This window comes from Ideonella sp. WA131b (assembly GCA_023657425.1).
Taxonomy (GTDB): domain Bacteria; phylum Pseudomonadota; class Gammaproteobacteria; order Burkholderiales; family Burkholderiaceae_C; genus Rubrivivax.
In genome coordinates, this window is sequence record JAGTJW010000001.1 from 2095663 (window position 1) to 2153333 (window position 57671).

The following is a 57671-nucleotide window of genomic DNA, read 5'->3' on the forward strand; positions in this document are numbered from 1 at the left end:
ATCCATGCCCAGGTCATCACCGGCGGGGCGCTGATCGGGGCTGTGATGTTTGCCGGCCGCGCGCTGGCCCCGCTGTCCAGCGTGGTGCAGCTGGCCACGCGCTACCAGGGCGCGCGTGCCGCCATGCGGGCGCTCGACCACGTGATGCAGCAACCCACCGAGCGCGAGACCGGAAAGGTCTACGTGCCCCGGCGCGAGCTCACCGGCCAGCTGGCGCTGGTGGAGGCCTCGTTCGCCTACCCGGCACCGGCAATAGCCGGCGCAGCGGCGCCCGGCCAGGGCCCGCTGGTGCTGCAGCGCGCGACCCTGCGCTTCCAGCCCGGCGAGCGCGTGGCCATCCTCGGGCGCATCGGCAGCGGCAAGAGCACGGTGCTGCGCCTGCTGGCCGGGCTGTACCAGCCGGTGCAGGGCCAGGTGGAGGCCGATGGCATCGACCTGCGCCAGATCGACCCCGCGGATTACCGTGCCAAGGTGGGTTTCGTGGCGCAGGACCCGCGCCTGTTCAGTGGCACGCTCCGCGACAATGTGCTGCTCGACCGGCCGGCGGCCGACGCCGCGCGGCTGGCCGAGGTGGCCACGCTCACCGGGCTGGACCGCCTCGTGGCCAGCCACCCGCAGGGCTGGGAGCTGCCGGTCGGCGAGGGCGGTTCGCTGCTCAGCGGCGGCCAGCGCCAGCTGGTGGCGCTGGCGCGCTGCCTCGTCACGCGGCCGCGCATCCTGCTGATGGACGAGCCCACGAGCTCGATGGACGCGCAGAGCGAAATGGCCTTCCTGCGCCAGCTGCGTCAGGCGGCCCAGGACTGCACGCTGGTCGTGGTGACGCACCGCCCCGCGGTCCTGGAGCTGGTGAACCGCATCGTCGTCGTCGACGCCGGCCGTGTGGTGATGGACGGGCCGAAGGAGCAGGTGCTGGCGGCCCTGTCCGGCGCAAAGCCTTCCGCGCCGCCCGCCGGCGCGCCGAGCAACGTGCACCTGCATCCGAGCTCGCAGCCGGTGCAGCGTGAGGCATCGGTATGAGGCGGCCTGCCAACGGATCGGTGGGCGCGGCGCTTCGACGAGCTCAGCGCGAACGGTGGTTGGTTCGCATCCGCCCATCCACCACCGTTCGGGCCGAGGCACTGAACCCCGTTCGGGCTGAGCCTGTCGAAGCCCTGTCCCCCACGCCAGCGCCATGAGTCTGTTCTCCAAACCCACCGGCCGCGCGCTCGACCAGGCCGACATGCCCTATGTCAGCCCGGTGGCTGCGGCGCAGGTGGTGGAGCCGGCGCCCGCGGCGAGCTGGGCCGTCTACCTGATGCTGGCGGCGCTGGCCGTGGCGCTGGGTTGGGCCGCGCTGGCGCAGGTGGACATCGTCGCCAAGGCGCCGGCCCGCGTGGTGCCCGAAGGGCGCGAGCAGGTGATTGCCAGCCTTGAAGGCGGCATCCTGCGCGAGATGCTGGTGCGCGAGGGCCAGACGGTGGCCAAGGGGCAGCCGCTGGCGCTGCTGGACCCCACGCGCGTCGAGGCCCAGCAGGCCGAAGGGGCCACGCGCCGCGCTGCGCTGCAGGCTGCGGTCATTCGCCTCACGGCCGAGGTGAACGGCCGCGCGCCCGAGTTTCCCGGCGAGCTGCCGGGCACCGTCGTCGAGGCCGAGATGGACAGCTACTCGGCGCGGCAGCGTGTGCTGACCGAGGCACTGGCGGCCCAGCAGCGCAGCATCGCGCTGCTCGGCCGCGAGCTCGGCGTGGCCCAAGCCCTGTCGAGCAAGGGCCTGATGAGCGAGGTCGAGGTGATGCGCCTGCAGCGCCAGGTCAACGAGCTGCAGCTGCAGGTGGCCGAACGCGGCAACCGCTTCCGGCAGGACGCACAGGCCGAGCTGGTGAGGGCGCGCAACGAGTTGGCGCTGCTCGACGAGCAGATGGTGGTGCGCGACGACGCGCTGCGTCGCAGCACGCTGGTCTCGCCCGTGAAGGGCATCGTCAAGGTGATCCGCCACCACACGCCGGGCGGCGTGGTGGCCGCAGGGGCCACGGTGATGGAGGTGGTGCCGGTGGCCGACAGCGTGCTGATCGAGGCCCGTGTGCAGCCGGCCGACATCGGCTTCGTGCGCGTGGGGCAGCCGGTGGAGATCAAGCTCAGTGCCTATGAGTACACGATCTTTGGCGCGCTCAAGGGCCGGGTGGAGGTGCTGAGCCCCGACGCCCTGGGCGACCCCGAGCGCGCCGCCCAGCCCGGCGGCCACCTGGTACCGCGCGCTGGTGCGGGCCGACGCGGCCGGCCTGGAGCACCAGGGCCGCGTGCTTGCCCGTGCTGCCGGGGATGACGGGCAGCGCCGAGATCCGCACCGGCCAGCGCTCGGTGTTGGCCTTTCTGCTGACGCCGATGCGCAAGAGCAGCGAGGCCTTCCGCGAGCGCTGAGCCGGCGGCCCGCCCGCGCGCTCACGTCAGGTCCGTGACCTCGTCGCCCTCGGCCGCCACGCAGCCGTCGGCGATGGGCTGTCCAGCCCCGGCGCACGCACCATGCGGCGGTCGTCGTGTGGCAGAGCTCGAAGCGCTCGGCCTGCGGGTGCACGTCGGCTGCACGAAGGCCTCGATGGCGGCCGGCATGGCTGACCTCGAAGCGCGCCTGGGCCAGCTGCTCGCTCGGGGTGGTCGTCGCGGTTGAGCCAGGGGCTGAAGGCGGTGAGCCCGGTGAAGGTCCGCCCCGGCAGCTGGAAGTCGGTCGCCGCGGTAGCCCTGTGTCGCGCAGCCACTGGCTGGGCCGTGCTCCCGCGGCTGCGTCGCTGCGCGGCGCGCCCCAGGCCAGTCGGCCAGCAGCTCGCCCAGCCACTGGTTGCAGTTCTGGTAGACGAGGCCGTGGGCCCAGGCGTTGGCGCTGTAGCGCCGGCCCCAGCAGCGCCAGCGCCGTGCGCCGCTGAGTCCAGCGCTCGTGGCCTCCAGCGCCTGCTCCGCCTCGCGGCGGCAGCAGCACCACCGACAGGTAGCCCAGGTCGGGCTTCAGCGTGCCCATGAGGAATGCCGTCAGGCCCTGGTCGAACAGTCGCGGCTGCTGCTCGTCGCAGGCGAAGTACAGCTGGCGCACGGCCCAGGGCGTCTCGGGGCTGGCGCGCAAGGCCACGCCCGCGTGCGAGTAGCGCAGGCCGAACCAGCCCAGCGCCAAGCCCGCTGCGCGCAGACGATGGCGACCTCGGCGCCGCGGCGCGTTCGAGCTCGGCCTTGACGCGCTGGCTCACCTGCAGCAGCACGCTGCTGCTGCGCCGGCGGTGAGCGCGGCTTCTGTCGGTGCAGGAGTGCAGCGACGCCGCAACGACCGTCGGCACCGCCGTGGCGAGCGTCGCCGACAGGGCGGCCGCCCGTACCAGGGCTTGCGGCCTCACGCGCTCAGAGCGCTGAGCTTGCGCGTGGCTGAACTCGCGCTGCTGGGCGTCGTGCACGCACCAGGTAGAACGGCTCGCGGGCTTCGGTGGCGGCGCCGGCGGCGAGCTCCCAGCCGTAGCTGCGCGCGCGGGCCGTGCAGCGGAGTCGCCCACGGTGAGCGCCGCCTGTTGCACGGTCAGCGTCAGGCACGCACGAGCTCGAAGCGTCGTGCCGGCGGCGCCAGCCGTGCCCTGCCAGCGTCAGGCTGCAGCCTGCCCTGGGCTGCCCGGCCGCGGCCATCTGCGCATCGATGCCTGTAGTCGCCCTCGGCGATCTTCTTGTCGCCTTTCGACGAACTGTCGCTGCTGGCCCCGAAGGAGTCGGACACGCTGCCCGACGAAGCCGACGAGCCCTCTGACGATGCCGACGAGGCCGAGCTGGCTGCCCATGCGCCGACCAGCGGGCGGCAAGTGCCACGTGGCCGAGCAACGGCGGCTGCGAGCGGCGCGAAGCAGTTGGCGTGCGACTAAGCATGGGCAGATGCTCCTGCGGTGTGACGGGTTGACGCGTCCGATGCTACGGCGCAAACCGGCCCCGTGGCACACCGACTGCGGTGAGCCTGCAACAGCGCGTGCCGGGTTCCTCACGCCCGGGCCGGCCCCGAGGCGCCGGGCCCAGGGGGCTGACTACACTCCGCCGCGCATGGAGACAAAGTGGCTGGAGGACTTCGTGAGCCTGGCCGAGACGCGCAGCTTCTCGCGCTCGGCGCAGTTGCGGCACGTCACGCAGCCGGCGTTCTCGCGCCGCATCCAGGCGCTCGAGGCGTGGGCGGGAATCGACCTCGTCGACCGCTCCGCCTACCCCACGCGGCTCACCGCCGCCGGCGAGACGCTGCATGCGCAGGCGCTCGAGGTGCTCGAGGCGCTGCAGGCCACGCGCAACATGATGCGCAGCCACCAGGCGGCCGACCAGGACATGATCGAGTTCGCCGTGCCGCACACGCTGGCGTTCACGTTCTTCCCGCACTGGCTGATGGACTTGCGGCAGAACTTCGGCGGCGTCAAGACGCGCCTGACGGCGCTGAACGTGCACGACGCGGCGCTGCGCCTCACCGAGGGCGGCTGCGACCTGTTGATCGCCTACCACCACCCGAGCCAGCCGCTGCGCCTGAGCGACGACCGCTACGAGATGCTGGCGCTGTCGAGCGAGACGCTCGCGCCCTACGCCAAGGCGGGCGCCGACGGGCGGCCGATGTTCACGCTGCCGGGTTCGGCGGGCCAGCGCGTGCCCTTTCTCAGCTACGCCCCCGGGGCCTACATGGCAGGGCTGGTGGACGCCATCCGCAAGCAGGCCGGCGAGCCGCTGGCGCTGGAACCCATCTACGAAACAGACATGGCCGAGGGCCTGAAGGCGATGGCGCTCGAGGGCCACGGCCTGGCCTTCCTGCCGCACAGCTCGGTGCGCAAGGAGCTCAAGGCGCGGCGGCTCGTGGCGGCCTCGGCCGACCCGCTGCTGTCGCTGACGATGGAGGTGCGCATCTACCGCGAGCGCCCCGAGGCGGCGCGCCACCGCAAGCCGGCTGTGCAGGCCCTGTGGGATTACCTCGAAACTCAGGGACAACCCTGAGCGCACATGCCGCGGCCGCATGCGGCGCATGCGCATCGGCATTGGCAGCAGGGTCTTGGGTGCCGCTACAGTCCGCCGCCGTGCCGCCAGACGGTGGCACGCCCCGTGCATGCACGGGCTTCCACCCGGGCGGGTGGGCGGGCCTCATTCCTAGAATGGCTGCTTCACCCGTTCCGCCGCTGATCTTTCCAGGAGCCTCCATGACGAAGACCCTCATCACCGCTGCCGCGCTCGCGCTGCTGGCCGCCGGTGCCGCCCAGGCCGACACGCTGGCCAAGATCAAGCAATCCGGCGCGGCGTCCATGGGCGTGCGCGAGTCCTCGGGCGCGCTGTCCTACACGCTGGGCGACGGCAAGTTCGCCGGCTTCCACGTCGAGGTCTGCTCGCGCGTGCTGGCCGATGTGCAGAAGCAGCTCGGCCTGGCCAAGGTCGACGTCAAGTACGTGCCGGTCACGTCGCAGAACCGCATCCCGCTGGTGCAGAACGGCACCGTCGACATCGAGTGCGGCAGCACCACCAACAACGCCACCCGCCAGAAGGACGTGGCATTCGCCGTCACCACGTACGTCGAGGAAGTGCGCATCGCCGTGAAGGCCAACTCGGGCATCACCAGCATCGCGCAGCTGGCTGGCAAGAACGTCGCCACCACCACCGGCACCACCTCGGTGCAGCACCTGCGCAAGCACGAGCGTGGTGCCAACGTGAACTTCAACGAGGTCTTCGGCAAGGACCACGCCGATAGCTTCCTGCTGCTGGAAACCGGCCGTGCCGACGCCTTCGTGATGGACGGCCAGATCCTCGCCGGCAACATCGCCAAGGCCAAGAACCCGGCCGACTTCCGCATCGTCGGCGAGGTGCTGTCGGTCGAGCCGATCGCCATCATGATCCGCAAGGACGACGCGCCCTTCAAGAAGGCCGTCGACGACAGCATCAAGGCCATGATGAAGAGCGGCGAGATCGGCAAGCTCTACGACAAGTGGTTCACCCAGCCCATCCCGCCGACCAACACCCGCGTCGGCCTGCCGGTGAGCGAGGCCACGAAGTCGGCCTGGGCCAACCCGAACGACAAGCCGCTCGAGGACTACCTCAAGAAGTGAGCGTCGGCCCCGCGGCCTGAGCGCCGCGGGCCCCGGGGGGCCTGGCCGTTCACGGCAGGCCCCTTTTTGCAGGCGGCGCCAGCCACGGGCCGGCGCCGGCAGGAGGAGAGCGCCGCGTGGCGAGCTGGGATTGGCAGGTCTTCTGCAAGGAGACCGTGACGGGTGAGCAGATCGCCGGTTGCTTCGGCAAGGGCGGAGACATCACCTACCTCGACTGGATCATCTCCGCCTGGGGCTGGACGCTGAGCGTGGCGGTACTGGCCCTGGTGGTGGCGCTGGCCGTGGGCTCGCTGATGGGCATCCTGCGCACGGCGCCCGACAAGCGGCTGGTGTTCATCGGCACGGCGTGGACGGAGCTGTTCCGCAACATCCCGCTGCTGGTGCAGATCTTCCTGTGGTACCACGTGCTGCCGGCGATCTTCAAGCCGCTGCAGGCGTTCCCGAGCTTCATCCTCGTCGTCTTCGCCTTGGGGTTCTTCACCAGCGCGCGCATCTCCGAGCAGGTGCGCGCCGGCATCCAGAGCCTGCCCAAGGGCCAGCGCTACGCCGGCCTGGCCATGGGCCTCACGCTGCCCCAGACCTACCGCTACGTGCTGCTGCCGATGGCGTTTCGCATCGTCATCCCGCCGCTCACGAGCGAGAGCATGAACATCATCAAGAACTCGTCGGTGGCCTTTGCGGTGAGCATTGCGGAGCTGACGATGTTCGCGCTGCAGGCCGGCGAGGAGACCTCGCGCAACATCGAGATGTACCTGGCGGTGACGGGCCTGTACTTCATCAGCGCCTTCACCATCAATCGCCTCATGCTGGTGGTCGAGAATCGTGTCCGGGTGCCCGGCATGATCGGTTCGAAGTGAGGGCCCGGCCATGAACCTGGACTTCACATTCCTGTCCTGGGGGGTCATCTCCAGCTTCGTGCTGAAGGGGCTGATCTTCTCGTTCCAGCTCACGATCATCGCCATGATCGGCGGCATCGTGCTGGGCACGCTGCTCGCGCTGATGCGGCTGTCGGGCAAACCCTGGCTGGCGATCCCGGCGGCGGCCTACGTCAACACCATGCGCAGCATTCCGCTGGTGATGGTGATCCTGTGGTTCTTCCTGCTGATCCCGCTGATGACCGGCAAGCCGATGGGCGCCGAGTTGAGCGCCGTGATCACCTTCACCCTCTTCGAGGCGGCGTACTACTCGGAGATCATGCGCGCCGGCATCCAGAGCGTGCCCAAAGGCCAGGTGCACGCCGGCTATGCGGTGGGCATGAACTACTCGCAGACCATGCAGCTGATCGTGCTGCCGCAGGCCTTCCGGAACATGCTGCCGGTGCTGCTGACGCAGACCATCATCCTGTTCCAGGACACCAGCCTGGTCTACGCCATCGGCGCCTACGACATGCTCAAGGGCTTCGAGATCGCCGGCAAGAACTTCAACCGCCCTGTTGAGACCACCCTCGTCGCGGCCGTTGTGTACTTCATCATCTGCTTCTCGCTGAGCCTGCTGGTGAAGCGACTGCAGAACCGCATCGCCATCATCCGTTGACACCCTCCGTTCGGGCTGAGCCTGTCGAAGCCCTTCGACAAGCTCAGGGCGAGCGGCTTGCCTCCGAGGCCCCATGATCGAGATCAAGAACGTCAGCAAGTGGTACGGCAGCTTCCAGGTGCTGACTGACTGCACCACCACCATCCGCAAGGGTGAGGTCGTGGTGGTCTGTGGCCCGTCGGGTTCGGGCAAGAGCACGCTGATCAAGACCGTGAACGCACTGGAGCCCTTCCAGAAGGGCGACATCTCGGTCGACGGCATCAGCATCTCCGACCCCAAGACTGACCTGCCCAAGCTGCGCAGCCGCGTCGGCATGGTGTTCCAGCACTTCGAGCTGTTCCCGCACCTGAGCGTGACGGAAAACCTCACGTTGGCGCAGATCAAGGTTCTGGGCCGCAACCAGAGCGACGCCACCGCGCGCGGCCTGAAGATGCTCGACCGCGTGGGCCTGATGGCGCACAAGGACAAGTTCCCGGGGCAGCTCTCGGGCGGCCAGCAGCAGCGCGTGGCCATCGCGCGGGCGCTGAGCATGGACCCGATCGTGATGCTGTTCGACGAGCCCACCAGCGCGCTCGACCCCGAGATGGTGGGCGAGGTGCTCGACGTGATGGTGCTGCTGGCCAAGGAAGGCATGACGATGATGGTCGTCACGCACGAGATGGGCTTTGCGCGCAAGGTCAGCCACCGCGTCATCTTCATGGACGCCGGCAAGATCGTCGAGGACTGCAAGAAGGAAGACTTCTTCGACAACCCCGACGCGCGCAGCCCGAGGGCGAAGGACTTCCTCTCCAAGATCCTGGCGCATTGAGCTCTCCGGGGCCGGTTGCGCCCGGCCCGGCAGCCGCCCCTGGATTGCCCTGAATGCCCCGCATGCCCAGCGTCAAGCCCAGCAACACCTACGCCGAAGCCTCGATCCGCGTGCTCAAGGGCCTGGAGCCCGTGAAGCAGCGGCCGGGCATGTACACGCGCACCGACAACCCGCTGCACATCGTGCAGGAGGTCATCGACAACGCCGCCGACGAGGCGCTGGCTGGCTTCGGCACGCGCATCGGCGTGGTGCTGCATACCGACGGCAGCGTCAGCGTCGAGGACGACGGCCGCGGCATCCCCTTCGGCCTGCACCCGGAAGAAGGCGTGCCGGTGATCGAGATCGTCTACACGCGGCTGCACGCGGGCGGCAAGTTCGACAAGGGCGCGGGCGGGGCCTACAGCTTCAGCGGCGGCCTGCACGGCGTGGGTGTGAGCGTGACCAACGCCCTGGCCCGCCGCCTGGAGGTGACGGTGTGGCGCGACGGCCAGGTGGCCCAGCTGGCCTTTGCCGGTGGTGACGTGGCCGAGGCGCTCACGGTGCGCAAGGCCGTGATCGGCAAGGAGACCGGTGACAGGAAACACGGCACGCGCGTGCGCGTCTGGCCCGACGCGAGCTACTTCGAAAGCCCCGAGCTGCCGCGCCACGAACTGGTGCACCTGCTGCGCAGCAAGGCCGTGTTGATGCCGGGTGTGGTGGTGACGCTCCAGGTTGAGAAAACGGGCGAGACCACGACCTGGAAGTACGACAAGGGCCTGCGCGACTACCTCCTGCAGCACTTGGCGGCCGACCCGCTGATCCCCTTGTTCGAGGGCGAGCAGCACGCCAGCGCCAGCGAGACCGAGAGCTTCGCCGAGGGCGAGGGCGCCACTTGGTGCGTGGCCTTCACCGACGAAGGCGCGACCTTGCGCGAGAGCTACGTCAACCTCATTCCCACGGTGGCCGGCGGCACACACGAAAGCGGCCTGAAGGACGGGCTCTTCGGCGCCGTCAAGGGTTTCATCGAGCTGCACGCGCTGTGCCCCAAGGGCGTGAAGCTGATGCCGGATGACGTCTTTGCCCGCGCCAGCTTCGTGCTCAGCACCAAGGTGCTGGACCCGCAGTTCCAGGGCCAGATCAAGGAGCGGCTGAACTCGCGCGACGCGCTGCGCCTGGTCAGCGCCTACGTCAAGCCGGCGCTCGAGCTGTGGCTCAACCAGCATGTCGAGTGGGGCCGGAAACTGGCCGAGCTCGTCATCCGGCAGGCCCAGACGCGCCAGCGCGCGGCGCAGAAGGTGGAGAAGCGGCGCGGCTCCGGCGTGGCCGTGCTGCCCGGCAAGCTGACCGACTGCGAAAGTCGCGACCTGCTGCACAACGAGGTCTTCCTGGTCGAGGGCGACTCTGCCGGCGGCAGCGCCAAGATGGGCCGCGACAAGGAAACCCAGGCCGTGCTGCCGCTGCGTGGGAAGGTGCTCAACACCTGGGAGGTGGAGCGCGACCGGCTCTTCGCCAACACCGAGATCCACGACATCGCCGTGGCCATGGGCGTCGATCCGCACGGCCCTGCCGACGAACCCGACCTCTCGGGCCTGCGTTACGGCAAGGTCTGCATCCTCTCCGACGCGGACGTCGACGGCTCGCACATCCAGGTGCTGCTGCTGACGCTGTTCTTCCGCCACTTCCCGAAGCTCGTCGAGCGGGGGCACGTCTACATCGCCCGCCCGCCGCTGTACCGCATCGACGCACCGGCACGCGGCAAGCGGCCGGCGGCCAAGTTCTACGCGCTCGACGAAGGCGAGCTCGTGGCCACGCTCGACAAGCTGCGCAAGGAAGGCGCGCGCGACGGGTCGTGGAGCATCAGCCGCTTCAAGGGCCTGGGCGAGATGAACGCCGAGCAGCTGTGGGAGACGACGCTCAACCCCGAGACGCGGCGCCTGTTGCCGGTGAGCTGGCTGGGCGGCGGCTTTGAGGCCACGGCCGTGATCCTGGGCAAGCTGATGGGCAAGGGCGAGGCCGCAGCACGCCGCGAGCTGATGGAGTTGCACGGCGACGCGGTCGACGTCGATGTCTGAGTCTCAGGCCCCGTTCAGCCAGCGCGCGTAGCCGTAGTACAGCGGGATGCCCACCATGAGGTTGAACGGCAGGGTCACGCCCAGCGAGGCCGTGAGATAGATGCCCGGGCTGGCCTTGGGCAGGCTGGCGCGGCAGGCGGCCGGCGCATCGATGAAGCTGGCACTGGCGCAGATGGCGCCGAACACGAAGGCCCCGCCCGTGCCCAGGCCCACGGCGTGGGCCAAGGTCACGCCCACCACGCCGTGCAGCACCGGCATGAGCATGCCGAAGCCGGCCATGAACAGACCCACCTGGCGGAAGGCCCCGATCTGCCGCGCTGCGGTGATGCCCATTTCGAGCAGGAACAGCATCAGCAGGCCGCGAAAGAGATCCTCGTAGAACGGGCTGATTTGCGCCCACTGCGGATCGGTGGCCAGCGCGCCGATGGCCATGCCGCCCACCAACAGCAGGATGCCGCGGCCACGGATGACGCTGAGCACGAGCTCGGCCCCGCGCGCGCCACCGCCTCCGCCCCGGGCGCCCTGGCGGCCCAGGGCCAGCCGCGCCAGCACGAGTGCGTACACGACGCCGAACTCCATCAGTGCCACCATCGCGGCCATCGTGCCTTCGGCCGGTGTGCCCATCGCCGCAGCAAAGCTCATGGAGGCGAAGAAGGTCGCGGTCGACACCGAGCCGTAATGCGCTGCGAGTGCCGCCGCGTTGCTGATGTCCAGGCCACCGGCCCGGCGAGCCACGTGGTAGGCCAGCGTGGGGATGGCAAAGGTCATGATCAGGGTGATGCCCAGCAGCGGCAACACCTCGCCGATGTCGGCCCGGACCAGCTCGCGCCCACCGCTCAGGCCCAGTGAGAACAGCAGGACGATCGACAGCAGCTTGATCACGGCCTCGGGCAGCTCGAGCTCGCTCTTCACAAAGCCGGCGATCGCGCCCAGGAGGAAAGCCAGCACGATGGGCTGGAGCAGGTTGGTCAGCAACAGGTCGAGGCTGGGCATGGTGGGCGATTCTTCGAAGTCGGCGAGTTCGCGTCCAGTTCAAGGAATGGCATCATTCGTTGACCAAAAGCGAACCAGCGGCGCGCCATGGCCGAGCTCAACTACCACCACCTGCGCTACTTCCGCGCCATTGCGCACGAGCAGGGTCTGGCCCGCGCGGCCGAGCGGCTGCATGTGTCGCCGTCGGCGCTGTCGGTGCAGCTGCGGCAGCTCGAAGACCGCCTGGGCCATGCGCTCTTCGAGCGCCGCGGGCGCCGTCTCGTGCTCACCGAGGCCGGGCGCCTGGCACTGGAGCATGCCGACACCATCCACGCCGCGGGCGAGGAGCTGCTCGCCACCTTGAAGGGCCGGCCGCAAGGCCGAGTGAGCGTGCTGCGCATCGGCTCTGTGGCCACGCTGTCGCGCAACTTCCAGCTGTTGTTGCTCAAGCCGCTGCTGCTGCGCGACGACGTGCAGATCCGCCTGGAGAGCGGCCGTCTGCGCGAGCTGTTGTTGCACCTGGGCTCGCACCAGCTCGACGTGGTGCTGGCCAACGAGGCGGTGCCCCGCGACGCCGCCCAAGGCTGGCGCAGCACGCGCATCGCGCAGCAGCCCTTGGCCATCGTGTCGGCCCCGCCGCGTGGGCGTCGCCTGGCGCCGTTGTTGTTTCCGCAGGGCCTGCACGAGCAGCCGCTGCTGCTGCCCGGTGGCGACAGCGCCGTGCGCGGCGCCTTCGACGCGCTGCTGGCCGATGCCGGCGTGCGCCCGCGTGTGCTGGCCGAGGTGGACGACATGGCCATGTTGCGCCTGCTGGCCCGCGAAACCGGGGCGCTGGCCTTGGTGCCGCCGGTGGTGGTGCAGGACGAACTCGCCGCGCGCACCCTGGTCGAGCGCTGCTCGATCGCGCAGATCCACGAGCGCTTCTACGCCATCACCGCGGCCCGGCGCTTCCCGCACCCGCTGCTGAGGCTGCTGCTGCAGCCGGGTTTGGGACAATCGCCAGTGTCGCCCTGACCGCTGCCCGGCCCAGGGCCCCGAGCCCGCGGCCCTGCCGCCGACCCCATGCCCGATCTCTTCGACCTGCCGCCCACGACACCCCCCGAGCCCACCGACCACCTGCCGCTGGCCGACTACGCCCAGCGCGCTTACCTGGAGTACGCCCTCTCGGTGGTGAAGGGCCGCGCGTTGCCCGATGTGTGCGACGGCAACAAGCCGGTGCAGCGGCGCATCCTGTACTCGATGCTGCGCATGGGCCTGGCGCCCGGTGCCAGCGGCGCGGCCAAGCCGGTGAAGAGCGCCCGTGTGGTGGGTGACGTGCTCGGCAAGTACCACCCGCACGGCGACACCGCGGCCTACGATGCCATGGTGCGCATGGCGCAGGGATTCAGCCAGCGCTATCCGCTGGTCGACGGCCAGGGCAACTTCGGCAGCCGCGACGGCGACGGCGCCGCGGCCATGCGCTACACCGAAGCGCGGCTTTCGCCGATCGCGCGGCTGCTGCTCGACGAGATCGACGAGGGGACGGTCGACTTCCAGCCCAACTACGACGGCAGCGAGCAGGAGCCGCGCCAGCTGCCGGCGCGGCTGCCCTTCGTGCTGCTCAACGGCGCCAGCGGCATCGCCGTCGGTCTGGCCACCGAGGTGCCGAGCCACAACCTGCGCGAGGTGGCCGCGGCCGCCGTGGCGCTGCTGAAGAACGACAGGCTCAGCGACGCCGAGCTGTTCGCGCTGCTGCCGGCGCCCGACTACCCCGGCGGCGGCCAGATCATCAGTTCCGAGGCCGACATCCGCGAGGCCTACAGCTCAGGCCGCGGCAGCCTGAAGGTGCGCGCGCGCTGGGTCATCGAGGAGCTCGCCCGCGGCCAGTGGCAGCTCGTCGTCACCGAGCTGCCGCCGGGCACCAGCGCGCAGCGGGTGCTCGAGGAGATCGAGGAGCTCACCAACCCCAAGCTCAAGGCCGGCAAGAAGGCCTTGCTGCAGGAGCAGGTGCAGCTGAAGGCCGCGGTGCTCGCGGTGCTGGACGCCGTGCGCGACGAAAGCAGCAAGGACGCGCCCGTGCGCCTGGTGTTCGAGCCCAAGAGCCGGACGGTGGAGCAGCCGGAGCTCATCACCACGCTGCTGGCCCACACCAGCCTGGAGACCAGCGCGCCGCTGAACCTGACCATGGTGGGCGGCGACGGCCGGCCGATGCAGAAGAGCCTGCGCCAGGTGCTCGCGGAGTGGATCGCGTTCCGCCTGGCCACGGTGGAGCGGCGCACCCGCCACCGGCTGCAGAAGGTGCTGGACCGCATCCACGTGCTCGAGGGCCGGCAGCTCGTGCTGCTGAACATCGACGAGGTCATCCGCATCATCCGCAATGCCGACGAGCCCAAGCCGGCGCTGGTGGCGCGCTTCAGGCTCAGCGATCGCCAGGCGGAAGACATCCTGGAGCTTCGTTTGCGCCAGCTGGCGCGCCTGGAGGCCATCAAGATCGAGCAGGAGTTGAAGGAGCTGCGCGAGCAGCAGGCCAGGCTCGAGGAGATCCTCGCCAGCCCGGCCACGCTCAAGCGCACCGTGGTGCGCGAGATCGAGGCCGACGCCAAGCTCCACGGCGACGAGCGCCGCACGCTCGTGCGCTCCGAGAAGAGGGCCGTGGCCGAGATCAAGGTGCTCGACGAGCCGGTGAGCGTGGTCGTCAGCCTCAAGGGCTGGGTGCGCGCGCTCAAGGGACACGAGCTCGACCCCGCGGCGCTGGCCTTCAAGCCGGGGGATGCGCTTTACGGCTGTTTCCCATGCCGCAGCGTCGATGCGCTGCTGGTGTTCGGCAGCAATGGGCGTGTCTACAGAGTGCCGGCGAGCGTCTTGCCGGGCGGGCGGGGCGACGGTGTGCCGATCACCACGCTCATCGATCTGGAAGCCGGCACCCAGGTGGCGCACTACTTCGCCGGTGGCCCAGAGACCCCGCTGCTGCTGGCCAGCACCGGCGGCTTCGGACTGGTGGCCAAGGCGGCCGACCTGGTCGGCCGCAACCGCGGCGGCAAGGCCTTCCTCTCGCTGGAGGCTGCCCACAAGCCACTCCCCCCGGCCGTGGTGGCCGTGGGCCACACCCGGGTGGCGGGCCTGGCGCTCGACGGCCGCCTCCTGGTGTTCGCGCTCGACGAGCTGAAGCTGCAGCCCAAGGGGGGCAAGGGTCTGACGCTGATGGACGTGGACGACCAGGCGCCGCTGGTGAGCGTGGCCACCTGCGCCGACGCGCTGCGCGTGCAGGGCCTGGGCCGCGGCGACAAGCCCAAGGACGAACTGCTGCGCGGCGCCGCCTTGACCGGCCATGCGGGCAAGCGCGCCCGCAAGGGCCACAAGGTCGAAGGGTTCAAGCGGCCGATGCGTGTGACCGCGGCGTGAACGCCTGCCCGGCCGCGGGTACCGGGCGCCGCCCCGGGCCGCGCAAGGCCGGGCTCAGCGCGGACGCCGGACGAGCCGCAGGGCCAGCACCGCCAGCAGCGCGAACAGCAACAGGCTGTAGAGCTCGTAGGGCAGCCCGACGAGCTTGACAGCGGCATCGGCGCAGCTGGCGTAGGCCGCGAACACCGCAGGCCACAGGCCATCCAGGCCCAGGCCGCCGACGATGCGGTCGGCCAGCGTCAGGTTGCAGCTCGTGCTGGCCGCGGCCACGAAGTGCTGCCACAGCGCTGCCGCCATGCCGGCGGTGGCCAGAAGCAGCGCGGCGGCGGCCAGGGGCCGCCGCAGCCAGGAACCCGGCACCGCCAGCGCCGGCAGCGACACCAGCGCGATCGCCAGGAACACCACCCGCTGGAGCACGCACCACGCGCAAGGCTGCATGTCGAACACGTGCTGAGACACGAGCGCCGCCCCCACCGCGGCCAGCGGCAGAACCACCATCACCACCCACAGCAGTGTGCGCGGCAGCCCGGCGCCACGCGAGGCCAGGCCCAGGGAGAACGTGCTCATCCCAGCTCGGCGATCAGCTCGATCTCGACGCAGGCACCCATGGGCAGCTGCGCGACGCCGAAGGCGCTGCGCGCGTGGGCGCCGATCTCGAGGCCGAAGATCTCGCGCAGCAGCTCGCTGCAACCATTGGTGACGAGGTGGTGATCGGTGAAGGTCGACGTGCTGTTGACCAGGCTCAGCACCTTGACGATGCGCTTGACTCGGCCGAGGTCCCCGCCGACAGCGGCGCTGAGCGTGCCCAAGAGGTCCACCGCCACGGCGCGTGCGGCGGCCTGGCCTTCGGCCGTGTCCATCGTCAGGCCCAGCTGGCCCACCCAAGGCTTGCCATCGCGCTTGGCGATGTGGCCGGAGACGAACACCAGCGAGCCGGTCTGCACGAAGGGCACGTAGGCCGCGGCCGGCACCGCCACGGGCGGCAGCACGAGGCCGAGCGCTTGCAGGCGCTGCTGGGGAGTCATGGCAATCCTTCCTTGGTTGGACGCGGGCGGGGCCGGGCTGTCGCGCGCTGGAGGGCTCCCGTGCGGCCCTCGCAAGAGGGGCAGCGCCGGGGCGGGCAAATCCTACACTGGCCCTGCATGGCCCACCCCGCCGCCCAAGCCGTGCCTGCCGCGCCGATGCCATCCGCCGCACGGTGCATGGCGGTGGCGGCTGCCGCGGCGCTGGCCTGGGTGGCGGGCTGTGCCGGGCAGTTGCAGTTGGCGGCTTTGTGGCCCGGCTGGGTGGTGGCAACGCTGGGCGCGTTGGGTCTGGGCCTGGCGGGTCTGGGACTGGCCCGGCGGCGGCGCGCGTTCAGGGCTGTCGCGCTGGTCCTGGGCTGTGCCTTGCTGGGTTTCGTCTCCACGCACCACCGCGCAGGGCTGCGCTTGGCCGACGCACTGCCCCCGGCGCTGGAGGGCCAGGACCTGCTGCTGCGCGGCACGGTGGCCGAGTTGCCCCGCGAGCGACTGCAGGGCGTGCGGTTCGAGTTCGTGGTCGAGGCGGCGTGGCACCGCGGGCAGCCGGTGCGCGTGCCGCGCCGGGTTTCCCTGGGCTGGTGGCGCGGCATCGAGGCCGACGCCATGCTGGCGGGCCCGCCGCGCCCGGTGCGCGCCGGCCAGCGCTGGGAGTTCACGGCGCGCCTGGCGCAGCCCCACGGCGCGATGAACCCGCACGGTTTCGATCTCGAGTTGTGGATGTTCGAGCAGGATCTGCGGGCCACCGGCAGTGTGCGCGACACGCGCGGCGCGGCGCCCCCCGTCCTGCTGGATGCCGCTGCGGCGCACCCCGTGCAGCGGCTGCGCCAGGCGGTGCGCGACGCCATCGCGGCGCGTGTCTCCGATGCCGGTGCGGCGGGTGTGCTGGCGGCGCTGGCGGTGGGCGATCAGGCGGCAATCGATCGCGCCGACTGGGCCTTGTTCCGCGACACCGGTGTGGCCCACCTGATGAGCATTTCAGGCCTGCACGTGACGATGTTCGCGTGGCTGGCCGCAGCCGTGGTGTCCGCGCTGTGGCGCCAGCACCCACGGGCGCCGCGCCGGCTGCCTGCCCCCGTGGCCGGCCGCTGGGCCGGGCTGGTGCTGGCCGTCGCCTACGCGCTGCTGGCGGGCTGGGGCGTACCGGCGCAGCGCACGGTGGCGATGATCGCCGTCGTGGTGCTGCTGCGCCAGGCCGGCCGCCGCTGGCCGCTGCCGGCGGTGCTGGGCGCGGCCGGCTTCGTGGTGGTGCTGCGCGACCCCTGGGCGCTGATGCAGCCCGGCTTCTGGCTGAGCTTCGTGGCCGTGGGCCTGCTCGCCGCCAGCGGGCCGGTCCGCCCCATCGAACAAGGCGGGCTGCGGCAGCGCTGGCCCTGGCTGCGTGCCGCGCTGCAGCAGCAGGCCGTGGCCACCGTCGGCCTGGCGCCCTTGTCGCTGATCTTCTTTCAGCAGATCTCGGTGGTGGGCTTTGCCGCCAACCTGATGGCCATCCCCTTGGTCACGCTGCTCATCACCCCGCTGGCGCTGCTGGGGGTCCTGCTGCCGCCCCTCTGGGCGCTGGCGGCCGGCGTGGTGTCGCTGCTCGAAGCCGTGCTGGCCTTGCTGGCCGCGTCGCCCTGGGCCGTCTGGCACGCCGCCGCTGCACCGCCGTGGGCCGTGGCCGCCGGGCTCTTGGGTGCCGTGGTGGCGGTGTTGCCCTGGCCCTGGCGGCTGCGCGTGCTGGCCTTGCCGCTCATGCTGCCTTTGCTGGCGCCGCCGGTGGCGCGGCCGGCGCCGGGCCATCTGGAGCTGCTGGGCGCCGACATCGGCCAGGGCACGGCCGTGCTGCTGCGCACCGCCAGGCACACCTTGCTGTTCGACAGCGGCCCGGCCTGGGGCACGCCCGGCGTCGACGCGGGCGAACGTGTGCTGGTGCCGCTGCTGCGCGCCTTGGGAGAGCGTCATCTCGACGAGCTCGTGTTGAGCCACCGCGACACCGACCACACTGGCGGCGCGGCCTCGCTGGCCCGGACGCTGCCAGTGCGGGCGCTGCGCTCGTCGCTCGAAGCAGGGCACCCCTTGCGCGGCCTGGCGCCGCACACCCCGTGCGAGGCCGGCCAGCGCTGGCAGTGGGACGGCGTGGAGTTCGAGGTGCTGCACCCGAGCGCCACCGCGCTCGCCTCAGCCACACCGGCCACGCGCGCCAACACACTGAGCTGTGTGCTCCGGGTGCAGGGCGGTGGCGTGAGCGTGCTGCTCACCGGCGACATCGAAGCGGCGCAGGAGGCCACGCTCGTGCGCGAGGCCGCCTCACGTCTGCCCAGCACCGTGCTGTGGGTGCCGCACCATGGCAGCCGCACGTCGTCGACGGCGGACTTCATCGCGGCCGTGGCGCCCCAGGTGGCCGTCGTGCAGGCCGCCCATCGCAGCCGCTTCGGCCATCCGTCGCCGGCCGTGCTGGCGCGTTACGCCGAGGCCGGCGTGCCGGTGGTCAGCTCGGCCCGCTGCGGCGCCTGGCGTCTGGCGTCCGAGGGGCCGTCGATGGCCTGCATGCGCTCCGAACGGCGCCGCTACTGGCACCACCCGGGGCCCTGAGCGCCTGTGAAGGCATGAATCGCACCCGCGCTCCCGAGAGGCTCGACACGGGCCCAACAACCCTCCGGTGCACTTGGCCACCGGTGGCGCGCCAGCGCGCCGCGACGGGCTCTGGCATCTTGCGGCCTTTAGCCGTCAGGAACGCTGCCATGCTGCCGTCCTTTGCAAGTCTCGCGGATCGCCTCGATCGCCTCTTTGCCATCCTCGAGAAGGCCACGCTGGCGCGCCGCCGGCCCGACAGCCCGCGCCGGTAGGCGCGTACGCGACAGAGATCTCGCCCGCGCCTTGTTCAGGCGGCGGGTCTGGCGTCGAAGCGCTCTTCGGGTGCCAGCCGCACCAGCGCCGCGGCCTCGGGCAGCGGCGCGTACAGCCAGGTGTCCACATCCTCGGGCTCGATCGGCACGACGCTGCGCTTGTCCTGCCGGTCGGGCGGCCGCTGGGGATCGGGCTTGTGCATGCGCCGCATCAGCGGGTGTGCGTCGGCGTTCAGGGTCAGCATCGTGTAGCTCTCGACAATTTCGCCGCTGGACTTGTCGACCCAGGTGTTCCACAGCCCGGCCAGGCCCCAGGGCAGGCCGTCGGCGCGGCGAAAGCGCCAGGGTACGTGGCGTCCACTCTCCCAGTGGGGCTCGAAGAAGCTCTCGGCCGGAATGATGCAGCGCTGCCCGCGCGCCCACGGCAGCTTGTAGCTGGCCTTGTGGGCGATCTCCTCGAAGCGGGCGTTGACCGTCAGGTAAGGCAGCCTGGCCGTGGTGGCGAACCACGGCACCAGGGCCCACTGGCCAACGACGAGTTCGCGCTCCGGGCTGGCGGCGTGCCGGGCCGGCCGGATGAAGGGGCCGCGGTAGCGCGGAAACAGCTCACGCGACCAGGGGCTGGGCGTGCGAGCGCCAAGCTGCCAGTGGCGCTCGATGTCGCCGGCCTCGGGGCTGATGTAGCGCGTGCACATGCGACGCCCACTGTAAGGGCCACCCCGGGGCGAGGCACGATGACGGGGCGGCACAATGCGCGCCACCATGCATGCGTCCTCCCTCCGGTATCGCGACAGCCGGGCGCTCGCGCTCGCCCTGACCGCGGCGCTGGGGCTGGCCGGATGCGCCTCGCGCTCGGTCGACATCGCGCCGGCACCCGCGAACCCGGCCGACTTCATCGCCTGGAGCTGCGAACGCCTCGTCGACGAGCAGGACCGCGTCCAACTGCGCGCCACCGACATGGCCTACACGGTGGACGAGCGCGCCGGCAACAACATCCTGGCCCTGGGCCTGGGGGTCAGCGTGTTCTGGCCCGCGCTGCTGGCGGCTCGCCCTGTGGGTGCAGAGGCCGCCGAGCTGGCAAGATTGAAGGGCCGCTACGAGGCCCTGCAGGTGGCGGCCCGCGGCAAGCAGTGCCCCTCCGCCGGGCCCGAGCTGCCGGTGTCGCGTGCCGCCGTGCTGCCGGTGGCCCAAGGCGAGCGCTTGGTCTACGAGGACCGGCGCGATGCACGGCGCCCGCCGGTGGAGACGGTGCTGACCCTGACGGCATTGCGCCGCGAGGCCACCGAGTTGTCGGATGCCCTGGGCGCAACCTGGCGCACCGACCCCGCCGGCAACCTGGTGGCCGCGCCCGTCGGGGCCCTGCTGTGGCCGCGGCTGCTGCGGCCGGAGCTCGAACTGGGCGGCATCACGGCCGGTGACCTGCTGCTTGCCGGTGATCCCCTTCTGCGCGCGCGGCTGCGTGGTCAGGTCGTGGCCACCGGGCCGCAGATGGTGGGTGGCCGGCGCTTCGATGCCGCGGTGGTGGAGCTGTTCGGCGACGCGCAGCGCGGCGACGCGAGCACGCGGCTGGAGGGCGCCATCGTCATCGACCGCGCCAGCGGCCTGCTGCTGCGGCTGGACCTGCGCAGCGCCGATCCGGCGTTTTCGCTGCAGCGGCGGCTGCTGCGCATCGAGCCGGCGGGCGTGACGCGCTGAGAGCCGCGCGAACGATTCTTTACCTGCCGCGCACGGCGCCGACATGCCGGCTGCGCACAGTGGCCCCATCGACAACGCGCCACCCCGGCGCAGGAGCCCCTGATGAGCACAAGCCCCGCCTTCCGCACGCCCACCCCGCGCCCGGCCTTCGTGGCGCGCCTCGCCGCCGTCGCGGCCGCAGCGGCCTTCTCGCTGCCGGCGCTTTCCATGCCGGGTGGGCCTGGGGCCGCCCAGGATGCCGGCATGCACGGCAGGCACGGTGACCTGCACGGCGGCATGGGTGAGGGGATGGCCATGCCCTTCGGCCACCCGCGCAGGGCCGGCCGCCTGCTCGACGCGGTCGACGCCACGCCCGAGCAGCGCACGCAGATCCGGGCCCTGGTGGATGCCGCGCAGCGTGAACTGCGCGCCGAGCGAGAGTCCGGCCGCGGCCTGCGCGAGCAGGCGATGGCGCTGTTCGCCCAGCCCACCGTCGACGCCCGTGCTGCTGAAGCGCTGCGCCAGCAGATGCTGGCCCGCCACGACAGCGCCAGCAAGCGCATGACGCAGCTGATGCTCGATGTGAGCCGCGTGCTCACCCCGCAGCAGCGCCAGAAGCTGGCCGAGCGCATGGCGCAGCGCCGCGACCTGATGGAGCGCCACCAGCGCGAGCGGCGCCAGCTGGAGCGCCCGCAGGGCTGACGGCTGCCGTTATCGTTGATTCCTCGTACGGGGCGACCTCTTCCCGGCCCGTTTGCCCCGGCGTTCGCGCGCCGGGGCTTTCTCGTGAGAGCCCGCGAACGCCGCACGCACCGATGACCCCGCGACTGCTGTTGATCGACGACGACCTGCGCCTGTCCGACATGGTGGGCGGGTACCTGCGTTCCAACGGCCTCGAGGTTGACACCGCCGGCTCGCTGGCGGCCGGCCGCCAGCGCCTGAAGCAGGGCGCCTACGACGCGCTGGTGCTGGACCTGATGCTGCCCGATGGCGACGGTCTGGCGTTCACGCGCGAACTGCGCGCCGACCGCCGCACGCGCCGCCTGCCGCTGCTGATGCTCACGGCCCGCGGAGAACCCACCGACCGCATCGTCGGCCTGGAGCTGGGCGCTGACGACTACCTCGGCAAGCCCTTCGAGCCCCGCGAACTGCTGGCGCGCGTGAAGGCGCTGCTGCGCCGCGCCGCGCCCGAACCGGGCGATGACGAGGTGCTGCGCTTCGGCCGCCTTGAGGTCGACATGGGCGCGCGCCTGGCCCGGCTCGACGGCCAGCCCTGCGACCTGACCAGCCACCAGTTCGAGCTGCTGACGGTGCTGGCCCGCGCGCCGGGCCGCGTGCTCAGCCGCGACCAGATCATGGACGCGCTCAAGGGCCACCCGCTGGACGCCTACGACCGCAGCATCGACGTGCACATCTCGCGCATCCGTGCCGTCATCGAAGACGACCCCAAGAACCCGCGCCGCGTGCTGACCGTCCGGGGCGCCGGCTATCTGTTCGCCCGCAAGCAGGACACCGAGACATGAGCCCTATGGCTCGGGTCGCTCGCCGCCTTCTGCTGGGATTGGCGTGCCCGGCAGAGCCGGTTCACCCTGGCCGGGGAACGGGCTGACGCACCGCGATGCGCTCGCTGTACCTCCGCATCTGGCTCACGGTGGTGGCCGCGCTGGCGCTGTTCGCGCTGGTCTCGGGCTGGCTGGTGCAGCGCCACCTTGAGGAGCAGCGCGAGCGCAACGAACGCATCGTGCAGGAGCGCGTGGCGGCCTGGGCCGACCTGCTGCAGTCCACGCTGCCCGCAGCCGATGCCCCGGTCGCCGAGCAGGCGCGGGCCCTGGAGGAGTGGGCGCTGAAGCTGCGCCGGCCGCTGGCGCTGGACGCGCCCGACGGCAGCCGCATCGCCGTCACCGAGGCTTTCCTGCGCCGGGGCCTCGACCGCCCCGAGGCGCGCGAGCGGCTTCGTGCCGTGCGGCTGGACGACGGCCGCACGCTCTGGGTGCCCCAGCCGCGCGCGCGCATCGTGCTCAAGGGCATGGGGCCGCCGCTGTCGCAGCCGCCGGGCTGGCTGCCCGGCGGGCGCGGGCCGTGGCCCGACGGTCTCGGCCTCGTGGCCCTGCTGGCCGTGCTGTTTGCCGCCGTGGCCGCGGGCGCCTGGCCCGTGGTGCGCCGTCTGACGCGGCGGCTTGAGGCGCTGCAGGCCGGCGTCGAGGCCTTCGGCGCCGGGCAGCTCAACCGCCGCGTCGACGAGGGCGGGCGTGACGAGGTTGCGGCCGTGGCCGGCAGCTTCAACCGGGCCGCGGCGCGCATCGAGGCCCTGTTGCGATCGCACCAGAACCTGCTGGCCAACGCCAGCCACGAATTGCGCAGTCCCCTGGCGCGGCTGAAGATGGCGATGGCCCTGCTCGACGAGGCGCCGCCCGCCGAACGGGCGCGCCTGAAGCGCGAGATCGACGCCAACATCGCCGAGCTCGACACGCTGGTCGAGGAGGTGCTGTTGGCCAGCCGGCTCGACGCGCAGACCACGGTCGACACCGCGCAGCCGGTGGCTCTGCTGGCGCTGGCCGTCGAGGAAGCGGCCCGCGTCGGTGCCAGCGCCGAAGGCGACGATCTGCTGCTGCGTGGCGACGAGCGGCTGCTGCGCCGTGCCTTGCGCAACCTGCTCGAGAACGCACGCCGCTACGCCGGGGCCGGCGTGGAGTTGCGTGTGGCACGCCGTGCCGACGGCGGCGCCGAGCTGACGGTGGCCGATCGCGGCCCCGGCGTGCCCGAGGCGCTGCGCGAGCGCATCTTCGAGCCCTTCTTCCGCATGCCCGGCCACGCCGAACGCGAGGGCGGCGTCGGCCTCGGCCTGGCGCTGGTGCGGCAGATTGCCGAGCGCCACGGCGGCGGCGCCCGCTGCGAGCCGCGCGAGGGCGGCGGCAGCCGCTTCGTGATCAGCCTGCCGGCGGTGCCGCCCGCGGCCGTCTGAGCACCCAGGCCAGCACGGCGCTGAGCGCCACGGCCGCCACCACCAGCCCCGCGGTCGACGCGAACCAGTAGCCGGGCGCGCCGCGCAGTGCCGGCGGGGTGTGACCGCCGACGTCGAAGGCCAGCCAGTAGCCGCCGCCCAGCCCCACGCCCCACAGCGCCGCGACATAGATGACCACCGAGACGACGGTGATCTTGTAGGCCCGCAGCACGAAGGCGGCGATGGTCTGTGCCGCGTCGGCGGCGTGGAACACCGCCAGCCAGGCCACCAGCGGCAACGCAGCCGCCAGCACGGCGGCGTCGCCCGTGTAAAGACCCAGCACCGGGCGACGCAGCACGAACACCAGCAGCCCCAAAGCCAGGGCCAGCAGCGTGCCCATCGTCAGCGCGTGCCAGCCCAGTCGCGCCGCCTCGTCGTGCCGGCCGGCGCCCACGGCCTGCGCCACCAGCGTGCTGCTGGCGTTGCCGATGGCCAGCGGCAGCATGAACATCAGGCTCACCAGGTTGACGGCCAGCTGGTGCCCGGCCACGGCGGTGGTGCCCAGCCGTGCGATGAACAGCGCCATGAAGGCGAAGCCCGTCACCTCCACCAGGATCGACAGGCCCAGCGGCACGCCCAGCCGCAGCTGCGCCGCCAGCGGCGCGCGCGCCGGGCGGTCCAGGCTGCGGCCCCAGATCGCGTAGCGGTCGTAGAAGGCGTCGTGCCGCAGCACGCGCCAGGCCAGCAGCACCTGCAGCCACATGGCGATGGCGGTGGCGATGCCGCAGCCCACCACGCCGAGCGCCGGCACGCCCAGCGCCGGCACGCCGAACACCAGCGCCGCCGACAGCGGCACCTTGGCCGCCAGGCCGCCGAGCTGGATGGCCATCACCACCTTGGGCCGCGACACCGCCGTGTTGAAGGCGCGGAACAGGGTGAACAGCAGCGAGGCCGGCAGCGAGAAGGCCAGTGCCAGCAGGTAGCCGCGCACGCGCTCGGCCACCTCGGGCGTGGCGCGCGCCAGCGCCAGGAAGGGCGCGGGGAGGGCCAGCAGCGCGCTGCCCAGCAGCGCCAGCGCGGCGCCCAGCCACAGCGCCTGGTGCAGTTGCCGGCCGGCCTCGGCGTGGCGGCCGGCACCGTGCAACTGGCCGACGATGGGCGACAGCGCCATCAGCACGCCCATGAAGCCGATGAACACCGTGATGTAGGCCGCCGCACCGACGGCCAGCGCGGCCAGGTCGCCGGCCGTGTAGCGGGCGACGAAGAGGGTGTCGATGGTGCCGAAGGCGAGCACCGAGATCTGGCCCACGAACACCGGCCAGGCCAGGGGCACGATGCGGCGCGCGCTGTCGCGCCAGCCCTCGATGCCGCTCAAGGTGCGGCTTCCGGGGCCCGGAAGCGTCGCGGGTCGGGGTGATCCTCGCCGCTGGCCTGGCGGGCGCGCTCGGCGTAGCGGTTGAAGCGCCAGGCCGTGCCCTCCTGCGTGATGCGGCGCCACACGGCACGTTTCTGGCCCGGCGTGTAGGCCGGCCAGTGCTGCACCTCGGCGAAGCGCCGCCCGCAGCCCTTGCAGGTGTCGTCGCCCTGGCTGGTGGAGCAGATGGCGATGCAGGGCGCGTCGGGCGTGGTGGTGTACCAGGCCAGCCACGCCTCCTGCGCCTTGCGCGGCATGGTGCGCTCGTCGGCCAGCACCTCGCGGTGCCAGACGAGCAGGCCGTAGACCTCGGCCAGGGCGCGCACCTCGGGGCTGAGGCTCACGCCGTCGGGCGAGGGCGAGCGCTCGCGCCACCAGTTGATGGCGGCCTCGATGTCGGTGATGTGGATGGCCCTCTCGGGGCCATCGGCGGGCGCGGCGTCAGGCATGGGGGCGCGAAGTGTAGCCAGCGCGCTCCGCTGGGCTCAGGCCGGGGCGTAGCCGGCCTCGGCCAGCGCCGCCGCCACGGCCTCGCGCGGGAGCGTGGAGCTCACCTCCACCTGGCGGGTGGCGGGATCGGCTTTCACCTGGCTGGCGGGGTCGGCGGCCTTCACGGCCTCGGTGACGGCGCGCACGCAGTGGCCGCAAGACAGGCTGGGAACCGAGAACGTGTAAGTCATGATCCAAGGTCGACTGGGACAATGAGGCCACTGTGCCACCGACCCCGACCCCCGAGGCTGATGCGGCGCAAGCCTTGGCGCTGCACTTCCCCGTTGCGGGCATGAGCTGCGCCTCGTGCAGCACGCGCGTCGAGCGGGCCGCGCTCGGCGTGCCCGGGGTGGCCGAGGCCACCGTCAACCTGGCCACCGAGACGCTGCAGGTGCGGCCCGTCCTCGGCTTCGACGCGCTGGCGCTGGAGCGCGCCGTCGAGCAGGCCGGCTACGCGCTGCCCACGCACACGCTGCTGCTGGCCGTGCACGACATGACCTGCGCCAGCTGCGTGGGCCGCGTCGAGCAGGCGCTGCGCGGCGTGCCGGGCGTGGTCGAGGCCAGCGTCAACCTGGCCACCGAGACGGCGCAGGTGCGCGTGGCCGGTGCCGCCGCCGCGCCCGACACCGACGCCGCCCTGCTGCAGGCCGTGCGCGCGGCGGGCTATGGCGCCGAGCGCGACACCGCCGCGGCCCTGCGGCCTGCGGCGGGGCGGCGCCTGGGCGAGGGCTGGCGCGTGCTCGCCGCGGCGCTGCTGAGCGCGCCGCTGCTGGCGCCCATGCTGCTGTGGCCGCTGGCCGGCGAAGGCGCCATGCACGCCGCCATGCTGCCGGCCTGGCTGCAGTGGCTGCTGGCCACGCCGGTGCAGTTCGTGCTCGGCGCGCGCTTCTACCGCGCCGGCTGGGCGGCGCTGCGCGCCGGCACCGGCAACATGGACCTGCTCGTGAGCCTGGGCACCAGCGCCGCCTACGGCCTGAGCCTGTGGCAGTGGCGGGTGGTGGGCGACGAGCACGCGCTGTACTTCGAGAGTTCGGCCGTGGTCATCACGCTGGTGCTGCTGGGCAAGTGGCTGGAGGCCCGCGCGCGCCGCCGCACCACCGCGGCGCTGCAGGCCCTGCGCGCACTGCGGCCTGAGGTGGCGCGCGTGCGGCGCGACGGCGCGGAGCGCGACGTGCCGGTGGCCGAGCTCGTGCGCGGCGACCTGGTCGTGGTGCGCGCCGGTGAACGCGTGCCGGCCGACGGCGTCGTGATCGAGGGCGTGAGCGCCGTCGACGAGAGCCTGCTCACCGGCGAGAGCCTGCCCGTGCCGCGTGGCCTGGGCGACCGCGTCGCCGGCGGCAGCCTCAACGGCGAGGGCCTGCTGCTGCTGCGCGCCACCGCGCTGGGCGCCGAGAGCCTGCTGTCGCGCATCGTGCGGCTGGTCGAGAACGCCCAGGGCCGCAAGGCGCCCATCCAGCGCCTGGTGGACCGCGTCAGCGCCGTGTTCGTGCCGGTGGTGGTGGCCGTGGCGCTGCTGACGCTGCTGGGCTGGGGCCTGCTGGGCGGCGACTGGACGGCCGGCGTGCTCAACGCGGTGAGTGTGCTCGTCATCGCCTGCCCCTGCGCGCTGGGGCTGGCCACCCCGGCAGCCATCATGGCCGGCACCGGCGTGGCGGCGCGGCGCGGTGTGCTCGTGAAGGACGCCGAGGCGCTGGAGCGCGCGCACGCCGTGCGCGTGGTGGCCTGGGACAAGACCGGCACGCTCACCGAAGGCCGGCCGCGCGTGGTGGCGCGCGGCGTGGTGCAGGGTGACGAGGCCGCCGTGCTGGCCGCTGCGGCGGCCTTGCAGGCGGCCAGCACGCACCCGCTGGCGCGCGCGGTGATCGAGGCCGCGCCGGGGCCGGTGGCCGCCGCGGAGGGCGTGAAGGTGGTGCCCGGCCGCGGCGTGGAAGGGCTCATCGGGGGCCGCCGGGCCTGCCTGGGCAGCGAGCGCTGGATGCGCGAGCTGGGCGTGCCGATCGACGCGCTGGTGCCCGCGCTGCAGGCGCAGCAGGCGCAGGGGCGCAGCGCCTCGCTGCTGGCGTTGGAGGACGGCGGCACGCTGCGGCTGGCCGGCTGGCTGGCCTTCGGCGACCGTGCCAAGCCCGGCGCTGCCGAGGCCGTGGCCACGCTGGCCCGCCAGGGCGTGCGGTCGGTGCTCATCAGCGGCGACAACGCCGGGGCGGCGAACCATCTCGCGGCCGAGCTCGGCATCGCCGAGGTGCATGCCGAGGTGCTGCCGGCCGACAAGGCGCGCCAGCTGGCTGCGCTGCGGACGGGGCTGCCCCAGGGCGCCGCCGTGGCCATGGTGGGCGACGGCGTGAACGACGCACCGGCGCTGGCCGCGGCCGACGTCGGCATCGCGATGGCGCCGGCCGAGGGCGGCGGTAGCGACGTGGCACTGCACGCCGCCGGCATCACCTTGCTGCGCGGCGATCCGCGCGCCGTGGCCGACGCCATCGACGTGAGCCGCCGCACGCACGCCAAGATCCGCCAGAACCTGTTCTGGGCCTTCGCCTTCAACGCCGTGGGCATCCCGGCGGCGGCGCTGGGCCACCTGAGCCCGGTGATTGCCGGCGGGGCGATGGCGATGAGCAGCGTGCTGGTGGTGAGCAACGCCCTGTGGCTGTCGCGCTGGCGCGGCGCCAGGCGCGCCTGAACGTGGCGATGCCCGACGGCAAGGCCATGCCGACGCCCCGGTGGGCAAGCTCAGCAGGACAGGCAAGCCGGTGACAGGCGCTGCTGGGCACAGCGCATCGGGCTGCTTCAGGGCAATGTGATCACGGGGCTGGCGCTCCACAGCTTGGGCGCCTTCGGGTCGCCACCGCCGACGATGAAGCTGCCGGCCTCGAGCGCCAGCGGTCGCCAGGTGCCGTCCCAGTCCCAGGTGCTCACGAACACGCGGGCGCCGCTCAGGCTGGCCGGGTCGCCCAGCGCTTCGCTGGGGATGGTGAAGCGCACGGTGCGCGTGGCGGCGTCTGTGCTGATCTTGGCGGCGGGGGTGATGCTGCGGCCGTCGGCACGGGCGTCGGCACCTTCGGGCCCGAAGAGCGCGTTGCTCCAGCCGTGCGCGCGCAGCCGCAGGTGCCAGCGCATGCCCTCAGGCAGCTCGGCATCCTGGCCCGGCATCGCGCGCTCGCCATCGCTGCGGCCGGGCAGTTCGACGAAGACAGAAAAAGCCACGTGGTCGAAGCCGTTGGCCGGGCCCCAGACGCGCGTGAGGTCGGCCATCTCCAGCTCGAGGCGCAGCGCGCCACCGGCCGACAGCACACGCGTGCGCCGCAGGTCCATCTGGCGGGTGTAGCTCTCGTGCGTGGGGTAGACGTAGCGGCCTTGCGGGCCGCCGCCGCCCGTCATCGGGGGCTGCGGCACGTCGGCCCGCACGCGCCAGGGCAGCGCCACGCGGAAGGTGGTGGCCTCGCTCACGCTGGCATCCAGCGGCGTGCCGCTGCCGGCTGCGCGCAGCACCAGGCGGTGCAGCTGGGCCGGGTCGGTCATGCGGCGGGTGTCGATGCGGGCGCTGAAGCGGCCGTCGGCTGCGGCCACCACGCGCTGGGCGCGGGCGGCATCGCCGTCGACGACCACGTCCAGCAGCGCGCCGGGCTCGGCGCGGCCGGTGACGCTGAAGTCACCCTGCGCCGCCTCGGCGGGCAGGGCGTCGAGCGTCGGGCGCTGGGCGATGGTGGGCCCTGCTGGTGCCGGGGCGGCTTCCACGGCCCACACCGTGCCGCTGCGCGGCGGCAGGCTCAGGTGCAAGCGGCCCTGGGCATCGGCCTGCAGTTCCGACGGCAGCGCTGCGGGCGTGTCGGCGTGGATGTCGAACAGCCGCCGCAGCCGCGCCTGGGGCGCGCCGACCTCCAGGTTGTCGGCGAAACGCGGCGCATCCGCCGTGTTGAACAGCACGATGCGTGACTGCCCCTCGTGCACGTTGCGCCAGGCCAGCACGCCCGGCCCGGCGCTGCCGGCCTGCAGCGGCTGCGGCAGCGCGCGCGAGAAGCCGCGGTTGGCCTTGCGCAGCGCCACCGCCGCCTGCGTGTAGCGGAACAGCGGGGCCTGCGTGTCGAAGCGGTCGCGCCCGCCCGAGCCCCAGCCGGCCGCGAACATCGAGGCGCGCTGCGCCACCAGTCCCTGCTCGGTGCCGTAGTACAGCACCGGGATGCCGGGCAGCGTCATCAGGGCCAAAAGGGCCTGCTTCATGGCGGGCTCGCCACTCACGGCCAGCCAGCGGTCGACGTCGTGGTTGTCGATGAAGCTGGGCAGGCGCCGAGGGTCGATGCCGCGCACATCGGCGGCCACCATGTCCTGCACGCGGCGCTGCAGCTCGGCCGGCGCGCGCCCGCGCGCGAACACGTCCACGAGGCCCGCGTAGAGCGGGAAGTTGAGCATGCCGCCCAGGCGCTGGCGGCCGTCCTCGCCGCGGATGTAGCTCTCCAGCTTGCGCTGGTAGCGGGTCTCGCCGGGGCCGTCGATGCCGAAGCCTTCGCCGAAAGCGAAGAAGTCCTGGCGCCCGGTGCGCCGCGCCACGTGCGCCACGCCCGGGGCCTTCGGGTCGGTGGCGTAGAGAAAGTCCTCGAAGAACCCGGGCGGCACGTGGTAGGCGGTGTCGATGCGGAAGGCGTCCACGCCCACCTCGCGCACCCAGAAGCCGAAGCTGTCGCGCAGGGCGCGCCGCACGCGCGGGTTCTCGGTGTTCAGGTCGTCCAGGCCCGAGGTCTGGAAGTTCATCTCCTCGTCGCGCACCGTCACGTCGCGGATGTCGGGCGTCCAGTGGTAGATGCCGGCGCGGCGGTCCTCGGCACGCCGTGGGTCGTTCAGGTGGAAGGGGGCCTGCAGCGGCCGCAGCATCGGACGCGAGCCGGTGTTGGGCCGGAAGTCGGCCGTGGGGTCATCGGCACGCCAGCCGGGCCCATAACTGAAGAAGTTGCCGGTGTGGTTGACCACCACGTCCTGCACCAGGACCATACCCCGGCGGTGCAGCGCATCCGACAGGCGCTGGTAGTCGGCCAGCGTGCCCATGTGCGGATCCATGCGCTTGAAGTGGCTGGCCCAGTAGCCGTGGTAGCCCCAGTAGCCGTGCGTGCGGTCGTGCCACTGGTTCAGCACGGGTGGCGTCAGCCACACGCCCGTGGCGCCCAGGGCCTGGATGTAGTCGAGCCGGCGGCGGATGCCGTCGATGTCACCGCCGCTGTACTTGTTGCCGTCGCGCGCGTCGTGCTCGCCCAGGCCCTGCTCGTTGTTGCGCGGGTTGCCGTCGTCGAAGCGGTCGGTGAGCACGAAGTAGATGACCTGGTCGCGCCAGTCGGGCGAAGGCACGTGCAGTTTCAGGCCACGCGGCTGCGCTGCCGCGGGCAGCACCGCGGCCGCCAGCAGGGCCCCGGCGAGAAGGGCTTGCCAATGCTTGTTCATCGTGCGGCTCCCACTTCCAGTTGGCGCGCCTGCAGCAGCGCGGCGTGCGGCAGGGCTTTCGGATCCATGCGCTGCCCGTCCAGCCACACGCCGGGGCGCCGGCCGGGCACGATGGTGAGCCGCGTGCCATCGGCCCGCGCCAGCGTGGCGCGACGCACCAGCACCGCACCCGCCACGTAGCTGCCCGAGGCTGGCACCACCGGGTAGAAGCCCAGCGTGGACAGCACCAGCCACGCGCTCATCTGCCCGCAGTCGTCGTTGCCGATGATGCCGTCGGGCCCGCTGCCGTAGAAGCTGCGTACGATGCGGCGGATCAGCGCGGCGCCCTTCTCGGGCGCGGCCGTCCAGGCATAGAGGTAGGCGATGTGATGGCTGGGCTCGTTGCCGTGGGCGTACTGGCCGATCAGGGCCTCCTGGCCCAGGTGCTTGTTGACGCCGGGAGCCTGCACGCTGAAGAAGCGGTCCAGCCAGGCCTCGAAGGCCGCCGCGCCGCCCATCTGCGCCACGAGGCCGTCGGGGTCGTGCAGCGCCGGGGTCAGCGTGTACTGCCAGGCGTTGGCCTCGGTGTAGTCGCCGGGGTTGTTCATCGGGCTCGTGGGCACCAGCGGGTCGAAGGGCTCGCGCCAGCGGCCGGCGCTGTCCTTGCCGCGCATCATCTGCGTCTGTGCGTCCCACAGCTGGCGCCAGCCCTGGGCGCGGCGCGCAAAGCGCTCGGCCACCTCGGGCTGGCCTGCGGCGCGCGCCACGCGGGCCACGGCGTCGTCGCCGATGCCGAGTTCGAGCGTCTTGCTCACCGATTCGTTGCTGATCTTGTCCAGAGGGATGTAGCCGAACTGCTCGTAGGCGCCCCAGTCGCGCTGCGCCCAGGCGGGCGCGTTCGGCCGCGGCCGCGTGGAGGTCTCAACCATCGCCCGCAGCGCGGCCTGCAGGTCGAAACTTGTGCCCTGGCGGTGCAAGCCCTTGGCCACCGCGTCGGCGATGACGGGCAGCGCCGGGTTGCCGATCATCGTGTGCGTTTCGCGGCCCCAGGCTGTCCACAACGGCAGGTAGCCCATCGCGCGCTGGTGGGCCAGCATCGTGTTGACGAAGCCGGGCACGCGCTCGGGCACCAGCAGCGTGAGGAGCGGGTGCACGCCGCGGAAGGTGTCCCACAGGCTGAGGGTGCTGTAGTACACGCCGCCCGGCGCGGCCATCACCTGGCCCGTGGGGCCGCGCACGCGGCCGTCGGCGTCGGCGATGTCGCTGGGGTGCAGCAGCGTGCGGTACAGCGCCGAGTAGAAGATGGTCTTGAAGTGCGGGTCGGCATCGATCTCGATGCGCGACAGCAGCGCCTGCCACTGCGCATGGGTGGCGGCGCGCACGGCGTCGAAGGGCTGGGCCTCGTCCACCGCCAGGTTGCGGCGCGCGCCGGCCACGTCCACCGTGGACAGCGCCACGCGGGCGTGCAGCACGCGGCCCGCCGCGAGGTCGAAGTCGAGCACATAACGCGCGGCCTTGTCGCCAGCGCGCGGCGGCAGCGTGGTCACGCGCGCGATGGGCCGGTCGAAGCGCACGATGAACGAGGCCTCGCGCTCGACCCAGTTCTTCGCGTGCGTGGTGCCGGTGAGCTCACCACGCGCTTCATCCACGCTGGACGTGGCCTGTGTGACGCGCGGGCCGTCACCGAACAGCAGCCCGTGCTGCAGGTCCACCAGCACTTGCACGCGGCCGCCCTGCGTGAAGGTGTAGCGGTGCACGGCCACGCGCTGCGTGGCGGTGAGTTCCACGCGCACACCGTGGCCCGGCAGCGTGACGCGGTAGACGCCGGGCTTCGCGCTTTCCGTCTTCTTGTCGGGGGCGGCCGAGAAGTCGGTGCTTTGCGCCGACCAGCGCGTGCCGGCGGCGGGCATCAGCAGCACGTCGCCCAGCTCGGGAATGCCGGCGCCGCTGATGTGCGTGTTGGAGAATCCCAGGATGCGCGGCGCGCGGTATTGGTAGCCGCTGCTGTAGCTCCAGCCGCGGTCGGTGTTGTCGGGGCCGGGGGCCACCATGCCGAAGGGCACCATCGCGGCCGGCGTGACGTGGCCGGTGCCGTCGGTGCCGATGAAGGGGTTGACGTGGCGCGTGAGCTCCCCGCGGCCGGCGGCAGCGCTGGCGGTGGCGACCAAGGCCAGCGCCAGGGCCAGCAGATTCAGCGCCAACGGCTTCATGGTGTCGGGTTCCGGTTCGTGAGGGTGCGGCCGAAGAAGCGCAGCGTGTCTTCGAGGTGCTGCGCCCAGTAGGCCCAGCCGTGGCCGCCGTCGTGCTCGGCGTAGTCGTGCGCGATGCCGGCGGCCTGCAGTTCGGCGTGCAGCTGGCGGTTGGCGGCGATGAAGGGGTCGTCGCGCCCGCAGTCGAAGCGCAAGGCGGGCAGCGGCGCGTCGGCACAGCGGAGCGAGGCGATGACGCTGCGGTCTGCGGGCGCCGCGGCCCAGCCGCTGCGAGATTCCACCATCAGTGCGTCGAGTTGCCCTGCTTCGGTCACCGACGAGTGCCCGGCCGCTGCCACGAAGCGCTGCGGGTGCCGGCCGGCCAGCCTCAGCGCGCCGAAGCCACCCATGCTCAGGCCCGCGATACACAGCGGCGAAGCCACGGTGCACGCGCTGCTGGCGGCGCGTGCTACGGCCGGCACCTCGTCGACGATCCAGCGTTCGAAGTCTTGCTCGGCATGGCACACGTAGCCCGAGCCATCGCCCCACAGCCCGTCGCTGGGCATGGCCAGCACCATCGGCGGGATCTCGCCCGCGTCGATGAGCCGCTGCGCCGTGAGGTGCGCGCCACCCTGGAAGGCCCAGGCCCAGTGCGAGCCGTGCACGCCGTGCAGCAGCAGCACCAGCGGCACGCCCTGCAGCGCAGCGGCCTGCGGCGGCACGAACAGCAGCACATCGGCCCGCTGGCCCAGCGCCGCACTCTTGACGGTGACGAAGCGCAGGCCGGGTGGCGCCAGGGCCGGGTCCGAGACTTCGAGGGTGCGGAACATCATGGGTCAGGTCGCTGCACCGGCGCCAGGTTGATGGCCGCGCCCGTCGCCGATGTCGGCGGCACCCACCCATGCAAACGTGGCCACAGGCTGGCTGCTCAGCGCGACCAGATCACCGGGTTCTTGCGCGTGGCGATGACCTCGCCCTCGCGCGCCCCGGGGCACCACTGGTCGCGGTCGTTGGCCTGGATGGCGTTGAGCGCGGGCACGAGGCGCATGTCGGCGTCCATGTAGATGACCGTCATCACCGAACGCGGCCGGTCGCTGACGTTCGGCCCGGCCTTGTGGAAGGTCCAGCCCAGGTGGAAGCTCACCTCGCCCAGGTCGAAGGGCCCCACCTCGAAGGGGAAGCCGTGGCGGGCCATGTTCTCGCTGATTCTGGCCTCGCTCTCGTCGCTGATGCCCAGGTCGCGCCCGAAGGCCACGCCCTGGCTGCCGGCGTAGAAGCCCAGCGGGCCCATCTCGGTGGGCACCGCCTGCAGGGGGATCCAGGCGGTGATGGTGCGGTCGCTGGCCAGCGGCCAGTAGTACTGGTCGGCATGCGCGGGCGTGATGCCGCCGCCGGGCTCTTTGTACAGGCTCTGGTCGTGGTACAGGCGCACGCCGCGCACCGCCAGCAGATCGGCCGCGATGCGCGCCAGCCGCTGGCCCATCACGAAGCGGGCCACCAGCGCGCTCTTCTCCCACAGGTTCATCACCTGCAGGAAGGCCCGGTCGTAGGTGCTGCGCTCGGCCAGCGGGCGGCTCTCGGTGTTGAGGTCGATGGTCAGCCGCGTGATCTCGGCCCCGAAGTGCGCCAGCGTGTCGGGCGCGAGCACCTGCTTGAGCTTGATGCAGCCGTCGCGGCGGAAGCTGTCGATCTTTGCGGGCTGCAGCGCGTACGGGCTGTCGAGATCGGGCCAGAGGGCGGTGTGATTCATGGTGGCGAGTGAGGAGGTCATGACGAGGCAAATGGGCAAGGGCTCAGGCCAGCGGCGCGACCATCACCGCGCCCGGGGGCAGGTGCAGCTGCGCGCCGCGCAGCGCGGCGCCGCCGTGCACGAACAGCGGCTTGGTACCGGGGGCCACGGCGGCCGGCAAGGGCAGCATGGCCGAGCTGGCACCCAGGTTGAAGGCCAGCCACAGCGCGTCGGTGCCGCGGGCATCGGTGTGCTGGCGGCGCAGCACCAGCACGTCGCCGTCGGTCACCAGGGCGTCGATCTCGCCCAGGCGCATCGCAGGGTGGGCGCGCCGCAAGGCCAGCAGGCGCCGCGTGGCGTGCAGGGTCGACGCCTGGTCGGCCTCCTGGCGGTCCACGGCCAGCGGCACGTGGGCCGGGTCCACCGGCAGCCAGGTGCGAGCCGCGCTGCTGAAGCCGTGCTGGGGTGCCTCGGCCTGCCAGGGAAATGGCGTGCGGCAGCCATCGCGGCCCGGGTTCAGCGGCCAGTTCGCCAGGCCGTAGGGATCGCGAATGTCGTCGAAGGCCAGGGTGCTCTGCGGCAAGCCCAGCTCTTCGCCCTGGTACAGGAAGACCGTGCCGCGCAAGGCCAGCAGCAGCGCCAGCCAGGTGACGGGCGTGGCCCCGGTGGCCGCAGGCCCGGCTTCGGCGCCACCACCAAAGGCGAAGGCCCCCGCCGCGCCGCGGCCCCAGCGCGAGGCCACGCGCGGCGCGTCGTGGTTCGAGAAGGCCCAGCTCGGCCAGGCTTGCCGGCCCGCGCCTTCGGTCCAGGGCGCCAGGCAGCGCAGCACCTGCGCGGCATCGGGCCGGTCACCCAGGAAGGCAAACGAGTAGGCGGTGTGCAGCCGCTGCGCGCCCTGCGTGTAGGCCACCATGGTGGGCAGGGGCTCGGCGCCGCCGATCTCGGCCACGGCCATGCGGCTTTCGCCGCCTGCGCCATAGCCGTCCATCAACGCACGCAGCCGCTCGAAGAAGGCCGGTGCCTCGGGCTGGTCGGCGTTGTGCAGGTGCTGCTGCATCAGCACCGGCGCATCGCCGCGCTGGCCTTCGGGGCCGTACGGCATCGGCGGGTTGTCGTGCAGGCCGCGGCTGTGGAAGTACAGGTTCGCGGTGTCCAGCCGGAAGCCGTCGACGCCGCGGTCCAGCCAGTGCCGGGCGACATCCAGCACCGCGTCCTGCACCGCCGCGCAGTGGAAGTTCAGGTCGGGCATCTGCGGCAGGAAGTTGTGCAGGTGGTACTGCTGCCGCCGCGGCTCCCAGCGCCAGGCCGGGCCGCCCATCCAGCTTTGCCAGTTGTTGGGCGGGCTGCCGTCGGCTTTGGCATCGGCCCACACGTACCAGTCGGCCTTGGGGTTGTCGCGGCTGGCGCGGCTTTCCTGGAACCAGGGGTGCTCGGCGGCGGTGTGGCTCCAGACCTGGTCGATCACCACCTTCAGGCCCAGCCGGTGGGCCTCGGCCAGCAGGGCGTCGAAGTCGGCACCGGTGCCGAACATCGGGTCGACGCCCAGGTGGTCGGCCACGTCGTAGCCGAAGTCGCGCATGGGGCTCGGGAAGAAGGGCGAGAGCCAGATGCCGTCGACGCCCAGGCTCGCCACGTACGGCAGCCTCGCCGTCACGCCGGCCAGGTCGCCCACGCCGTCGCCGTTGGCGTCGGCGTAGCTGCGCGGGTAGATCTGGTAGAGGGTGGCGCCGCGCCACCAGTCGCTGCTCATCGGCGGTGATCCCGGATGAAAACCGGTAGTCTCGCGGCGACGGGCGCCCATTTCAGCCTGATCTCGGGCCCTGAATGACGGTTTTCAAACTCTGTGGATCGGGGTAAGCCCGGTTCTCTTCCAGACCCTGGCCCAACCATGAGGATCGCCCGCGAGCCGATACACCACGCCGAGGAATCGCTGCGTTGCATGCACCTGGCGCTGCCCCTGTTCAGCGGCGGCCTGCACCGCCATGGGCACTTCGAGCTGACCTGGATCGAGCGTGGTCAGGGTCTGCGCTGGGTGGGCGACAGCGTGGAGCCCTTCTTCGATGGCGACCTGGTGCTGGTGGGCAGCGAAACGCCCCACCTGTGGGCCAGTCGGGGCGTGCGGTCGGCTGAAGGGTGCGCCGCCACGGTGCTGCAGTTCCCGCCCGACTGGCCGTTGCGCTGCGGTCTGCCGGAGCTCAAGGCCGTGGCCCCGCTGCTGGCGCAGGCCGCACCCGGCGTGGAGGTGCTGGGCGCCACGCGCATCGAGGTGCAAGGCCTGCTGGCCCGGTTGCCCGGGTCGACGGCCCAGCGCCGCGTGGCCGTGCTCATCGAGGTGCTGGGCTGTCTGCTGGCCGGCGCCGCTGATCTGCGGGCCTTGTCGACAAGCCTGCCCCCGTCCCCTGGGGCAGCCGTGCGGGCCGGCCCGAGCCCGCAGCGCATGGACCGCGTGCTCAACTGGATCGAGTCGCATCTGGCCGACGAACTGTCTGTGGACGAGGCCGCCGCGGTGGCGCATGTCAGCCCCGCGGCCTTCGGGCGTTTCTTCCGGCGCGAGGTGGGCAAGAGCTTCACCACCTACGTGAACGATGCCCGCTGCGGCTGGGCGGCCCTGCGGCTGATTCAGGGCACCGAACCGATCGCGCACATCGCGCAGGCCTGCGGCTTCCCCACACTCTCCAACTTCGGCGAACAGTTCCGGCGGCGCTACGGGATGGCTCCGCGCGACTTTCGCGCAGGCCGTGTGGACTTGCCTTGAGGCCGCCAAGCGCTTGCGATTCAATGGCTAAAAGAGCCAGCAACTGCCGGAGCTCAACATGCGCGTCACCGCCACCGAGGCCAAGAACCGGTTTGGCAGCCTCTGCGCCCAGGCCAAGCGCGAACCGGTGTTCGTCGAGAAGGCGGGGCAGATCGACACGGTGATCCTGTCTGCCGAGCAGTACCTATGCCCCGCGCTCCACCCGACGCGGCGTCCACACCATCGCCACCTCGAGCCCCGGCCCGGCGTTGCGGATGCGCAGCTCGCCGCCGTGCGCCTGCGCCACCTGGCGACACAGGTGCAGGCCCAGGCCCACGCCACCGGCGCTGCGCGTGCGCGCGGCGTCCGGCCGGTGGAAGGGCTCGCCCAGTCGCGCGAGCTGGTCGAAGGCCACGCCGGGGCCGTGGTCGCGCAGGCCGAGCGCCCAGCGTCCGTCGGCCAGGGCGCGCAGAAAGAGCTGCGGCGGCTGTAGCGCACCCGCCGCGTGGCGGCGCGCGTTGGCCAGCAGGTTGCGCAGCATCAGCCGCACGCGTGTTTCGTCCACCTCGGCCTCCGCGGGTGTGATGGCGATGTCCAGCGCCGCGCCGCCTTCGGCGGCCAGCTCGCGCAGCAGCGCCGCCAGGTCCAGCGGCGCGGCCTGCAGCGCAGCGTGGCCCTGCTGCAGGCGTTCGCTCTCGAGCAGCGTCGCCACGAGGTCGCGCATCTCGGCCAGGTCACCCAGCAGCGCGGTGCGCTCGGGGGTGTCATCGAGCAGCTCGGCGTTCAGCCGCGCGCGCGTGAGCGGACTGCGCAGCTCGTGGCTGATGGCCAGCAGCAGCGTGCGCTTGGCCTCCAGCATGCCGGCCAGGCTTGCGGCCATGCCATCGATGCGGGTGGCCAAGGCGCCGAGCTCGTCGTCGCGCAGCCGGCCGTTGCGGGCATAAGGCGCGAAGGCGGCGATGGGCCGGTCGAACCGGCCTGCGGTGTAGGCCGCCACGCCCGCCCCGATGGCGTCCAGCGGCCGCAGCAAGCGGCGCATCGCCATGAAAGCCAGCGCGGTGATGAAGACCAGCGCGCCCAGCGCGATCCAGCCCAGGCGGCGCGGCCGCTGTTCGTCGGGCGGGGCCAGGAGGCTGAAGCGCAGCACATGGCCGTCGGCCAGCGTGCGCGTGAGGCCCCAGCGGCCCCGGCCGTGGCGCTCGTCGGCGTCGTCGTCGCGGGGGTCGTGGTCGAGGCCCTGTTCGGGGTGGCTGTCGAAGCGCAAGGCCGGGCCCTCGATGCGCACGCGCACCGGCAGCCGCGTGGCGATGGCCCGGGCGCGGGCCAGGTCGGGCGGCGTGCCGATCTCCGCGGCCAAGTGGTCCACGTAGTCGGCCACCAACGGCTGGGCGTAGCTCTGCCAACTGCCCTGCAGCGCGCGCTGCAAGGTGCCGATCAGCAGCACGCCCAGCACCAGCGCCAGCAGCAGGAACAGGGCCAGCAGCCGCAGCTTCAGGCTGTGGCGGAAGCGGTGCGCGGCCTGGCGCAGCGCAGCCAAGGCGGCCATCAGACCCGCACGCCCGCAAACAGGTAGCCGGCGTTGCGCAGCGTGTGGATCAGGTCCAGCGGCTCCAGCTTCTTGCGCAGCCGGCTCACCAGCAGGTCGACGGCGCGACTCTGGATGTCCTCGGCGGCGTGGCCGCGCAGGCGGCTGAGGATGTCGTCGCGGCTGAACACGCGGCCGGGCACGGCGGCCAGCATCAGCAGCAGCTCGAACTCGGTGCCGGTGAGCTCGACCGCCTGGCCGTCGAGCTGCACGCTGCGGCGGGCGGGGTCGATGACGAGCCGCTCGAAGCACAGGGGCGCGGGTGCGCCGGGCGTCGCCGCGGCGGTGGAGGCGCTTGCGGCGCTTCGCCGCCACACCGTCTGCAGCCGCGCCAGCAGCTCGCGCGGTTCGAAGGGCTTGGGCAGGTAGTCGTCGGCACCGAGCTCCAGGCCGACCACGCGGTCCATCACGTCGCCGCGCGCGGTGAGCATCACGATAGGCAACGCGCCCAGCGGCGGCGGCTCGCGCCGCAGCACCCGGCACAGCTCGAAGCCGTCCATCTCGGGCAGCATCACGTCCAGCAGCGCGGCGTCGAAGCGGTCCGCGCCGCCGGTGCGCAGCAGGGCCAGCGCGTCGCTGGGGCGCGTGGCCTGCTGCAGCTCGATGCCGTGGCGGCGGAAGAACGCCGCCAGCGGCGCGCCCAGCGCCCCGTCGTCGTCGACGAGCAGCAGCCGGCGGGTCGCGGGCGGGGGCGTCATGGCGCGATGCTACGGCCCGGCGTTCAGCCGCCGCTGTGGCGACCGTGCTCGCCGCCCTCGTCGCGCCGGTCCAGCATCTCGCGCAACTCGGCCTGTTGCGCCGGGCGCAGGCTGTCGTAGAAGTCGGCCGCGGCGTTGATGAGCGCCGGGCTCTGCGCGCCGGCCGTCGCCAGCTGCGCCTGCACCAGCGTGTTGACGCGGCCGCGGTCGAAGCTGGTCCCGGCGATGGCGGCCCTGAACTCCCCGCGCGGGTCGGCACTGCTGGCCACCAGGGCGTTGCGCGTCTCGCGCAGGCGCTCGGTCAGCGTCGCGAGCTTGGCCTTCTGCGCTGCATCGAGCTCGAGCTTGCGGGCCGCGCGCTCGATCAGCCGGCCCTGCAGCGGCGCGGCCTCGGCGGCCGAGACAGCCTTCCAGCTGGCCATCGCGCCGAAGTGGCGGCCCTGCTCGCGGTGGGCGTAGGCGGCGAATCCGCCGAGCAGGGTGGCGGCAACGGCCACGCCGATGAGGCTGCGCTTGATCCAGGTCTTCATGGGGAACTCCGGGGTGGGTGTAAGGTGTGCCCATGGTCGGCGGCAGGGCGCGCGGCGTCCTGTCGGCGCGGTATCGCTGCGTATCGTTTCTTGTCAGGGCGGGTGTCCGGTGGCCGGTGGAACAATCGCGCCAGCCCCTTTTTGGACACGGAGATCCCCCGCATGAACCTCACCGGCAAGACCGCCCTCGTCACCGGCAGCACCAGCGGCATCGGCCTGGGCATCGCGCTCGCCCTGGCGCGCCAGGGCGCGACCCTGGTGCTCAACGGCTTCGGCGACGTTGACGGCGCCACGGCCCGCGTGGCGGCGCTGGGCGTGCCTGTGCACTACCACGGCGCCGACATGAGCCGGCCGGCCGAGATCGAGGCGATGATGGCCCACGCAGCGCAAGCTGCGGGTGGCGTCGACATCCTGGTCAACAACGCCGGCATCCAGCATGTGGCCAAGGTGGAGGACTTTCCGGTTGAACGCTGGGACGCGATCCTTGCCATCAACCTCTCGAGCGCCTTCCACACCAGCCGCCTGGCCATCCCGGGCATGCGCGCGCGCAACTGGGGCCGCATCATCAACATCGCCAGCGCGCACGGCCTGGTGGCCAGCGCCGCCAAGAGCGCCTACGTGGCCGCCAAGCACGGCATCGTCGGCCTCACCAAGGCCAGCGCGCTGGAGCTCGCCACCACCGGCGTGACGGTCAACGCCATCTGCCCGGGCTGGGTGCTGACGCCGCTGGTGCAGAAGCAGATCGATGCGCGCGCCGAGCGCGAGGGCATCAGCCTCGACGCCGCGCGCGTGGCGCTGCTGGGCGAGAAGCAGCCCTCGCTGCAGTTCACCACGCCCGAGCAGCTGGGCGAGCTGGCGGTGTTCCTGTGCACCGAGGCCGCCGCCAACGTGCGCGGCGTGGCCTGGGCGGTGGACGGCGGCTGGACCGCCCAATAGCCTCCAGAAAGCGGCAGGCCGCCAGGCCCCGCCGCCCCATCAAGCGGCCGCCACGGATCGGGCTCCGCCCGGCCGCAGGCGGCGCCCCCCTGGGGGGGCGCGCCGAAGGCGCTGCGGGGGGGGGTCAACTCTCTGCGGTGAACCCGATGCGCTTGACCAGCGGCCCCCAGCGCTCGAGCTCGGCGCGCTGGCTGCGCGCCATCTCGTCGATGGTGCTGCCCTGGGCGATGAGGCCCACGACGCCGATGCCGTCGATCACCGCCTTGTCGCGCAGCGCCGCGTTGATGGCCTGGTTGGCGGCCTGCACCACGGCCATCGGCGTGCGCGCCGGAGCGTGGAAGCCGAACCACTCCTCGGTGGTGAGCTCGCCGAAGCCCTGCTCGGCGAAGGTGGGCACCTCGGGTGCGAAGGGCAGGCGCGTGCGGCCCGAGAAGGCCAGGATGCGCAGCTTGCCGGCGCGGTGGTTGGCCAGGAAGTCGCCGCCGGGCGTGAACATGCAGGCGATCTGGCCGCCCACCACGTCGGTGATGCCCGGCACGCTGCCGCGGTAGGGGATGTGCTTGAACTCGAAGTTCTGGCTCAGCCCGAGCAGCGCGCCCAGGAAGTGCGGCGTGCTGCCGGCGGCGGGGCTGCCGTAGTTGGCCTTGTCGGGGTTGGCCTTGGCCCAGGCGATGAAGCCGCGCACGTCCTTCACGCTGTCGGGCACCACAGGGCCCACCGCGAAGCCGTGGTGGATGATGGCCGTGGTGGACACCGGCTGGAAGTCCACCGTCGGGTCGTAGCTGAGTTTGCGGTACACGTGCGGGTAGATCGACACCGTGCTGTACGGGCCCATGCACAGCACCGAGCCGTCGCTGGGCGAGGCCTTCAGCGTGTCCAGCGCGATGCGGCCGCCGGCACCGGGCTTGTTCTCCACGATGGCGGCGTTCTTGGCATACGGCGTGCCGGCCACACGCTCGGCGATGCGGCGGCAGACGATGTCGCCGGCACTGCCGGCCGGAAAGCCGTACAGGAACTTCGGCTGATCGAACGGCAGTCCCGGGGCCTGCGCGGTGGCGCGGCCGGCCACTCCGGTGGCCGCCAGCGCGCCGAGGGCGAGGGTCTGTCGACGGGTGAGGCTCATCGTGTGTCTCCTGGGGTCGTGGGCGTGGGGGAACAGGGATTCAGCGGCACATCGCCACGATGTCCTCGGGCGGCGGGATGGCCTTCAGGCGCGACGGGTCGTCGGGGTGGTGCACGACGAAGGCGCGCACCTCGGTGCCTTCGCAGAGCAGCAAGTCGCCGCGCATCACCTGGTGGCGATGGCGGAAGACCTTGCGCTCCCAGGCCGTGACGCTGGTGTGCACCTCCAGCGTCTCGCCGTAAGTGGCCGGGTTGATGAAGCGCGTGTGCGTCTCCAGCACCGGCGTGCCGACGATGCCGCGGGTGGCCGTGAGCTCGCGCCACGGCGGCAGCCCCATGGCCATGAAGTAGGCCAGCGAGGCCTGGTCCATCCAGCGCGCGAAGTTCGGGAAGAAGACGATGCCCGCCGGGTCGCAGTCGCCGAAGTGCACCTGCACGCGGTGCACGTACACGCGCGGCGTGCCGGTGGCGTCGGCGCCTTCGTTCATGACGGCCGGCTCACCTTGGCGGCGCGCTTTTCCAGGAAAGCGCGCACGCGCTCCTTGGCCGCCTCGTCGCCCTGCGCGATGCTGGACATCAGGCTCTCGACGAACAAGCCATCGGCGGCCGGCAGGTCGGCGATGCGTGGCAGCGCCTGCGTGATGGCGTAGTTGGACAGCGGCGCGTTCTGCGCGATCTTCAGGCCCAGCCCCATCGCCTGGGCCAGGCCCTGGCCGTTGCCGACGCGGTAGTTGCTCAGGCCGAAGGCCTGGCCTTCGTCGGCATCGAAGCTGCGGCCGGTGAGCATCATGTCCGTCATGCGCGAGCTGCCCAGGAGGCGCGGGATGCGCACCGAGCCGCCGCCGCCCACGAAGATGCCGCGCGTGCCCTCGGGCAGGGCGTAGAAGGTGCCGTCCTCGGCCACGCGCAGGTGGGCCGAGGCCGCCAGTTCCAGGCCGCCGCCCACCACGGCGCCGTGCAGCACGGCGATCACCGGCACCGGCCCGTACTGCAGGGCGTCGAAGCAGGCATGCCAGGCGCGCGAGTGCTGCATGCCCTCGGCCACGGTGCGCTCGCTCACCTCCGACAGATCCAGCCCGGCGCAGAAGTGCTCGCCCTCGCCGCTGAGCACGAGCGCGCGCACGTCCTTGGGCAGGTTGACGATGACGGTGTGGATCTGCGCCAGGAGCCCGTCGGAGATGCTGTTGCGCTTGGCCGGGCGGTTCAGGCGCAGGTGGAACACGGGGCCGGCGCGCTGCAGCACGAGCAGGTCGAGCGCGGCGAACACGCCCGTGGCGGGCACGGGATCGAAGGAGGGGAGGGGAGTTGTCATACAGGGGAGAGGTCAGCGGCGCACCGTGCGGGCGTCCGGGGTGTCTGCGTGCAGCGCGGCCACTTCGGCGGCGCGGCGTGTGAGCGCGATGCGCTGGTTGAGGTAGCCCTTGTCGGTGATCTCGCCGCTGGCGGCATCGGGCAGGCCGTCCAGCCAGCGCAGGCGAGTGGGCACCTGCGACGAGCCGCCGCCCTCGGCGGCCAGCCGAACCAGGCCCTCGTGCAGCCGCTTGGCACGCTCGGCCTCGGGCAGCGCGCGGCCGGCTTCGCTGAGGAACAGCAAGGCACCCAGCTCGCCGCGGTCGTGCCCGGTGATCACGGCATCGGCCACCCAGGGCGACAGCGCCGAGACGAGCTTGACACGCAGCGTGCCCACGCTGACCCAGGTGCCGCTGGTGAGCTTGAAGTCCTCGGCCACGCGGCCGTCGAAGACGATGCCCTGCAAGGGGTCGGCCTCGTCGCGCAGCAGGCCGGCGTCACCGATGCGGTAGTAGCCGTCCTCGTCGAAGGCGGCGGCCGTGGCCTCGGGGTTGTGGCGGTAGCCGGGCGTGACGTTGTCGCCGCGGATGCGCAGCTCCAGCTTGCCGCCCCCGGCCGGCACGAACTTCACCTCGGCACCCGGCATGGGCAGGCCGATGACGCCAGGGCGGTCGAGCCGCCAGTTGGCAAAGGTCACGGCCGGGGCCGTCTCGGTGCTGCCCCAGCTGGTGGTCATCCACAGCGGCTGCTCGCGCACCTTTGTTGCCAAGGCCTCCAGGCGCTGCCAGGTGGCCGGCGGCATGCCGGCCCCGGCGTAGAACAGCATGCGCAGGCGGCCGAGCAGACGGTGGGCGAGGTCGAGGTCGGCCTCCAGCGCCGGCAGCATCATCTCGTAGCCGCGCGGCACGTTGAAGTACACGGTGGGCTGCACCGTCTTCAGGTGGGCCAGCGTGCGGGCCACCAGTGCCGGCAGCGGGCGGCCGTCGTCGATGTACAGCGTGCCGCCGTGGCGCAGCGCCATGTTCAGGTTGTGGTTGCTGCCGAAGGTGTGGCTCCAGGGCAGCCAGTCCAGGAGCACGGGCTTTTCGTGCGCCAGGAAGCGCAGCGTCTGCGCCAGCATCTGCTGGTTGGCGCACAGCATGCGCTGGGTGTTGATCACGACCTTGGGCGTGCCGGTGGAGCCGCTGGTCAGCAGGTACTTGGCGTGGGTGTCGGGCGTGACGCGCGCATAGGCCTCGGCGACGGCGCCCGTTTCAGGCGTGTCCAGCAGCCGTGCGAACGGCAGGGCGCCGGGCACCGAGCCGGCCCCCTGCGAAAAAACCAGCGGCACGCCCAGCTTCGCGCCGGCCACGGCCGGCGCATAGACCTCGGCATCGCTGGCGTACACCAGCGCCGGCTGCAGGGCCTCGAAGATGGCATGCAGGCGCGAGAAGTCGGGCCCGGCGAGCCGGCTGTAGCCGCTGGAGACGGTGCAGGCGGGCCGGCCCACGTGCATGGCGGCCAGCATCAGCACGGCGTGGTCGAGCGCGTTGTCCGACAGCACCACCACCGGGCCTTCGGGCAACGCCAGGTCGAGCAGGGCCTGGCCCACGGCGCCGATGCGCTGGCGCAGCGCGCCCCAGGGCAGCACCGTCCAGCCGCCAGCGCCGTCGGGCTCGGCCAGCGCGGCGGCGTCGGGCGTTGTGCGGGCCCAGTGTTCGATCCACTCACCCACGCAGCGGGCGTAGGGCTGCAGCGGCTCGGGGTGGCGCAGCAGGTAGGCGCCGCCACCGAGATTGATGCGCTCGGTGCGCCGCGGCGCCAGCTGCGCGGGATCGTCGAAGAACGCGGCGGACATCGGGTCTCCAGTCTCGCTCGAATCCATACAGTGGTGTATGGCTTGTGGCGCGATGCTAGGGCGTGACCCCGTTGCCGACATTGGGGAACACCATGATGGGAGTCCATACAGTGATGTATGTCGCCAGGCTGTCGATGGCATCATGTCGGCATGAGCACACCCCCGGTCCGGCCCCTTCCTGCCGCGCGCCCCGCGCGCAGCCGCAAGCCCGCGGCACGCGCAGCCAAGGCGGTGCTGGGGCCCGAGGACTGGGTGCGCGCTGCCACCGAGGTGCTGGTGGACCACGGCATCGACCACGTGCGCGTCGATGTGCTGGCCGGTGAGCTGGGCGTCACGCGCGGCAGCTTCTACTGGCACTTCCGTGACCGCGAGGACCTGCTGCGCCGCGTGCTGCAGGCCTGGCGCGAAGAGGCCACCGTGCAGCTGACGCGCCGGCTGGCGGTGGCGCGCAGCGATCCGCGCGAACTGCTGTCCGACGTGATCACGCTGCCCTTCCGGGGCCGTGCGGCCGCGCGGGCCGCGCGCATCGAGCTGGCCATCCGGGCCTGGGCGCGGCGCGACCCGATGGCCCGCCAGGCGCTGGACGAGGCCGACGCCGCCCGTATGGGCTACCACGAGGCGCTGTTCCAGGCGCTGGGCTTTGCGCACGATGAAGCTCAGCACCGTGCCTTCCTGCTCTATGGCTACGAGGTTGCCGAGTCCTTGATGCCTGGCCAGGGCGGCGCCGAGCGGCGCGACGCCCGGCGCCGTTTTGTGCTGCAGCTGGTGCAGCAGCCGCTGGCCGGGCGGCGTTGAGCGCTGCTCGTGGCCGAGCCCCCAGCGGCAAGCGGGGGTGCGCCCGCTCGCCGGGTCGCGTGTTGTCTTGAGGCAACGTTTCTCGCCCATCGGGGGGTGTCTGTTTCGCCCTGGATCCGCACCCGGGCACCGGCGCGCCGTCGTGGCCTGTCGGGTCTGCGACGAGCAGGGCACCCTCGCTGCGGGCCGACATCGCGGTGCACCGATGCAGCCCATTGGCTATTGAGGATGCGGCTGGGTACCGGTGATTTCCCTAGGGCGCGGAGTTTGGCAAGCCCTCGTTCGCAACAGGCAAAGCGTCAATAAACTGTGGCAATCCTGGCTTGATCGGCGCACTGCATCCTCCCTTTGGGTGAGGGCAGCGCCCTGAGCCCGCCCCTACTTTCTGGAGTGATTTCATGCAAAGACAACAACTGCGAGGGATCCGTCCGACCCCCGTCTGCGTGGCCGTGTGGGCCGTCCTGATGGCGCCGTTGGCCTGGGCGCAGACGGCGCCCGCCGCTCCGCCTGCCGCCACGGCCCCCGGGGCGCCGGCAGCCCAGGCAACCCAGGCAACCCAGGCAACCCAGGCAACCCAGGCAACCCAGGCAGCGCCGGCAGCGCCGGCAGCCCCCGCGGCGCAAGGCGCGACGCAGTCGCTCGTGATCTCGGGCTCGCGGATCCGCCGCGACAACTTCGACACCCCGGCGCCGGTGCAGATCATCCGGTTCGAGGATTCGGTGGTCGCCGGCTTCGTCAGCACGACCGACGTGCTTCAGGGCAACCAGGTCACGGGCGGGCAGGCCCAGATCAACAACGCCTACGGCGGTTTTGTCACCGATGGCGGCCCGGGCGCCAACACCATCGGCTTGCGCGGCTTCGCGCCGACCCGCACGCTGATCCTCCTGAACGGCCGCCGTCTCGCCCCGTCGGGCACCCGCGGCTCGGTGGGCGCCGCCGACCTGAACGTGCTGCCCTCGACCATCGTCGACCGCATCGAGATCCTCAAGGACGGCTCGTCCTCGATCTATGGCTCCGATGCCGTGGCCGGTGTGATCAACATCGTCACCAAGCGCAACCTCACGGGCATCACCGCCGAGGCGCGCGTGACGGCCCCGACCGAGGGTGGCGGCGAGGAGCAGCGCTTCGCGCTGATCGGTGGCCATGTCGGTGACCGGTCCTACCTCACCGCCTCGTACGAGTACTTCAAGCGTCAGGACCTCACCCTGGGCGACCGCAGCTGGACGCAGTGCAACACCGACTACCGCCGCACCAGCGCCAACGGCGTCGTCGGTGCCTGGGGCAGTTTCGACTTCGTCGATCCGGCGACTGGCAAGCCCAAGTGCTACCCGATCAGCGGCACGGGCTCGAACGGCGTCACCATCAACACCTTGGGCACGAGCAACTTCACCGGTGTCGGCGCCCCCGGCTCGGTGGGCACGGCGTTCAACCGCTGGCGTCCCAACGCCAACGTCACGACGGGCCTGGTGGGTTTCGAGGGCGTGGGGGGTGGTGCCAACAGCCTGAACGTGCGCGACACCTTCGACCCGCGCATGCTGAAGCGCTCGCTGATCTCGCCCGTCGAGACGCACAATGTGTTCGTCCAGGGCGGCATGGATCTCGCCTCTGCCGGTGCCGCCGAGCTCTACTTCGAGCTGCTGTACAACCGCCGCGAGTCCAGCCAGGTGGGCTACCGCCAGCTGACGCTCGACTACATGCGCTTCAGCCCGCTGATCCCGGCCAACCTGGCCTTCAGCAACTTCCTGCCGCCGCAGTCCACCACCAACGGCGTCAATGTCGGCGTGCGCGCCTTCGTCGGCTTCGGCAACGACACCTCCTCGCAGACGGTGGACGTGGGCCGCGCGGTCGTCGGTGTCCGCGGCAACCTGGGGGCCACCGGCTGGGAGTACGACGTCTATGCGACCCAGCACAACAGCAAGGGTGAGTACACCTTCCAGTCCTTCCTGACGGACCGCCTTGCAAAGAGTTCAGACGTCGTCGTGGCGGGAGCCGGCTTTGCGTGCAAGGACAGCACCGCCGTCGGCTGCGTGGCGGCCCCTGCGCTCACGCCCGCCGTGATCGGCGGCCAGCTGCCTGCCGATTGGGTGAACTACGTGTTCCGGCCCGTCACCGGCACGAGCAAGTACAAGGAAAGCGTGGTCTCCGCCTCGATGACCGGCCCGCTGTTCAAGCTGCCGGCCGGCAGCGTGAAGGCAGCTGTGGGCGTCGAGACCCGGCGCTTCGAGATCGATGACACGCCGGCGCTCGACTCGCAGAACGGCAACCTCTACGGCCTGACCTCGTCGGCGATCACCCGCGGCACCGACAGCGCGAACGACGTGTTCGCCGAGATCGAGGTGCCGCTGCTGGCCAAGGTGCCCGGTGCCGAGCAGCTCACCGCCAGCCTTTCCAGCCGCAAGGCCGACTACAAGTCCTACGGACCCGGCTCCACCTACAAGGCGGGCCTGGTCTGGTCGCCCGCCAAGTGGCTGACGCTGCGGGCCACCAGCGGCACCTCCTACCGGGCACCGGCGCTGTACGAGCAGTTCCTGGGCGCGACGACCGGCTTCGTGTCGCAACAGAACGATCCCTGCAACAACTGGGACTCGCCGACCAACGCGGACACCCCCCGCGCGGCCAATTGCGCCTCCGAGAACCTGCCGGCGGGCTTCACGAACAACCAGAGCATCACGGTGGTCAGCTCGGGGGGGCGGGCCTCAGGCCTGAAGGCCGAGACCTCGGAGAACAACACCTTCGGCATCATCCTGCAGCCCGCGCTGCCCACCGGCTGGGGCGACCTCTCGGTGGCGCTGGACCGTTTCGACATCAAGGTCGAAAACGGCGTGGCCCGTGCCGGCGGCGTCGCCATCCTCAACCGCTGCTACGACGATCCGGCGTTCCGCGCCGGTGGTGGGCTTTGCCGGCTGGTGTCCGCCCGCACGTCCTCCAACGCCCTGACGGTGAACGACAGCTACGTCAACCTGGCCACGGACGTCGTCCGCGGGCTGGACCTGACGGTGCGCTACACCAACAACGTCTGGATCGGCCGTCTGCGCGTGAACCTCAACCTCACGAGGTACGCCTTCCAGGCCAGCAAGCTGTTTGCCGATGATGAACTCGACAACGTCAACGGTTCGCTCAACAACCCGTCGCGCACGGGCGCGCTCGAGTTCAACTACGAGGTGAAGGACTGGCGCTTCTACTTCGGCACCGAATACATCGGCGAGATGTCGTCGTACGAGTACCTGGGCCAGGATCCTGACACCAGCACCTTCCTGCTGAAGGTTCCGAGCTACCTCACGCACCAGGCGTCGGTGGGCTATCGGGCCGACAAGTGGCGCTTGACGGTGGGTGTGCGCAACCTGACCAACAAGGAGCCGCCGGTGATCTCGGCGCAGGCGGGCTACAACCGCGTGGGCAACGCGCCGCTGTTCAGCGGCTACGATTACATCGGCCGGCGTGTGTTCGTGACCGGCTCGCGATCGTTCTGATGCGCAGGTGCGGAGCGCCGGCCCTCGGGCCCGCGCTCCGCGACGGCGCCTGCAGCCACCCAGGTTGCACCCGACCTCTGCCGCGGGACGGCGGCGAGGGCTCTTCTCTCAGGCAAGTTCTCATCATGAAGTTCTCCTCGACCGCCACCGCCCTGGCCTTGCCGCTGATCACGGCCGCGCTGCTGAGCCCGGCGGCCAAGGCCCAGGCGCCGGCTGCGAATGCCCAGCCCGTGCGCGTGCCCACGATCGAGCAGCTGGCGCAGTTCCCCCGCATGACGGGCTTTACGCTGTCGCCCGACGGCCAGCACCTGGCGGCCATCGAAAGCCAGGGCGACACCCGCAGCGTGCTGGTCTGGAAAACCGCCGACACGGCGAGCCGGCCTACGGTGATCGGCGCCAGCAACATGCAGATCCAGGGCGTCAGCTTCGTCAAGAACGACATGCTGGCCGTGCGCATGTCGCAGCCGGTGGACATCCGATTCGGCGGCGTGCTCACCAAGACTTTTGTCGGCAAGCTGCTGATCACGGACCTGGAGGGCAAGACCTGGAAAGAGCCGTTGGAGTCGGCCGGCATCAACCGCTCCGAGAGCGATCAGCAGGCGCGCGAGATCACGGCGCCCGTTGTGCGCAGCCGCATGCTGAAGGACCCCGACCACATCATTTTGGAAGGGGCCGCCATCGGCGCGCGCGACCTGTTCCGCTACAACGTGCGCACGGGCGTGGCGACGCGGCTGATGCGGCTGTCGGAGAACGACGACGAGGTCGTCGTCGACTCTCAGGGCCGCCCCCGCGCCAAACGGCGCATTGGATTCCAGGGCTCGGACATCTTCGTCGCCACCGACATCCGCAACCTCGAGACCGGTACCTGGGAGGAGCATTTCCGAACCCTGGTGAAGGACCGGGATGTCACCACGGTGCTGGGCCCTGGCACGAAGCCGGGCACCATGATCGTGCGCAGCAACCGTGGGCGCGAGCGGGCGGCGCTCTACGAGTATGACGTGGCCAGGCGCCAGCTCTCCGAGCCGCTGTTTGATCACCGTTTCTTCGAGGCCTTGCGCCCGCTGCGCCTAGAAGGGGACAAGGCCGACGATGAGGCGCCCTACGATGGCTTCACGTACGAGGGGCCCTTTGGCAACGACGTGCACTGGGTCAACCCGCAGTTCGAGTCCCTGATCCAGGGCCTGGCGCAGGCGCTGGGCATCAAGGAGGCCGAGCAGACGCTGGTGGACCCGGCCACCGGGGCCCGTGCCACCGCCCGGATGCGGGATGGCGTGAACATCACCATCCTCTCGCAGCACGCCCCGAAGGACCAGCCGGCGACCCATGTGTTCCGGGTTTCGGGCGCCAACTACCCCCCCGAGTTCTACATGCTGCGGGGCCAGCGGCTCACGCTGCTGGCGCGGGCCTACCCGGAACTGGACCGCCGGGCCCTGGGCAGCACGCGGCTGGTGTACTACGCGGCGCGTGACGGGATGCAGATTCCCGCCTACTTGACGATGCCCCATCCGCAGCTCTGCGGCCCGGGGCCCTACTCGGCCGTGGTCCATCCACACGGCGGCCCCTGGGCGCGAGACACGCAGGACTTCGACGCCTCGGGCTGGCTGCCGTTGATGGTGTCGCGCTGCCACGTGGTGCTGCAGCCGCAGTTCCGCGGCTCCGACGGCTGGGGGCGCACGCTCTGGAAGGCGGGTGACGCCGAGTGGGGCCAGAAGATGCAGGACGACAAGGACGACGGCGCCCAGTGGCTGGCCGCGCAGAAGCTCGTCGATCCGGCGCGGGTGGCGATGTTCGGCTACTCGTACGGCGGTTACGCGGCCATGGCGGCCGCGGTGCGGCCCAACGGCCTGTACAAGTGCGCGATCGCCGGGGCGGGCGTGTCCGACATCGAGAAAATCGGGACTCGCTTGCTACACGAACCCCTTCTTCCGCGCGGCCCAGGAGCCCACGGTGCGGGGCCTGAGCCCGGCGAAGCAGGCGGACAAGATCAAGATCCCGATCATGGTGTTCCACGGCGACCGCGACACCATCGTGCCCTTGATCCAGTCGGACGAGTTCGTGAAGAACGGGCGCAGTTCGGGCCAGCCGGTGGAGTTCCACGTCCAGGTGGACACCGCCCACGGCCCGGTGTGGCGGCGCAGCGAAAAAACGCGCGAGCTGCGGCTGATCGCCGACTACCTGGCCAAGGGCTGCGGCGGCTCGGGGCTCTGACCCTGGGGAGCGTGGGCGGCGGCCGGCCCAGGCGCTGCTGGCATGATCGCGCCGCGGCGGGCCCGGAGATTGCATGCAGATCCTGGCGCCCCGCCGGCTGTCCAGGAGCTTGCTGCCCGTGTCCATCCATGTCGCGCTGAACCACGTCACCCACTACCGCTACGACCGGCGCGTGGGGCTGTCGCCGCAGGTCGTGCGCCTGCGGCCGGCGCCGCACTGCCGCACGCGCATCCTCAGCTACTCGCTGCGGGTGGAGCCCGGCCAGCACTTCATCAACTGGCAGCAGGACCCGTTCGCCAACCACCTGGCGCGGCTGGTGTTCCCCGAGAAGACGCGCGAGTTCAAGGTCACGGTCGACCTCGTGGCCGAGATGTCGGTGCTCAACCCGTTCGACTTCTTCCTGGAGCCGCACGCCGAGAACTGCCCCTTCGAGTACGACGCTGACAGCCGCCAGGAGCTGCTGCCCTACCTGGCCCGGGGCGAGCTCACGCCGCGCTTCAAGGCCTTTGTCGAGAGCATCCCGCGCCATCACGGGAAAGACCGGATCCGCACCATCGACTTCCTCGTGGCGCTGAACCAGCGTCTGCAGAAGGACATCCGCTACCTCATCCGCATGGAGCCCGGCGTGCAGACGCCGGAGGTCACGCTCACCAACGGCAGCGGCTCCTGCCGCGACAGCGGCTGGCTGCTGGTGCAGACGCTGCGCCACCTGGGGCTGGCGGCGCGTTTCGTCAGTGGTTACCTGATCCAGTTGAAGCCCGACGTGATGGCGCTCGACGGCCCGAGCGGCAGCGAGACCGACTTCACCGACCTGCACGCCTGGTGCGAGGTGTTCCTGCCGGGCGCCGGGTGGATCGGCCTCGATCCCACCAGCGGCCTGCTGGCCGGCGAGGGCCACATCCCCGTGGCCTGCACGCCCGAGCCCGGCAGCGCTGCGCCCGTGAGCGGCGCGGTCGACGAGTGCGAGGTGAGTTTCGGCCACCACATGCAGGTCACGCGCATCCACGAGAGCCCGCGCGTGACGCTGCCCTACACCGATGCGCAGTGGTCGAAGATCGTCGCGCTGGGCCACGAGGTCGACCAGCGCCTGACGGACGGCGACGTGCGCCTGACGATGGGCGGCGAGCCCACCTTCGTGGCCGTGGGCGACCGCGACGCCGCGGAGTGGAACACCGACGCCCTCGGCCCCACCAAGCGCGGCCTGGCCACCGAGCTGGTGCACCGTCTGCGCGAGCGCTACGGCCGCGGCGGCTTCCTGCACTTCGGCCAGGGCAAGTGGTACCCAGGCGAGCAGCTGCCGCGCTGGGCGCTCAGCATCTGCTGGCGCGCCGACGGCCAGCCCTGCTGGGGCGATCCCTCGCTCTTTGCCGACGAGCGCGACACCCACCGCTACACCGCAGCCGACGCTGAAGCCTTCATCCGCACGCTCACCAGGAAGCTGGGCCTGGCCGACGAGCACCTGCTGCCCGGCCACGAGGACACCTGGTACTACCTCTGGCGCGAGCGCCGGCTGCCCGTGAACGTGGACCCGTTCGACGCGCGGCTGGACGACGAGCTCGAGCGCGCCCGCCTGCGCCGGGTGTTCCAGCAGGGGCTGGACGCCACCGTGGGCTGGCTGCTGCCGCTCAAGCGCGAGTGGCGCGTGGGCACGGCCGGCCCGCAGTGGGTGACCGGGCCCTGGTTCCTGCGCGACGAGCGCCTGTACCTGATCCCGGGTGATTCGCCCATGGGCTACCGCCTGCCGCTGGACAGCCTGCCCTGGGCCGCCCAGGGCGACCAGCCCTGGACGCTGGCGCAGGACCCGTTCGCGCCGCAGCCCCCTCTGCCGGTGGCGGCGGCGGTGAGATCGCAGTTCGCGGCCGCGGGCGGCATGGCCGGCAGCCCGGCGGCGCTGGCGGCTGCCGCGGGCGCCGATGGCGGGCTGGACCACGACGGCTTCCACGCGGACGGCACCGCGGCCTTAGCCGGTGCGGCAGGTGTCGACCGCATGGCGTTTGTGCCAGGCGCGGGCAGCCGCGGCGGGGCCACCGAGCACACGCCCGAGCACGCCTTCCCACGCGATGCGGCCACCGTGCCGCCGCGCTTCGTCTCGGCCGGCGAGGTCACGCGCACGGCGCTGTGCGTGGAGGTGCGCGACCCGCAGCGCGGCAACGGCCCGAAGGCCGAACGCTGGGCCGAAAAGCAGCAAGGCGGCAAGCGCGGCGTGCTCTGCGTCTTCATGCCGCCGCTGCGCTTTCTGGAGGACTATCTCGAGCTGCTCGCCGCCATCGAGGCCACGGCCGCCGAGCGCGGCGTGAAGATCGTGCTCGAGGGCTACCCGCCGCCGCGCGACCCGCGCCTGAAGCTGCTGCAGGTCACGCCCGACCCCGGCGTCATCGAGGTCAACATCCACCCCGCGCACGACTGGGCCGAGCTGGTCGACCACACCGAGTTCCTCTACGAGGCCGCGCACCACAGCCGCTTGAGCGCCGAGAAGTTCATGCTCGATGGCCGCCACACCGGCACCGGCGGCGGGAACCACTTCGTGCTGGGCGGCGCCACGCCGGCCGACAGCCCCTTTCTGCGCAGGCCCGAGCTGCTCACCAGCCTCATCACCTATTGGCAGAACCACCCGAGCCTGAGCTACCTGTTCAGCGGCCTGTTCATCGGCCCCACGAGCCAGCACCCGCGGTTCGACGAGGCGCGCGGGGATCAGGTCTACGAGGTCGAGATCGCGCTGGCCGAGATCGAGCGCCAGGTGGGGCTGCACGGCCAGGTTCCGCCGTGGCTCATCGACCGCACGCTGCGCAACCTGATGGTCGATGCCACGGGCAACACCCACCGCACCGAGTTCAGCATCGACAAGCTCTACTCGCCCGACGGCCCAGCGGGGCGGCTGGGCCTGCTGGAGCTGCGCGCCTTCGAGATGCCGCCGCACGCGCGCATGAGCCTGGCGCAGCAGCTGCTGATGCGCACCCTGGTGGCCTGGTTCTGGCAAGAGCCCTACCGTGGCCGCGGCGCCACGCGCCTGACGCGCTGGGGCACCGGCCTGCACGACCGCTTCATGCTGCCCACTTTCGTGCAGCAGGACTTCGAGGATGTGATCGCCGACCTGCAGGCCGCCGGCTTCGCCTTCGACGCGGCGTGGTTCGCGCCGCACCTGGGCTTCCGGTTCCCGCTCATCGGCGATGTGCAGGTGGCGGGCATCGAGCTGACGCTGCGCCATGCGCTCGAGCCCTGGCACGTGATGGGCGAGGAGGGCGCACCGGGTGGCACGGTGCGCTACGTCGACTCGTCGCTGGAGCGGCTGGAGGTGAAGGCCACGGGCCTGAACGGCAACCGGCATGTCGTCACCGTCAACGGCCGTGCGCTGCCGCTGCAGCCCACCGGCCGCGTCGGCGAGGCCGTCTGCGGCGTGCGCTACCGCGCCTGGAACCCGCCGTCGGCGCTGCACCCCACCATCGGCGTGCACGCGCCGCTCACCTTCGACATCGTCGACACCTGGGTGGGCCGCAGTCTCGGTGGCTGCCGCTACCACGTGGCGCACCCGGGCGGCCGCAACCACGATGCGTTCCCGGTCAACGCCTACGAGGCCGAGAGCCGGCGCCTGGCGCGCTTCTTCCGCATGGGCCACACGCCGGGCCCGATGAGCGTGCAGCGTGCCGCCCCGAGCCTGGAGCTGCCGTTCACGCTGGATCTCCGCGCCGCCTGATCGTCGATGTCGGCCATGCCCACGCCCGGCCAGGAGTCGCTGCCCTTCGACGGCGGTGCCCCGGCTGCGGGTGCGGCGGCGCACGCCTTCTCCGCGCACGCGCTGCCGCCGGAGCCCGGCGTGTGGGACGAGCTGCGCGGCGGCGGCACGCTGCGCCCGGCCTGGCAGCGTTTCGTGGCCGCGGTGCCGGCGCCTGCCGGCGGCCTTTCGACGGCCGAGGATCTGGACCGCCGTGTGGCGCAGGTGGAGCAGCGCATCCAGCTCGACGGCGTCACGCACAACGTGTTCGCCGATGCGGGGCCGGGCGCCACGACGGGTGGTGTCTCGGCGCGGCCGTGGTCGCTGCAACTGCTGCCGTTGATCATCGAAGCGGCCGACTGGGCCGCCATCGAGGCCGGCGTGGTGCAGCGCGCGGAACTGCTGGAACGCATGCTGGCGGATCTCTACGGCCCGCAGACGCTGCTGCACGAAGGCCTGCTGCCACCGGCGCTGCTGCTGCGCCATCCGGGCTGGCTGCGGCCGATGATCGGCGTGCCGCCGGCCGGCGGGCAGCGCCTGTTCATCGCCGCCTTCGACCTGGCCCGCGGCCCCGACGGGCGCTGGTGGCTGGTGGCGCAGCGCACGCAGGGTCCGTCGGGCCTGGGTTACGTGCTGCACAACCGGCTCGTCATCTCGCTGCAGTTCCCGGAGGCCTTCGCACAGTTGCGCGTGCAGCGCATCGCCAGCAGCTACCGGCTGCTGCTCGACGCCCTGGAGCAGCGCGCGCAGCAGGTGGCCGGGCACGCCAGCCCGCGCGTGGTGCTGCTGACGCCCGGGCCCTACAGCGAGACCTATTTCGAGCACGCCTACCTCGCGCGCTATCTGGGCCTGCCGCTGGTGGAGGGTGGCGACCTGACGGTGCGCGGCGGGCGCCTTTACCTCAAGACGGTGGACGGACTGGAGCCCGTGCACGGCGTGATGCGCCGGCTGGACGACGACTGGTGCGATCCACTGGAGCTGCGCCCCGACAGCGCCCTGGGCGTGCCCGGCCTGCTGCAGGCCGCTCGGGCCGGCACCGTGGTGATGGCCAACGCGCTGGGCAGCGCCTTCCTGGAGACGCCGGCCATCCAGGGCTTCCTGCCCGGCATCGCCGAGCGCTTGCTCGGCGAGCCGCTGGCCCTGCCGAGCCTGCCGACCTGGTGGTGCGGCGAGGCCGCGGCCTGGACCGACGTGCGCGACACGCTGGCCGACAAGGTGGTGCGCAGCACCTTCCCGCGCGGCGGGCGGACCTCACAAGCCTACAACCTGGGGTTGGCCTACCCCCCGGACGTTGAGCGCAGCGCCGTTCCCGTGCACGAAGACCCCGACGCCTGGACGGTCCAGGGCCGCCTGCGCTTCTCGCGGGCGCCCATCTGGGGCGACGGCGTGGTCACGCCGCGCCCGGCCATGGTGCGTGTGTACGCCATCGCCGACGGCCGCGAGGGCCGGCCGCGCTGGCATGTGCTGCCCGGCGGCATGACACGCGTGGCCCGCCGCGAAGACGCCAGCATCAGCATGCAGCGCGGTGGCACCAGCCTCGACACCTGGGTCATGACCGAGGGGCCGGTGGACGCCTTCAGCATGCTGCCGCAGCGCCTGCGCGTCGATGACCTTGCCGCCCACCAGCGCCCGGTGAGCAGCCGCACCGGCGAAAACCTGTTCTGGCTCGGGCGCTACACCGAGCGCACCGAGCAGCTGGTGCGGCTCGCCCGCAGCACGCTGATGCGCATCGACGCCGACGCCGAGATGGACGCCCCGCTGCGCAGCGCGCTGTCGCAGCTTGCGGTGAGCACGGGCCTGGCACCGCCCGGCGTGCCCACGCTGTCGCAGAGCCCGCTTCACTTCGAGCGCGCGGTGCTGGCGGCGCTTGGCGACGCACGCGGCATCACCAGCGTCGCCTACAACCTGCAGGCGCTGGAGCGCACGGCCCTGGCGCTGCGCGAGCGGCTGGCTCCCGAGCAGTGGAGCCTGGTGCGGCAGATGAGCGAGGGTTTCTGCAGCGCGCTGGAGACGCTGCACGGCGAGCTGCCGCCGCCCGCGCAGGTGTTGCCGGCGCTGGACCGGCTGGCCCTGCAACTGGCCGCGGCCACCGGCGCGCAGACCGACCGCATGACACGCGACCACGGCTGGCGGCTGCTCACCGTCGGCCGGCTGCTGGAGCGGCTGCAGGGGCTGGCGCTGCGGCTGCTGGCCTTTCTCGGGCCGGCCGACGCCGGGCCGCCCCTGGGCGCCTTGGGCCACGTGGCCGGCGTCGAGATGCTGCTGGA

General features: G+C 71.9%; 44 protein-coding genes and 1 pseudogene (2 of these 45 only partly in view). 24 read left to right on the forward strand and 21 right to left on the reverse strand.

The window, feature by feature from the left end:
• Positions 1-1017, forward strand: the end of a protein-coding gene (locus KA711_09675) for a type I secretion system permease/ATPase (GenBank protein ID MCM0609248.1). The gene continues 1236 nt to the left of window position 1, outside the view; only the last 1017 of its 2253 coding nucleotides appear in the window; its start codon lies beyond the left edge, outside the window; its stop codon occupies positions 1015-1017.
• Positions 1018-1171: 154 nt separating this feature from the next.
• Positions 1172-2302 carry an HlyD family efflux transporter periplasmic adaptor subunit gene (locus KA711_09680; GenBank protein MCM0609249.1) on the forward strand — a complete coding sequence of 377 codons (1131 nt, stop codon included), beginning with the start codon at positions 1172-1174 and terminating at the stop codon, positions 2300-2302.
• 116 nt (positions 2303-2418) lie between these two features.
• Here KA711_09680 and KA711_09685 read toward each other — a convergent pair whose 3' ends face one another.
• Both KA711_09685 and KA711_09690 read right to left on the reverse strand, forming a co-directional pair.
• On the reverse strand, positions 2419-2919 hold the full coding sequence (locus tag KA711_09685) for a DUF2145 domain-containing protein (protein ID MCM0609250.1): 501 nt from the start codon (positions 2917-2919) through the stop codon (positions 2419-2421).
• A 49-nt stretch (positions 2920-2968) separates the two neighbouring features.
• Positions 2969-3154, reverse strand: a pseudogene (locus KA711_09690) (DUF2145 domain-containing protein).
• A 520-nt stretch (positions 3155-3674) separates the two neighbouring features.
• Here KA711_09690 and KA711_09695 point away from each other — a divergent pair.
• From KA711_09695 to KA711_09725, 7 genes are all read left to right on the forward strand, one after another.
• Positions 3675-3866, forward strand: a complete 192-nt coding sequence (locus KA711_09695) for a hypothetical protein (GenBank protein MCM0609251.1) — start codon at positions 3675-3677, stop codon at positions 3864-3866.
• Positions 3867-4038: 172 nt separating this feature from the next.
• A complete protein-coding gene (locus tag KA711_09700) occupies positions 4039-4962 on the forward strand; it encodes a LysR family transcriptional regulator (GenBank protein MCM0609252.1) in 924 nt (307 codons plus the stop codon).
• Between the two features lie 200 nt (positions 4963-5162).
• Complete coding sequence (locus KA711_09705; protein ID MCM0609253.1) at positions 5163-6059, forward strand: amino acid ABC transporter substrate-binding protein; 897 nt, start codon at positions 5163-5165, stop codon at positions 6057-6059.
• A 116-nt stretch (positions 6060-6175) separates the two neighbouring features.
• Positions 6176-6916, forward strand: a complete 741-nt coding sequence (locus tag KA711_09710) for an amino acid ABC transporter permease (protein ID MCM0609254.1) — start codon at positions 6176-6178, stop codon at positions 6914-6916.
• Between the two features lie 10 nt (positions 6917-6926).
• Positions 6927-7592: an amino acid ABC transporter permease gene (locus KA711_09715; GenBank protein MCM0609255.1), complete on the forward strand. Its 666-nt coding sequence runs from the start codon at positions 6927-6929 to the stop codon at positions 7590-7592.
• A 73-nt stretch (positions 7593-7665) separates the two neighbouring features.
• Positions 7666-8400: an amino acid ABC transporter ATP-binding protein gene (locus KA711_09720; GenBank protein ID MCM0609256.1), complete on the forward strand. Its 735-nt coding sequence runs from the start codon at positions 7666-7668 to the stop codon at positions 8398-8400.
• A gap of 62 nt (positions 8401-8462) precedes the next feature.
• Positions 8463-10451: a type IIA DNA topoisomerase subunit B gene (locus KA711_09725; GenBank protein ID MCM0609257.1), complete on the forward strand. Its 1989-nt coding sequence runs from the start codon at positions 8463-8465 to the stop codon at positions 10449-10451.
• Between the two features lie 3 nt (positions 10452-10454).
• Here KA711_09725 and KA711_09730 read toward each other — a convergent pair whose 3' ends face one another.
• Complete coding sequence (locus KA711_09730; GenBank protein MCM0609258.1) at positions 10455-11444, reverse strand: sodium-dependent bicarbonate transport family permease; 990 nt, start codon at positions 11442-11444, stop codon at positions 10455-10457.
• A gap of 87 nt (positions 11445-11531) precedes the next feature.
• On the opposite strand from KA711_09730, the gene KA711_09735 reads away from it, so the two are divergent.
• Positions 11532-12437 (forward strand): LysR family transcriptional regulator, encoded by a 906-nt coding sequence (locus KA711_09735; protein MCM0609259.1) that lies wholly within the window; start codon positions 11532-11534, stop codon positions 12435-12437.
• A gap of 48 nt (positions 12438-12485) precedes the next feature.
• Entirely contained in the window at positions 12486-14804 is a 2319-nt protein-coding gene (gene parC, locus KA711_09740) for a DNA topoisomerase IV subunit A (protein MCM0609260.1), read from the forward strand.
• 54 nt (positions 14805-14858) lie between these two features.
• On the opposite strand, the gene KA711_09745 is transcribed toward parC, so the two are convergent.
• Both KA711_09745 and KA711_09750 read right to left on the reverse strand, forming a co-directional pair.
• The gene (locus tag KA711_09745; protein ID MCM0609261.1) at positions 14859-15302 is read right to left on the reverse strand and encodes a disulfide bond formation protein B; all 444 of its coding nucleotides are present in this window, start codon (positions 15300-15302) and stop codon (positions 14859-14861) included.
• Positions 15303-15367: 65 nt separating this feature from the next.
• Positions 15368-15829 carry a RidA family protein gene (locus KA711_09750; GenBank protein ID MCM0609262.1) on the reverse strand — a complete coding sequence of 154 codons (462 nt, stop codon included), beginning with the start codon at positions 15827-15829 and terminating at the stop codon, positions 15368-15370.
• Between the two features lie 156 nt (positions 15830-15985).
• Here KA711_09750 and KA711_09755 point away from each other — a divergent pair, with 156 nt between their 5' ends.
• Positions 15986-18397: a DNA internalization-related competence protein ComEC/Rec2 gene (locus KA711_09755; GenBank protein ID MCM0609263.1), complete on the forward strand. Its 2412-nt coding sequence runs from the start codon at positions 15986-15988 to the stop codon at positions 18395-18397.
• Between the two features lie 289 nt (positions 18398-18686).
• On the opposite strand, the gene KA711_09760 is transcribed toward KA711_09755, so the two are convergent.
• Positions 18687-19346, reverse strand: a complete 660-nt coding sequence (locus KA711_09760) for an SOS response-associated peptidase family protein (protein MCM0609264.1) — start codon at positions 19344-19346, stop codon at positions 18687-18689.
• Between the two features lie 118 nt (positions 19347-19464).
• Here KA711_09760 and KA711_09765 point away from each other — a divergent pair, with 118 nt between their 5' ends.
• From KA711_09765 to KA711_09780, 4 genes are all read left to right on the forward strand, one after another.
• Positions 19465-20346 (forward strand): hypothetical protein, encoded by an 882-nt coding sequence (locus KA711_09765; protein MCM0609265.1) that lies wholly within the window; start codon positions 19465-19467, stop codon positions 20344-20346.
• A 102-nt stretch (positions 20347-20448) separates the two neighbouring features.
• On the forward strand, positions 20449-21027 hold the full coding sequence (locus KA711_09770; GenBank protein ID MCM0609266.1) for a Spy/CpxP family protein refolding chaperone: 579 nt from the start codon (positions 20449-20451) through the stop codon (positions 21025-21027).
• 113 nt (positions 21028-21140) lie between these two features.
• Entirely contained in the window at positions 21141-21848 is a 708-nt protein-coding gene (locus KA711_09775) for a response regulator transcription factor (GenBank protein MCM0609267.1), read from the forward strand.
• A 95-nt stretch (positions 21849-21943) separates the two neighbouring features.
• On the forward strand, positions 21944-23287 hold the full coding sequence (locus KA711_09780) for a HAMP domain-containing histidine kinase (protein MCM0609268.1): 1344 nt from the start codon (positions 21944-21946) through the stop codon (positions 23285-23287).
• Here the strand turns inward: KA711_09780 and KA711_09785 are convergent.
• The 3 genes from KA711_09785 to KA711_09795 are packed head-to-tail and all read right to left on the reverse strand — an operon-like array spanning position 23253 to position 25360.
• Entirely contained in the window at positions 23253-24632 is a 1380-nt protein-coding gene (locus KA711_09785) for an MATE family efflux transporter (GenBank protein ID MCM0609269.1), read from the reverse strand. The two genes, KA711_09780 and KA711_09785, sit on opposite strands and share 35 nt — an antisense overlap.
• 5 nt (positions 24633-24637) lie before the next feature.
• Positions 24638-25129 carry a DUF3717 domain-containing protein gene (locus KA711_09790; protein MCM0609270.1) on the reverse strand — a complete coding sequence of 164 codons (492 nt, stop codon included), beginning with the start codon at positions 25127-25129 and terminating at the stop codon, positions 24638-24640.
• A 36-nt stretch (positions 25130-25165) separates the two neighbouring features.
• Positions 25166-25360: a heavy-metal-associated domain-containing protein gene (locus tag KA711_09795; protein ID MCM0609271.1), complete on the reverse strand. Its 195-nt coding sequence runs from the start codon at positions 25358-25360 to the stop codon at positions 25166-25168.
• Positions 25361-25461: 101 nt separating this feature from the next.
• On the opposite strand from KA711_09795, the gene KA711_09800 reads away from it, so the two are divergent.
• Complete coding sequence (locus KA711_09800) at positions 25462-27846, forward strand: copper-translocating P-type ATPase (protein ID MCM0609272.1); 2385 nt, start codon at positions 25462-25464, stop codon at positions 27844-27846.
• Between the two features lie 107 nt (positions 27847-27953).
• On the opposite strand, the gene KA711_09805 is transcribed toward KA711_09800, so the two are convergent.
• The 5 genes from KA711_09805 to KA711_09825 form a co-directional block, all read right to left on the reverse strand.
• The gene (locus KA711_09805) at positions 27954-30593 is read right to left on the reverse strand and encodes a hypothetical protein (protein ID MCM0609273.1); all 2640 of its coding nucleotides are present in this window, start codon (positions 30591-30593) and stop codon (positions 27954-27956) included.
• Positions 30590-32782, reverse strand: coding sequence for a GH92 family glycosyl hydrolase (locus tag KA711_09810; protein ID MCM0609274.1), 2193 nt, complete (start codon positions 32780-32782; stop codon positions 30590-30592). Before KA711_09810 ends, KA711_09805 begins: the two co-directional genes overlap by 4 nt.
• Positions 32779-33594, reverse strand: coding sequence for a hypothetical protein (locus KA711_09815; protein MCM0609275.1), 816 nt, complete (start codon positions 33592-33594; stop codon positions 32779-32781). The genes KA711_09810 and KA711_09815 overlap by 4 nt, the downstream gene beginning before the upstream one ends.
• 95 nt (positions 33595-33689) lie before the next feature.
• Positions 33690-34511 (reverse strand): phytanoyl-CoA dioxygenase family protein, encoded by an 822-nt coding sequence (locus tag KA711_09820; GenBank protein MCM0609276.1) that lies wholly within the window; start codon positions 34509-34511, stop codon positions 33690-33692.
• A gap of 43 nt (positions 34512-34554) precedes the next feature.
• A complete protein-coding gene (locus KA711_09825) occupies positions 34555-36291 on the reverse strand; it encodes a DUF3459 domain-containing protein (protein MCM0609277.1) in 1737 nt (578 codons plus the stop codon).
• Positions 36292-36378: 87 nt separating this feature from the next.
• Between KA711_09825 and KA711_09830 the strand changes: the two genes are divergently transcribed.
• Positions 36379-37245 carry a helix-turn-helix domain-containing protein gene (locus KA711_09830; protein ID MCM0609278.1) on the forward strand — a complete coding sequence of 289 codons (867 nt, stop codon included), beginning with the start codon at positions 36379-36381 and terminating at the stop codon, positions 37243-37245.
• A gap of 184 nt (positions 37246-37429) precedes the next feature.
• Here the strand turns inward: KA711_09830 and KA711_09835 are convergent, their stop codons facing one another.
• The 3 genes from KA711_09835 to KA711_09845 are packed head-to-tail and all read right to left on the reverse strand — an operon-like array spanning position 37430 to position 40037.
• A complete protein-coding gene (locus KA711_09835; protein ID MCM0609279.1) occupies positions 37430-38770 on the reverse strand; it encodes a HAMP domain-containing histidine kinase in 1341 nt (446 codons plus the stop codon).
• The gene (locus tag KA711_09840) at positions 38770-39507 is read right to left on the reverse strand and encodes a response regulator transcription factor (protein MCM0609280.1); all 738 of its coding nucleotides are present in this window, start codon (positions 39505-39507) and stop codon (positions 38770-38772) included. Before KA711_09840 ends, KA711_09835 begins: the two co-directional genes overlap by 1 nt.
• Positions 39508-39530: 23 nt before the next feature.
• A complete protein-coding gene (locus KA711_09845; protein MCM0609281.1) occupies positions 39531-40037 on the reverse strand; it encodes a Spy/CpxP family protein refolding chaperone in 507 nt (168 codons plus the stop codon).
• 162 nt (positions 40038-40199) lie between these two features.
• Here KA711_09845 and KA711_09850 point away from each other — a divergent pair, with 162 nt between their 5' ends.
• Positions 40200-40973, forward strand: coding sequence for a 3-hydroxybutyrate dehydrogenase (locus KA711_09850; GenBank protein ID MCM0609282.1), 774 nt, complete (start codon positions 40200-40202; stop codon positions 40971-40973).
• A 124-nt stretch (positions 40974-41097) separates the two neighbouring features.
• On the opposite strand, the gene KA711_09855 is transcribed toward KA711_09850, so the two are convergent.
• Genes KA711_09855 through KA711_09870 form a run of 4 tightly spaced genes read right to left on the reverse strand, consistent with a single transcriptional unit; the run spans position 41098 to position 45222 of the window.
• Complete coding sequence (locus tag KA711_09855) at positions 41098-42096, reverse strand: twin-arginine translocation pathway signal protein (GenBank protein ID MCM0609283.1); 999 nt, start codon at positions 42094-42096, stop codon at positions 41098-41100.
• A gap of 40 nt (positions 42097-42136) precedes the next feature.
• On the reverse strand, positions 42137-42583 hold the full coding sequence (locus KA711_09860) for an acyl-CoA thioesterase (GenBank protein MCM0609284.1): 447 nt from the start codon (positions 42581-42583) through the stop codon (positions 42137-42139).
• Complete coding sequence (locus KA711_09865; protein MCM0609285.1) at positions 42580-43407, reverse strand: crotonase/enoyl-CoA hydratase family protein; 828 nt, start codon at positions 43405-43407, stop codon at positions 42580-42582. The genes KA711_09860 and KA711_09865 overlap by 4 nt, the downstream gene beginning before the upstream one ends.
• A gap of 12 nt (positions 43408-43419) precedes the next feature.
• Positions 43420-45222, reverse strand: a complete 1803-nt coding sequence (locus KA711_09870; protein MCM0609286.1) for a feruloyl-CoA synthase — start codon at positions 45220-45222, stop codon at positions 43420-43422.
• 150 nt (positions 45223-45372) lie between these two features.
• Between KA711_09870 and KA711_09875 the strand changes: the two genes are divergently transcribed.
• From KA711_09875 to KA711_09895, 5 genes are all read left to right on the forward strand, one after another.
• On the forward strand, positions 45373-46017 hold the full coding sequence (locus tag KA711_09875) for a TetR/AcrR family transcriptional regulator (GenBank protein ID MCM0609287.1): 645 nt from the start codon (positions 45373-45375) through the stop codon (positions 46015-46017).
• Between the two features lie 398 nt (positions 46018-46415).
• Entirely contained in the window at positions 46416-49487 is a 3072-nt protein-coding gene (locus KA711_09880; GenBank protein MCM0609288.1) for a TonB-dependent receptor, read from the forward strand.
• A 125-nt stretch (positions 49488-49612) separates the two neighbouring features.
• Positions 49613-51835 (forward strand): prolyl oligopeptidase family serine peptidase, encoded by a 2223-nt coding sequence (locus tag KA711_09885; protein ID MCM0609289.1) that lies wholly within the window; start codon positions 49613-49615, stop codon positions 51833-51835.
• A complete protein-coding gene (locus KA711_09890) occupies positions 51814-55386 on the forward strand; it encodes a transglutaminase family protein (GenBank protein MCM0609290.1) in 3573 nt (1190 codons plus the stop codon). Before KA711_09885 ends, KA711_09890 begins: the two co-directional genes overlap by 22 nt.
• Before the next feature lie 15 nt (positions 55387-55401).
• A protein-coding gene (locus tag KA711_09895) for a circularly permuted type 2 ATP-grasp protein (protein ID MCM0609291.1) crosses the window boundary here: on the forward strand, positions 55402-57671 show its 5' portion. 376 nt of this gene lie beyond the right edge of the window; 2270 of the gene's 2646 nt are visible here — the first part of the coding sequence; its start codon is at positions 55402-55404; the stop codon falls past the right edge of the window.

Excerpts from the sequence above, each read along its gene's own strand:
- KA711_09830 (MCM0609278.1), top strand. The coding sequence starts at position 36,379 with ATGAGGATCGCCCGCGAGCCGATACACCACGCCGAGGAATCGCTGCGT.
- KA711_09700 (MCM0609252.1), top strand. The coding sequence starts at position 4,039 with ATGGAGACAAAGTGGCTGGAGGACTTCGTGAGCCTGGCCGAGACGCGC.
- KA711_09705 (MCM0609253.1), top strand. The coding sequence starts at position 5,163 with ATGACGAAGACCCTCATCACCGCTGCCGCGCTCGCGCTGCTGGCCGCC.
- KA711_09795 (MCM0609271.1), bottom strand. The coding sequence starts at position 25,360 with ATGACTTACACGTTCTCGGTTCCCAGCCTGTCTTGCGGCCACTGCGTG.
- KA711_09860 (MCM0609284.1), bottom strand. The coding sequence starts at position 42,583 with ATGAACGAAGGCGCCGACGCCACCGGCACGCCGCGCGTGTACGTGCAC.
- KA711_09875 (MCM0609287.1), top strand. The coding sequence starts at position 45,373 with ATGAGCACACCCCCGGTCCGGCCCCTTCCTGCCGCGCGCCCCGCGCGC.
- KA711_09775 (MCM0609267.1), top strand. The coding sequence starts at position 21,141 with ATGACCCCGCGACTGCTGTTGATCGACGACGACCTGCGCCTGTCCGAC.
- KA711_09855 (MCM0609283.1), bottom strand. The coding sequence starts at position 42,096 with ATGAGCCTCACCCGTCGACAGACCCTCGCCCTCGGCGCGCTGGCGGCC.
- parC (MCM0609260.1), top strand. The coding sequence starts at position 12,486 with ATGCCCGATCTCTTCGACCTGCCGCCCACGACACCCCCCGAGCCCACC.
- KA711_09870 (MCM0609286.1), bottom strand. The coding sequence starts at position 45,222 with ATGTCCGCCGCGTTCTTCGACGATCCCGCGCAGCTGGCGCCGCGGCGC.
- KA711_09715 (MCM0609255.1), top strand. The coding sequence starts at position 6,927 with ATGAACCTGGACTTCACATTCCTGTCCTGGGGGGTCATCTCCAGCTTC.
- KA711_09750 (MCM0609262.1), bottom strand. The coding sequence starts at position 15,829 with ATGACTCCCCAGCAGCGCCTGCAAGCGCTCGGCCTCGTGCTGCCGCCC.
- KA711_09820 (MCM0609276.1), bottom strand. The coding sequence starts at position 34,511 with ATGAATCACACCGCCCTCTGGCCCGATCTCGACAGCCCGTACGCGCTG.
- KA711_09770 (MCM0609266.1), top strand. The coding sequence starts at position 20,449 with ATGAGCACAAGCCCCGCCTTCCGCACGCCCACCCCGCGCCCGGCCTTC.
- KA711_09745 (MCM0609261.1), bottom strand. The coding sequence starts at position 15,302 with ATGGTGGTTCTGCCGCTGGCCGCGGTGGGGGCGGCGCTCGTGTCTCAG.
- KA711_09720 (MCM0609256.1), top strand. The coding sequence starts at position 7,666 with ATGATCGAGATCAAGAACGTCAGCAAGTGGTACGGCAGCTTCCAGGTG.
- KA711_09840 (MCM0609280.1), bottom strand. The coding sequence starts at position 39,507 with ATGACGCCCCCGCCCGCGACCCGCCGGCTGCTGCTCGTCGACGACGAC.
- KA711_09780 (MCM0609268.1), top strand. The coding sequence starts at position 21,944 with ATGCGCTCGCTGTACCTCCGCATCTGGCTCACGGTGGTGGCCGCGCTG.
- KA711_09800 (MCM0609272.1), top strand. The coding sequence starts at position 25,462 with ATGAGCTGCGCCTCGTGCAGCACGCGCGTCGAGCGGGCCGCGCTCGGC.
- KA711_09725 (MCM0609257.1), top strand. The coding sequence starts at position 8,463 with ATGCCCAGCGTCAAGCCCAGCAACACCTACGCCGAAGCCTCGATCCGC.
- KA711_09810 (MCM0609274.1), bottom strand. The coding sequence starts at position 32,782 with ATGAAGCCGTTGGCGCTGAATCTGCTGGCCCTGGCGCTGGCCTTGGTC.
- KA711_09825 (MCM0609277.1), bottom strand. The coding sequence starts at position 36,291 with ATGGGCGCCCGTCGCCGCGAGACTACCGGTTTTCATCCGGGATCACCG.
- KA711_09755 (MCM0609263.1), top strand. The coding sequence starts at position 15,986 with ATGCCATCCGCCGCACGGTGCATGGCGGTGGCGGCTGCCGCGGCGCTG.
- KA711_09805 (MCM0609273.1), bottom strand. The coding sequence starts at position 30,593 with ATGAACAAGCATTGGCAAGCCCTTCTCGCCGGGGCCCTGCTGGCGGCC.
- KA711_09835 (MCM0609279.1), bottom strand. The coding sequence starts at position 38,770 with ATGGCCGCCTTGGCTGCGCTGCGCCAGGCCGCGCACCGCTTCCGCCAC.
- KA711_09730 (MCM0609258.1), bottom strand. The coding sequence starts at position 11,444 with ATGCCCAGCCTCGACCTGTTGCTGACCAACCTGCTCCAGCCCATCGTG.
- KA711_09880 (MCM0609288.1), top strand. The coding sequence starts at position 46,416 with ATGCAAAGACAACAACTGCGAGGGATCCGTCCGACCCCCGTCTGCGTG.
- KA711_09735 (MCM0609259.1), top strand. The coding sequence starts at position 11,532 with ATGGCCGAGCTCAACTACCACCACCTGCGCTACTTCCGCGCCATTGCG.
- KA711_09885 (MCM0609289.1), top strand. The coding sequence starts at position 49,613 with ATGAAGTTCTCCTCGACCGCCACCGCCCTGGCCTTGCCGCTGATCACG.
- KA711_09815 (MCM0609275.1), bottom strand. The coding sequence starts at position 33,594 with ATGATGTTCCGCACCCTCGAAGTCTCGGACCCGGCCCTGGCGCCACCC.
- KA711_09850 (MCM0609282.1), top strand. The coding sequence starts at position 40,200 with ATGAACCTCACCGGCAAGACCGCCCTCGTCACCGGCAGCACCAGCGGC.
- KA711_09865 (MCM0609285.1), bottom strand. The coding sequence starts at position 43,407 with ATGACAACTCCCCTCCCCTCCTTCGATCCCGTGCCCGCCACGGGCGTG.
- KA711_09790 (MCM0609270.1), bottom strand. The coding sequence starts at position 25,129 with ATGCCTGACGCCGCGCCCGCCGATGGCCCCGAGAGGGCCATCCACATC.
- KA711_09760 (MCM0609264.1), bottom strand. The coding sequence starts at position 19,346 with ATGTGCACGCGCTACATCAGCCCCGAGGCCGGCGACATCGAGCGCCAC.
- KA711_09845 (MCM0609281.1), bottom strand. The coding sequence starts at position 40,037 with ATGAAGACCTGGATCAAGCGCAGCCTCATCGGCGTGGCCGTTGCCGCC.
- KA711_09680 (MCM0609249.1), top strand. The coding sequence starts at position 1,172 with ATGAGTCTGTTCTCCAAACCCACCGGCCGCGCGCTCGACCAGGCCGAC.